This is a genomic window from Streptomyces sp. NPDC004126 (genome assembly GCF_050275515.1).
Taxonomy (GTDB): Bacteria; Actinomycetota; Actinomycetes; order Streptomycetales; family Streptomycetaceae; genus Streptomyces.
In genome coordinates this window covers 1-48,580 of sequence record NZ_JBNNPF010000054.1, presented here as the reverse complement: position 1 = coordinate 48,580, position 48,580 = coordinate 1, and the positions used below count along the sequence as shown (strand labels likewise).

Below are 48,580 nucleotides of genomic sequence, written 5' to 3'. Positions count from 1 at the left end.
GGCGTCCTCGAATCCCTCGACGCCGACCGCCTGGACCGCGTCCTGCGGCCCAAGGTCGACGCCGCCGTCAACCTGCACGAACTCACCCGCGACCTGGACCTCACCGCCTTCGTCCTCTACTCCTCCGTGGCCGGCGTCATGGGCGGCCCCGGCCAGGGCAACTACGCCGCCGCCAACTCCTTCCTCGACGCCCTCGCCCAGCACCGGCGCGCCCACGGCCTGCCGGGCGTCTCCCTCGCCTGGGGCCAGTGGGCCGAGTCCAGCGGCATGACCGCCGGACTCGACACCGCCGACCTCGCGCGGATGAGCCGCAGCGGCGTCCTGCCGCTCGCCACCGAACAGGGCCTGGCCCTGTTCGACCAGGCGGCACGCCACGACGAGGCCCTGCTGGCCGCCGTACGCCTGGACACCACGGCGCTGCGCGGCCAGGCCGACGCGGGCCGGCTGCCCGGCGTGCTCAAGGGGCTCGTACGGGCCTCCGTACGCCGGGCCGCGGGCGAGGCGGCCGCCGCACCGGGGGCCTCGGCCCTCGCCGAGCGGCTGTCCCGGCTCACCGGCGCCGAACGCGCCGAAGCCCTCCTCGACCTGGTCCGCACCCAGGTGGCCCACGTCCTCGCCCACCCCAACCCGGCGGCCATCGACACCGAACGCGGCTTCCTCGACCTCGGCTTCGACTCGCTGACGGCCGTGGAACTGCGCAACGGACTCGGCGCGGCCACCGGGCTCCGGCTCCCGACCACGCTCATCTTCGACTATCCGTCGCCCGCCGCCCTCGCCGGTTTCCTGCACACGGAACTGGACCCGGGCGAGGGCACCCGGGAGGCCGCGGTGCTCGACGCCATGGCCGGCTGGGAGGCGGCCGTCGCCGCCCTCCCGGAGGGCAGCGACGGCAGGGAACGGGCTGTGAACCGGCTGCGCTCGATCCTCTGGAAGCTCGAACAGTCCGGCACCGAGAACGACACCGACGAGGAAGCACGGACCTCCGACGGGACCGCGGAGATCACCTCGGCGAGCGACGACGAGATGTTCGCCCTCATCGAGAAGGAACTCGGTCTCAGCTGATCCGCGCCCCCTGCACGGGCCCCGTCCTGACCGTCCCACCGGAGGCACTGCCACGATGGCCAGCAGTAACGAAGACAAGCTCCGCGACTACCTGAAACTCGTCACCGCAGACCTCCAGCAGACCCGCAAGCGTCTGCAGGCCGCGGAGGCGAAGGAGCAGGAGCCGATCGCCATCGTCGCCATGGCCTGCCGCTACCCGGGGGACGTCGGCTCGCCGGAGGACCTGTGGCGGCTGGTGGCGGAAGGCGGCGACGGCATCGTCGCCTTCCCCACCGACCGCGGCTGGGACCTCGACGCCCTCTACGACCCGGACCCGGACGCCCACGGCGCCAGCTACGTCCGCGAGGGCGGGTTCGTCCACGACGCGGCCGGGTTCGACGCGGGCTTCTTCGGGATCCCGCCGCGCGAGGCCCTCGCCATGGACCCGCAGCAGCGGCTCTTCCTCGAATCCTCCTGGGAGGTCTTCGAACGCGCCGGGATCGACCCCGCCACCCTCAAGGGCAGCCGCACCGGCGTCTTCGTCGGCGCCGGGAACCCCGGCTACCTGGGCGGCGGCACCGGAACCCCGCACCGCGAGGTCGAGGGCTACACCCTCACCGGCAACGTCAACAGCGTCATCTCCGGCCGCGTCGCCTACACCTTCGGGCTGGAGGGCCCGGCCATCACCGTCGACACGGCCTGCTCCTCCTCCCTCGTCGCCGTCCACCAGGCCACCCAGGCCCTGCGCGCCGACGAGTGCTCCATGGCGATCGCCGGCGGCGTCACCGTCATGCCCAACCCGTGGCTGTTCCAGGAGTTCAGCCGCCAGCGCGGCCTGGCCGCCGACGGCCGCTGCAAGGCGTTCTCCGCCGACGCCGACGGCACCATCTGGGGCGAGGGCGTCGGCGTGCTCCTCCTGGAGAAGCTCTCCGACGCCCGCCGCAACGGACACCGCGTCCTCGCCGTCGTCCGAGGCTCCGCCGTCAACCAGGACGGCGCCAGCAGCGGCCTGACCGCCCCCAACGGGCCCTCCCAGCAGCGCGTCATCCGCCAGGCCCTGGCCAACGCCCGGCTCGCCCCGCAGGACGTGGACGCGGTCGAGGCCCACGGCACCGGCACGGCCCTCGGCGACCCCATCGAGGCCCAGGCCCTGCTGGCCACCTACGGGCAGGACCGGTCCGAGGACCGGCCGCTGCTGCTCGGCTCCGTCAAGTCCAACATCGGCCACACGGCCGCCGCGGCCGGTGTCGCGGGCATCATCAAGATGGTCATGGCGATGCGGGAGGGCGTGCTGCCGCGCACCCTCCACGTCGACGAGCCCACCCCCCAGGTCGACTGGTCGGCCGGCTCCGTGGAACTCCTGACGGAGTCCGTGGACTGGCCCGAGACCGACCGTCCGCGCCGGGCCGGCGTCTCCTCGTTCGGCATCAGCGGCACCAACGCCCACGTGATCGTCGAGCAGGCGCCCGCCGGCGCACCGGAGGAACAGCGGCCCGCCCCGGCCGCCGCCGGCCCGCTGCCGTGGGTGGTCTCGGCGCACAGCGCGCAGGCGCTGCGCGGCCAGGCCGAACGCCTCCTCGGCCTCGACCCCTCCGTCCCGGCGGCGGACGTCGCGGCGGCGCTCGTGACCACCCGCTCCGCGCTGGAGCACCGCGCGGTGGTCCTCGCCGGGGACACCGACGGCTTCCGCTCCGGCCTGCGCGCCCTCGCCGACGGCACCCCGGACGGCTCCCTGTCCGAGGGGACGGCCCGCCCGGCGAAGCTGGCCTTCCTCTTCTCCGGCCAGGGCGCGCAGCGTCCGGGCATGGGGCGTGGGCTGTACGAGGCGCAGCCGGTGTTCGCGGCGGCGTTCGACGAAGTGTGCGCGCACTTCGAACTGCCGCTGAAGGAAGTGGTGTTCGGGGGCGGGGAGGAGGTCCACCGGACCGAGTTCACCCAGCCCGCCCTGTTCGCCGTGGAGGTGGCCCTGTACCGGCTGGCCGAGTCCTTCGGCCTGCGCCCGGACTTCGTGGCCGGCCACTCGATCGGCGAGATCGCCGCGGCCCACGTCGCCGGGGTCCTCTCCCTCGCCGACGCGGCCCGCCTGGTCGCGGCCCGCGGCGCGTTGATGGGCGCCCTGCCGGAGGGCGGGGCGATGGTGTCCGTACGGGCCACCGAGGACGAGATACGCCCGCTGCTGACGGCCGACGTCGACATCGCGGCGGTCAACGGCCCGGACTCCGTGGTGATCTCGGGCGCGGAGGACGCCGTCCTGGCCGTCGCCGCCACCCTCTCCGACCGGGGCCGCAAGATTAAGCGGCTGACCGTCTCCCACGCCTTCCACTCGCCGCTCATGGAACCGATGCTCGACGCGTTCCGCGAGGTCGCCGAGACCCTGACCCACTCCGCCCCCGCCATCCCGGTCGTCTCCAACGTCACCGGCGGGCAGATCACCGAGTTCACCGCCGGCTACTGGGTGGAGCACGTCCGCGCCGCCGTCCGCTTCGGCGACGGCGTCCGCCACCTCACCGGACGCGGCGTCGGACACCTCCTGGAACTCGGCCCCGCCGGCGTGCTCACCGCGATGGCCCGGGAGAACCTCCCCGACGACTTCGACGGCCTGGTCACCACCGCCCTCGACAAGCACCGCCCCGAGCCCGAGGCCTTCCTCGGCGCCCTCGCCGAGGCCTGGACCCGCGGCCTCCCCGTCGACTGGACGCCCCTCCTCGCCCCCGGCACCCCGGCGCACTCCGCCGAACTGCCCACGTACGCCTTCCAGCACCGCCACTACTGGCTGACCCCCGAAACCGGCACCCCCCGCGACGCGGCCGAGGACCGGTTCTGGCAGGCCGTCGACGAGGAGGACGTCGACACCCTCATCGCCACCCTCGACATCGACGGCGACAAGCCGCTGCGCGAAGCCCTCCCCGACATGGCCTCCTGGCTGCGCCGCCGCCGCGCCCCCGAGACCCGCACCGCCCTCGCCGCCCTGCACTCCGCACCCGACGCGGAAGCCGACGAGGCCGCGGGCACGGCGCTGCGCGAGAAGCTCCGCGACCTCCCGGAGGCCGAGCAGCTCCGCACCGTCCTGGACCTCGTACGCGCCCACGCCGCCGCCGTCCTCGGCCACGACGGGCCGGCCGCCATCGACCCGCAGCGGGCCTTCAAGGAGCTGGGCTTCGACTCGCTGGCCGCCGTCAACCTGCGCAACCGGCTCAACAACGCCACCGGGCTGCGGCTGCCCACCGCCTTCGCCTACGACCACCCCACCCCCGCCGCCGTCGCCGCCCACGTCCGGGCCGAAGTGCTCGGCGAGCACACCGCCGCCGTCACCGGCCACCTCGCGGGCGCGGCCGCGCACGACGAGCCCGTCGCGATCGTCGCCATGGCCTGCCGCTACCCCGGCGGGGTCCGCTCGCCCGAGGACCTGTGGCAGCTCGTCGACACCGGCGCCGACGTCATCAGCCCCTTCCCCGTCGACCGCGGCTGGGACCTGGAAGCCCTCTACCACCCCGACCCCGACCACCCCGGCACCAGCTACGTCCGCGAGGGCGGCTTCCTCCACGACGCCGCCGACTTCGACCCGGCCTTCTTCGGGATCTCCCCGCGCGAGGCCGTCGCCATGGACCCGCAGCAGCGACTGCTGCTGGAGGCCTCCTGGGAGGCCTTCGAGCGGGCCGGCATCGACCCGACCAGCGTGAAGTCCACCCCCGTCGGCGTGTTCGCCGGAGCCACCCAGCCCGGCTACTTCGGCGGGCTCCAGCAGATGGGCGGCGAAGGCGTCGAGGGCTACTCCCTCACCGGCAACCTGACCAGCGTCATCTCCGGCCGCATCGCCTACACCTTCGGGCTGGAGGGCCCGGCCGTCACCGTCGACACCGCCTGCTCCTCCTCCCTCGTCGCCCTCCACCTGGCCGCCCAGTCCCTGCGGGCCGGCGAGTGCACCATGGCGCTGGCCGCCGGCGTCACCGTCATGCCGACGCCCGACCTGTTCGTGGAGTTCAGCCGCCAGCGCGGCCTGGCCGCCGACGGCCGCTGCAAGGCGTTCTCCGCCGACGCCGACGGCACCGCCTGGTCCGAGGGCGCCGGCGTGCTCCTCCTGGAGAAGCTCTCCGACGCCCGCCGCAACGGACACCGCGTCCTCGCCGTAGTCCGCGGCACGGCCACCAACCAGGACGGCGCCAGCAACGGCCTCATGGCACCCAACGGGCCCTCCCAGCAGCGCGTCATCCGCCAGGCCCTCGCCAACGCCCGGCTGACGGCGAGCGACGTCGACGCCGTCGAGGCGCACGGCACCGGCACCGCCCTCGGCGACCCCATCGAAGCGCAGGCCCTCCTCGCCACCTACGGCCAGGACCGGCCCGAGGACCGGCCGCTGCTGCTCGGCTCGATCAAGTCGAACATCGGCCACACCTCGGCCGCCGCCGGTGTCGCCGGCGTCATGAAGATGGTCATGGCCATGCGCCACGGCGTACTGCCCAGGACCCTGCACGCCGACGAGGCCACCCCGCACGTGGACTGGTCGGCGGGCTCCGTGGAACTCCTGACGGAGTCCGTGGACTGGCCCGAGACCGGCCGCCCGCGCCGGGCCGGCGTCTCCTCGTTCGGCGTCAGCGGCACCAACGCCCACGTGATCATCGAGGAGGGCCCGCAGGAGGAGCCGGCGGCGCAGGAGCCCCTGCCCGGTGCGGAGCCCGCCCCCGGCGAGCTGCTGCCCTGGCTGGTCTCCGCCCGCACCCCCGGCGCCCTGGCCGAACAGGCGCGCCGCCTGCACGACCTGACCGCCGCCCGCCCCGAACCGGACACCGCGAGCACCGCCTCCGCCCTGCTGGCCTGGCGCGCCCAGCTGGAGAGCCGCGCCGTCGTCCTCGCCGACAGCCGCCAGGGCTACCTGGAGGGCCTCGACGCCCTCGCCGCCGGCGCCTCGGCACCCGGCACCTTCCGCGGCGAGGCCGTCGCCGGCGCGCGCACCGCGTTCCTGTTCTCCGGGCAGGGCGCACAGCGCGCGGGCATGGGCCGGGAACTGTACGACGCCCAGCCGGTGTTCGCCGACGCCTTCGACGAGGTCTGCGCCCACTTCGACCTCCCGCTCAAGGAGATGGTCTTCGGCGGCGGGGACGAGGTCCACCACACCGAGTACACCCAGCCCGCGCTGTTCGCCGTCGAGGTCGCGCTCTTCCGCGTACTGGAGTCCTACGGCATCCGCCCGGACTTCGTCGCGGGCCACTCGATCGGCGAGATCGCCGCCGCGCACGTCGCCGGGGTCCTGTCCCTCGCGGACGCCGCCCGGCTGGTGACGGCCCGCGGCGCCCTCATGGGCGCCCTGCCCGAGGGCGGCGCGATGGTCTCCGTACGGGCCGCCGAGGACGAGGTCCGCCCGCTGCTGCCCGCCGACGCCGACATCGCCGCCGTCAACGGCCCCGAGTCCGTGGTGATCTCGGGCGCCGAGGCCGCCGTCCTCGACGTCGCCGCCAAGCTGGCCGAACAGGGCCGCAAGACCAAGCGCCTCACCGTCTCGCACGCCTTCCACTCGCCGCTCATGGAACCGATGCTCGACGCGTTCCGCGAGGTCGCCGAATCCCTGACCCACTCCGCCCCCGCCATCCCCGTCGTCTCCAACGTCACCGGCGGGCAGATCACCGAGTTCACCGCCGGCTACTGGGTCGAACACGTCCGCGCCGCCGTCCGCTTCGCCGACGGCGTCGCCCACCTCGCCGGACAGGGCGTCACCCACTTCCTCGAACTCGGCCCGCAGGGCGTCCTCGCCGCCATGGCGGGGGAGTCCCTCCCCGACACCTTCTCCGGACTCCTCACCCCCGTCCTGCGCAAGGACCGCCCCGAACCGGAGGCCTTCCTCGGCGCCCTCGCCGAAGCCTGGACCCGCGGCCTCCCCGTCGACTGGACACCGCCCCTCGCCGACCGGCCCGCCTGCCGCGTCGACCTCCCCACGTACGCCTTCCAGCGCGACCGCTACTGGCTCGACGCCGCCCCCGCCGGAGCCGGCGCGCCCACCGCGCAGGACGAGGCCGACACCGAGTTCTGGGCGGCAGTCGAACGCGAGGACCTCCAGGCCCTCACCGGCACCCTGCACCTCGCCGACGAGGAGCAGCTGCGCGGCGTCCTGCCCGCCCTGTCCACCTGGCGGCGCGGCCGCCGCGAGCAGCACACCATCGACTCCTGGCGCTACCGCATCACCTGGAAGCCCGCCCCCGACCCGGCCGCCTCCGCCCGCCCCGACGGCCACTGGCTGCTCGTCGTACCCGAGGGCGCGGACCCCGCCGGGCCGCTCGCCGACCGGGCCGCCGCCGCGCTCACCGCCGCCGGAGCCGCCACCACCGTCCTCCGCCTCGACGCCACCGCCGCCGACCGCACCGCCTGGGCCGACCTGCTGCGCGCCGCCGCCGGCACCGGACCGGAGCCCGCCGGCGTGCTCTCCCTCCTCCCGCTCGACACCCGCCCGCACACCGGCCGGCCCGGGGTCAGCGCCGCGCTCGCCGCGACCGCCGCCCTGGCGCAGGCCCTCGGGGACGCCGGCACCGGCGCCCCGCTGTGGAACCTGACCAGCGGCGCCGTCTCCACAGGCCCCTCCGACCCGACGGACGACCCCACCGGCGCCCAGGCCCAGGTGTGGGCCCTCGGCCGGGTCGCCGCCCTCGAATACCCCGACCGCTGGGGCGGCCTCGTCGACGTCCCCCACGACCTCGACGAGCGGGCCGCCGCCCGCCTCGCCGCCGTCCTCACCGCACCCGGCGGCGAGGACCAGCTCGCCGTCCGCGGCGCCGGCGTCCAGGTACGCCGACTGCGCCGCGCCCCCGCCCCCGCCGCCCGCCCGGCCGCCGCACCCTGGCGGCCCACCGGAACCGTCCTCGTCACCGGCGGCACCGGCGCCCTCGGCAGCCGGCTCGCCGGCTGGCTCGCCGAAGGCGGCGCCGACCACCTCCTGCTGACCAGCCGGCGCGGCGCGGACGCCCCCGGCGCCACCGAACTCGCCGCCGCCCTGCGCGCGTCGGGCACCGAGGTCACCCTCGCCGCCTGCGACGTCGCCGACCGCGACCAGCTCACCGCCCTGCTCGCCTCCGTACCGGCCGACCGGCCGCTGACCGCCGTCGTCCACGCCGCGGGTGTCTCCGACAACGGATTCATGGACGAGGTCACCGCCGAACACCTCGCCCACGTCCTGCGCCCCAAGGCCGTCGCCGCCGACCTCCTCGACGAACTCACCCGCGGCCTCGACCTGTCCGCGTTCGTCGTCTTCGCGTCCAGCGCCGGCATGTGGGGCAGCGGCGGCCAGGCCGCCTACGCGGCCGCCAACGCCCACCTCGACGCCCTCGCCGAACGCCGCCGCGCCCACGGCCTGCCCGCCACCGCCGTCGCCTGGGGCCCCTGGGCCGAAGCCGGCATGGCGGCCTCCGAGGACATCGACGAGCACCTGCGCCGCCGCGGCGTGATCGGCATCGCCCCGGGCACCGCCATCGCCGCCCTCCAGCAGGCACTCGACCTCGACGAGACCTGCGTCGGCGTCGCCGACGTCGACTGGGCGCTGTTCGCCCCCACCTACACGGCCATGCGCCACAGCGCACTGATCAGCGAACTGGCAGACGTACAGGCCGCGTTGTCCGACGACGAGCCGGGCGCCGGACAGGGGGCCGCCGCCGAGGCCGCCGCCCTCCGGCAGCGGCTCGCCGCCGCCGCGCCCGCCGAACAGCAGCACCTCCTCGTCGAACTGGTCCGCGGACACGCCGCCGCGGTCCTCGGCCACCGCACCGCCGACGGGGTCCAGGAGGCACGGCCCTTCAAGGACCTGGGCTTCGACTCGCTCAGCGCCGTCGAACTGCGCAACCGCCTCGCGGCCGGCACCGGCCTCAAACTGTCCGCCACCCTCCTCTTCGACCACCCCACCCCCGCCGCGCTCGCCCAGCACCTGCGCGAACACCTGCAGGACGGCGACGTCGAGACGGACCAGTCCGTCCTCGCCGACCTCGACCGCATCGACGCGGCCCTCACCCGGCTCACCCCGGACGACGGGGCGCGCCACCGCATCGCCGGCCGGCTCCAGGTGCTGCTCACCAAATGGGGCGGCACCCACCCGGAGAAGGCCGAAGAAGCCGACGCCCACGACGAACTGGCGTCCGCCTCGGCCGAAGAGATCTTCGCGTTCATCCACGAAGAGCTCGGCAAGTCGTAGCCCGTGCCGGAACGTCATCCAAGGAGCTCCCGCCAGATGGACAACGAACAGAAGCTGCTCGATCACCTCAGGTGGGTGACCGCCGAGCTGAAGCAGACCCGGCAGCGGCTGCGCGAGGTCGAGGCGGACGAGCCCGAGCCCATCGCCGTCGTCGGCATGGCCTGCCGCTACCCGGGCGGCGTCCGCTCGCCCGAGGACCTGTGGCGGCTCGTCCGCGACGGCCGCGACGCCATATCCGGCTTCCCCGCCAACCGCGGCTGGGACCTCGACTCCCTCTACGACCCCGACCCCGACCACCTCGGCACCACGTACGTCCGCGAGGGCGGCTTCGTCCACGACGCGGGCGACTTCGACGCCGACTTCTTCGGCATCTCCCCGCGCGAGGCCCTCGCCATGGACCCCCAGCAGCGGCTGCTGCTGGAGACCGCCTGGGAGGCCTTCGAGCGGGCGTCCGTCGACCCGACGGCGGTCGCCGGCAGCCGGACCGGCGTCTACGTCGGCACCACGTACACCGGCTACGGCAGCGACCGGGAAGGAGCCGCCGAGAACGTCGAGGGCCACCTGATGACCGGCATCGCCACCGCCGTGTCCTCCGGGCGCCTGTCGTACGCCTTCGGGCTGGAGGGCCCGGCCGTCTCCGTCGACACCATGTGCTCCTCCTCCCTCGTCGCCATCCACCTGGCCGTGCAGTCCCTGCGCCAGGGCGAGTGCGCGCTCGCCCTCGCGGGCGGCGCGCAGATCATGTCGACGCCCGAGGTGTACGTCGAGTTCAGCCGCCAGCGCGGGCTCTCCCCGGACGGCCGCTGCAAGCCGTTCGCGGCCGCCGCCGACGGCACCGGCTGGTCGGAGGGCGTCGGCGTCCTGCTGCTGGAGAAGCTCTCGGACGCCCGCCGCAACGGCCACCGCGTCCTCGCCGTCGTCCGCGGCTCCGCCGTCAACCAGGACGGCGCCTCCAACGGCCTGACCGCCCCCAACGGCCCCTCCCAGCAGCGGGTCATCGAGGAAGCCCTCGCCAACGCCCGGCTCTCGCCCCACGAGGTCGACCTCGTCGAGGCCCACGGCACCGGCACCACCCTCGGCGACCCCATCGAGGCCCAGGCCCTCCTCGCCACCTACGGCCGCAGCCGCCCCGAGGGCCGCCCCCTGCACCTGGGCTCCATCAAGTCCAACATCGGCCACTCGGCGGCCGCGGCCGGTGTCGCGGGCGTCATCAAGGCCGTGATGTCCGTACGCGACGGAGTGCTGCCCCGCAGCCTCCACATCGACGGGCCCACGCCCGAGGTCGACTGGTCCACCGGCGCCGTCGAACTCCTCACCGAGGAGCGGCCCTGGCCCGCCACGGACGGCCCCCGCACCGCCGCCGTCTCCTCCTTCGGCGCCAGCGGCACCAACGCCCACGTCATCGTCCAGGCCGCAGGCCAGGACACGGACCAGGACGCGGACGCCGAACCCGCCCCCCAGGCATCCGAACCGGCCCGGCCGGTCCTCCCCGCCGCCACCCTGCCCTGGGTGCTCTCCGGCCGCACCGCCGAGGGCCTGCGCGGCCAGGCGGCCCGGCTGCGCGCCTTCTCCGACGAAGCCGGCACCGGCGCCTCCGAGGCGGCCATCGGCCTCGCCCTGGCCACGACCCGGGCCGGGCTGGAGCGGCGCGGCGTCGTCCCGGCGGGCTCGCGGGCCGGCCTGGACGCGCTGGCCGCCGGGCTCCCGGCGGCGGACGTCGTGGACGGCGCCGTGGTGACGGGCGCCGACCGGCCGGTGTTCGTGTTCCCCGGGCAGGGTTCGCAGTGGGCCGGGATGGCGGTGGAGCTGTACGGCTCCTCGCCGGTGTTCGCGGCGCGCCTGGACGCCTGCGCGGCCGCTCTGGCCCCGCACACCGACTGGTCGCTGCTCGACGTGCTGCGGCAGGAGGCCGGTGCGCCCGGCTTCGACCGGGTGGACGTCGTGCAGCCCGCCCTGTGGGCCGTGATGGTGTCCCTGGCGGAGCTGTGGCGTGCGGCGGGTGTCGTCCCTGCGGCGGTGGTGGGTCACTCGCAGGGTGAGATCGCGGCTGCCGCCGTCTCGGGCGCCCTCTCGCTGGAGGACGCGGCGAAGGTGTCCGCGCTGCGCGCCCGGGCCATCGTGGCGCTGGCCGGCAAGGGCGGCATGGTGTCGGTCGCGGACGTGGCCGACGCGGTGGCGGAACGTATCTCCGCCTGGGGTGAGCGGCTCGCGCTGGCTTCGGTGAACGGCCCGCAGTCGACGGTCGTCTCCGGTGATCCGGAGGCCCTGGACGAGCTGATGGCGGCCTGCGAGGCCGACGGCGTCCGGGCGCGTCGCATCAATGTGGACTACGCCTCCCACGGCCCCCAGGTCGAGTCCATCCGCGACGAGGTCATCGGCCTGCTCGCCGGGATCGAACCGCGCACCGCCGAGATCCCGTTCTTCTCGACCGTGACGGGGGAGTGGGCCGACGGCTCCGAACTCGACGCGGAGTACTGGTACACCAACCTCCGCCAGACCGTCCGCTTCCAGGACGCCGTCTCCGCCCTGCTGGAGCGCGGCCACGGCCTGTTCGTCGAGTCCAGCGCCCACCCGGTGCTGACCATCGGCGTCCAGGAGACCATCGAGGCCGCCGGTTCGCAGGCCGTCACCCAGGGCACCCTGCGCCGCGACGAGGGCGGAGCCCAGCGCTTCCTCGCCTCCCTCGCCGAAGCCTGGACCCACGGCGCGCCCGTCGACTGGCAGGCCGTCTGCGACACCCCGGACGCACCCGCGGACCTGCCCACGTACGCCTTCCAGCGCCGCACCTACTGGCTCGAAGGCGCCCCGGCAGCCGACCGCACCCCCGTCGTGGACGAGGTCGAGGCCGGCTTCTGGAACTCCGTGGAGAGCGCCGACGTCACCGCCCTCGCCGACACCCTGGCGCTCCAGGACACCGGGCCGCTGCGGGAACTGCTGCCCGCCCTGTCCGCCTGGCGCCGCGACCGCCGCGAGGCGAGCGCGCTCGACGCCCGCCGCTACCGCGTCACCTGGAAGCACCTGCCCGACGCCGCACCGGCCGGGCTCCACGGCGACTGGCTGCTGCTGGCCCCCGAAGGCACCCCCGAAGGCGCCGCCGCCGGGCCCTTCGAGGAGCTGCTCACCGCCCACGGCGCCCGCGCCCACCTCCTCACCCTCGATCCCGCCCGGGCCGACCGCGACGCGTGGGCCGGGGCCCTGCGCACCGCGCAGGACGGCCACGAGCCGTTCACCGGAGTCCTCTCCCTGCTCTCCACCGACGAGGACGCCGGCCTCCTCGGCACCCTCGTCGCCACCCAGGCACTCGACGACGCCGGCATCGAGGCCCCCCTGTGGGCCCTCACCCGCGGGGCGGTCGCCGCCGGCCCCGAGAACGCTCCGCGCAGCGCCGTACAGGCACAGGTCTGGGGCCTCGGCCTCGTGGCCGCACTGGAACGGCCGCGCGGCTGGGGCGGCCTCGTCGACCTCCCCGCCGACCTCGACGAGGCCGCCGCGGCCCGCCTCGCCGGAGCCCTCGCGGGCCGCGACGGCGAGGACCAGATCGCGATCCGCACCGCCGGCACCTACGTACGCCGCCTCGTCCGGGCCGCCCTGCCCGACGGCGCACCCGCCCGCGACTGGCAGCCGTCCGGCACGACCCTGCTCACCGGCGCCGCGGGCCCCCTGGGAGCCGAGGCGGCCCGCCGCCTCGCCGCCGCGGGCGCCGGCCACCTCCTGCTCACGGCCACCCCCGCGGAACTCACCCCCGCCCTCGAAGCCCTCGCCGGCGAACTCGGCGCCGACGGCACCGAGGTCACCCTGGCGGAGTGGGACGGCGCCGACCCGGCGGCGCTCGCCGCGCTCACCGCCCGCGCCGAGCAGGCGGGACGGCCGGTCCGCACCGTCGTCCACGCCGCCGCGCACGTCGAACTCACCCCCCTCGCCACCACCACCGCCCGCCACCTCGACGAGGCACTGGCCGCGAAGGTCACCTCCGCCCGGGCCCTCGACGAGGTGTTCGCCGCCGACGGCCCCGCCCTGGACGCGTTCGTCCTGTTCTCCTCCGTCACCTCCTACTGGGGCGGCGGCGAGCACGCCGCGTTCGCCGCGGCCAACGCCCACCTGGACGCCCTCGCCCAGCAGCGCCGCGCCCGCAACCTCCCGGCCACCGCCGTCGGCTGGGGCGTATGGGACCTGTTCGACGCCGAAGCCCACCCGGACGAGGCGCGCGAACTCCACGAGCGCTCCGCACAGCGCGGCCTGCCGCTCCTGGACCCCGCGGCGGCCCTGGACGCCCTGCGCCGGATCCTCGGCCACGACGAGACGGCCGTCGCCGTCGCCGACGTCGACTGGGACCGCTTCCTGCCCCTGTTCACCTCCGCCCGTACGGGACGCCTCACCGAGGACGTCCCCGAGGCCCGCCGGATCCTCGCCCGGGCCGGCCACGCCGACGACGGGGAAGCCGGGGACACCGGAGCCGCCGACGCCCTGCGCCACAAGCTCGCCGAACTGTCCGGCGAGGAACAGGACCGCGTCCTCACCGACCTGGTGTGCGGCCACGCCGCCGCCGTCCTCGGCCACGCCTCGTCCGGCGCGGTCGACGCCGCCCGCGCCTTCAAGGACCTCGGCTTCGACTCACTGACGGCCGTCGGCCTGCGCAACGGGCTGAACGCCGCCACCGGCCTCACCCTGCCCGCCACGATGGTCTTCGACTACCCCACCCCCGGCGCGCTCGCCGGCTACCTGCGCGGCCTGCTCCTGGACGGCGGCGCCACCCGGCGCGAAGAGGCGACCACGGAATCCGTGCACGGCGACCTCGACCGCATCGAGTCCGACCTGCTGTCGCTGGCACCCGGCCAGGAGGAGGGCAGGAACCTCACCCGCCGCCTGGAGGCACTGCTCTCCCGCTGGAAGGACGCACAGGCCGCCGCGGACGCCGAATCCGTCAGCGGAAAGCTCGACGCCGCGTCCGACGAAGAAATATTCGCATTCATCCGCAAGGAATTCGGCCGCCCGGAGTAGGGCGTCCTCCGGCCAGCCGGTCACACGGATTCCCACACGAATTCCAGCTCTATCCGAGAGGTTCAAAGAGGTCCCCATGGCGACGAACGAAGAGACGCTCCGCGATTACCTCAAGTGGGTCACCGCCGATCTCCACGAGACGAAGCAGCGGCTGCGCGAGGTCGAGGACGCCGGGCACGAGCCGATCGCGATCGTCGGCATGGCGTGCCGCTTCCCCGGCGGCGTCGCGTCGCCGGAGGACCTGTGGCGCCTGGTGTCGGACGGCGGCGACGCCATCGGCCCCTTCCCCGAGGACCGCGGCTGGGACCTCGACGCGATCTACGACCCGGACCCCGAACGCTCCGGCCGCACCTACGTGAAGGAAGGCGGATTCCTCTACGAGGCCGGCGCGTTCGACCCGGGTGTGTTCGGCATATCGCCGCGCGAGGCCCTCGCGATGGACCCGCAGCAGCGCCTCGTCATGGAAGCCGCCTGGGAGGCGTTCGAACGGGCCGGGATCGACCCGCACTCCGTGAAGGGAAGCCGCACCGGCACCTTCGTCGGCTGCTACAACCTCGACTACTGCTGGTCCCTGCCCTCCATCCCCGAGGGCTACGAGGGCCACCTGACGACCGGCAGCGCGGCGAGCGTCGTCTCCGGCCGAGTCGCCTACACCTTCGGCCTGGAGGGCCCGGCCGTCTCCGTCGACACCGCCTGCTCCTCGGGACTCGTCGCCCTCCACATGGCCGCGCAGGCGCTGCGCGCCGACGAGTGCTCCATGGCCCTCGTCGGCGGCGTCACCGTCATGTCCACCCCGCTGGAGTTCATCGGCTACAGCGAGCAGCGCGGCATGGCCGCCGACGGCCGCTGCAAGGCCTTCTCCGCCGGTGCCGACGGCATGGCGCTCGCCGAGGGCGCCGGCATCCTGCTCGTCGAACGGCTCTCCGACGCCGTCCGCAACGGCCACGAGGTCCTGGCCGTCGTACGGGGCTCGGCGACCAACCAGGACGGCGCCTCCAACGGCATGACCGCCCCCAACGGCCCCTCCCAGCAGCGCGTCATCAAGCAGGCCCTCGCCAACGCCCGGCTGACCGCCAACGACGTCGACGCCGTCGAGGCGCACGGCACCGGAACCGCCCTCGGCGACCCGATCGAGGCCGGGGCGCTGCTGGCGACCTACGGCCAGAGGGCCGCGGACGCCGCACCGCTGCGGCTGGGCTCCGTGAAGTCCAACATCGGCCACACCCAGGCCGCTTCGGGCATCGCCGGCGTCATCAAGATGGTCATGGCGATGCGCAACGGCGTCCTCCCCAAGACCCTCCACGTCAGCGAGCCGTCCCCGCACATCGACTGGTCCTCCGGCGCGGTGGAACTGCTCACCGAGCCCGCGGACTGGACCGTCGACGGCCGGCCGCGCCGCGCCGCCGTCTCCTCGTTCGGCATCAGCGGCACCAACGCCCACGTCATCCTGGAACAGCACCTCGCCCAGGACGGGGCCGAGGACGCCGCCGCGGAAACCGCCCCCGAGGCGCCCGCCGCGACCGTCGTCACCGGCGGCCCGGTCCCGTGGACGCTGTCCGGCAAGACCACCGGGGCCCTGCACGGGCAGGCTGCCCGGCTGCGCGCCCACGCGGAGTCCGGCACCACCGTCGAACCCGCCGCGGTGGCCGCGGCCCTGAACACGACGCGGGCCGCGCTGGAGCGGCGCGGCGTCGTCCTGGCCGGCGACCGCGACGGCTTCCTGACCGGCCTGGACGCCCTGGCCGCCGGCCTTCCGGCGACGGGCGTCGTGGACGGCGCCGTCGTCAAGGGCGCCGACCGGCCGGTGTTCGTCTTCCCCGGGCAGGGCTCCCAGTGGGCCGGGATGGCGGTGGAGCTGTACGACTCCTCGCCCGTGTTCGCGGCGCGCCTGGACGCGTGCGCCGGGGCGCTGGCCCCGCACACGGACTGGTCGCTGCTCGATGTGCTGCGGCAGGAGGCCGGTGCGCCCGGCTTCGACCGGGTCGACGTGGTCCAGCCCGCGCTGTGGGCCGTGATGGTGTCGCTGGCCGAGCTGTGGAAGGCCGCCGGTGTCGTTCCGGCGGCGGTCGTCGGGCACTCGCAGGGCGAGATCGCCGCCGCGGCGGTGTCCGGTGCCCTGTCGCTGGAGGACGCGGCGAAGGTGTCGGCGCTGCGTGCCAAGGCGCTGCTCGCGCTGGCGGGCAAGGGCGGCATGGTGTCCGTCGCGGCCTCGGCCGACGCGGTGGCGGAACGGATCGCCGCCTGGGGTGAGCGGCTCGCGCTCGCTTCGGTGAACGGCCCGCAGTCGACGGTCGTCTCCGGTGATCCGCAGGCCCTGGACGAGCTGATGGCGGCCTGCGAGGCCGACGGCGTCCGGGCGCGTCGCATCAACGTGGACTACGCCTCCCACGGCCCCCAGGTCGAGTCCATCCGCGACGAGGTCATCGGCCTGCTCGCCGGGATCGAACCGCGCACCGCCGAGGTCCCGTTCTTCTCCACCGTCACCGCCGGATTCGTAGACGGCACGGAGCTGGACGCCGAGTACTGGTACACCAACCTCCGCCAGACCGTCCGCTTCCAGGACGCCGTCTCCGCCCTGCTGGAGCGCGGCCACGGCCTGTTCGTCGAGTCCAGCGCCCACCCGGTGCTGACCATCGGCGTCCAGGAGACCATCGAGGCCGCCGGCACCCCGGCCGTCACCCACGGGACCCTGCGCCGCGAGGAGGGCGGGCCGCAGCGCTTCCTGGCCTCCCTCGCCCAGGCCTGGACCCACGGCGCGCCCGTCGACTGGCAGTCCGTCCACGGCGGCCGGGACGCCGGACGAGTGGACCTGCCCACGTACGCCTTCCAGCGCGAGCACTACTGGCTGGAGGTCGCCGACACCGGCTCCGGGGACGTGTCCGCCGCCGGTCTCGGCGCCGCCGACCACCCGCTGCTCGGCGCGACCGTCCGCCTCGCCGACGGCGACCAGGCCGTCCTGACCGGGCGCCTCTCGCTGCGCACCCACCCCTGGCTCGCCGACCACGCCGTGAACGGCACCGTCATCCTCCCCGGCACCGCCTTCGTCGAACTCGTCGTCCGCGCCGGGGACGAGGTCGGCTGCGACACCCTCGACGAACTGACCCTGGAAGCCCCGCTCGTCCTGCCCCCCGAGGGCGCGGCCCGCCTCCAGCTCGTCGTCGGCGGCCCCGAAGCCGACGGCCGCAGGCCCGTGTCCCTGCACTCCCTCCCCGAGGACGCCCCCGAGGGCACCCCGTGGACCCGCCACGCCACCGGCCTGCTGCTCGCCGCCCGCCGCGAACCGGGCTTCGACCTCGCCGCCTGGCCGCCGCCCGGCGCCGAGCCCGTCGACCTCGACGGCTTCTACGAGGCCCTCTCCGGCTCCGGCTACCAGTACGGGCCCGCCTTCCGGGGCCTGACCGCCGTGTGGAAGCAGAGCGGCGGCGAGGAGGTCTACGCCGAGGTCGCCCTCGCCCACGAGCAGCACGACGACGCCGCCCGGTTCGGCCTCCACCCCGCCCTCCTCGACGCCGCCCTGCACGCCGGCCTGGTGCCGGCCGCCCGCGGCGAGGCCGAAGGCGTACGCCTGCCGTTCTCCTGGAACGGGGTCACCCTGCACGCGGTCGGTGCGACCGCGCTGCGCGTGCGGATCTCCCCGGCCGGGGAGGACGGCGTCGGCCTGGAGATCGCCGACGCCACGGGCCGTCCCGTCGCCACCGTCGGCGCCCTGGTGTCCCGGGCCGTCACCGCCGCGTCCCTGGACGCCGGTCCGGCGACCGACGACACCCTCTTCCGGCTGGACTGGACGGCCGTGGACACGGACGGCCTCCCGCAGGACGCCGCACCGCACGACTGGTGCCTGCTCGGCGAGGACCGCCTCGGTGTCGAGGCCGCCTTCCAGCGGCTCGGCGCGTTCCCGCAGCTCTTCGACGACGCGGCCACCCTCGGCGACGCCGTCGCCGCCGGACTGCCCGCCCCCGAGGTCGTCGTCCTGCCCGTCGGCGGCGCCCCGGCGGACGCGCTCGCCGACGCGGTCCGCGAGGAGACCGCCCGGATCCTCACGGTCCTCCAGGACTGGCTCTCCGACGAGCGGCTGGAGGGCGTCCGCCTCGCCGTCGTCACCCGCGGCGCCGTCTCCGTACGGCCCGGCGAGGACGTCACCGACCTGGTGCACGCACCGCTGTGGGGCCTGGTCCGCTCGGCGCAGGCCGAGAACCCCGGCCGGCTGCTGCTCGTCGACCTCGACGCGGCCGAGGACGCCGCCGCCGCGCTCCCGGCGGCCGTGGCCGCCGCGCACCGGGCCGGCGAACCGCAGGCCGCCGTACGCGGCACGGCGGTCCTCGCACCGCGCCTGGTCCGCGGCACCGCCCCCGGCGGCAGCCTGACGCCCCCGCGGAACGCCGACGGCTGGCAGCTCGCCTCCTCCGGCGGCACCCTCGACCACCTGGCCCTCGTCCCCGCCGGGACCCGGCCGCTCGCCGAGGGCGAGATCCGCGTCGCGGTCCGCGCCGCCGGCCTGAACTTCCGCGACGTGATGATCGCGCTCGGCATGTACCCGGGCGACGCGACCATGGGCAACGAGGGCGCCGGCACCGTCACCGAAGTGGGCCCCGGCGTCACCGGACTCGCCGCCGGCGACCGGGTGATGGGCCCCTTCCCCGGCGCCTTCGGCCCGCACACGGTCGCCGACCGGCGCGTCGTCACCCGGATCCCCGACGGCTGGACCTTCGAGGAGGCCGCGTCCGCGCCGACCGCCTACCTCACCGCCTACTACGCGCTCGTCGACCTGGCCGGGCTGAAGGCAGGCGAACGGATCCTGGTCCACGCCGCCGCGGGCGGGGTCGGCTCGGCCGCCGTCCGCATCGCCCGCCACCTGGGCGCCGAGGTGTTCGCCACCGCGAGCGAGGGCAAGTGGGACGCCCTGCGCGCGGCCGGACTCGACGACGCCCACATCGCCTCCTCCCGCGACGCCTCCTTCGAGGAGCGCTTCGCCGCCGCCACCGGCGGCGAGGGCGTCGACGTGGTCCTGAACTCCCTCGCCGGCGAACTCACCGACGCCTCGCTGCGCCTGCTGCCGCGCGGCGGCCGCTTCGTCGAGATGGGCAAGACCGACGTCCGCGACCCCCAGGACATCGGGCGGGACCACCCCGGGACCGCCTACCGGGCCTTCGACCTCGCCGAGGCCGGACCCGACCGGATCGCGGAGATGCTCACCGAGCTCGGCCGCCTCTTCGACACGGGCGTGCTGCGGCCGCTGCCGGTCCGCGCCTGGGACGTCCGGCGGGCGCCCGAGGCGTTCCGCTTCATGAGCCAGGCCAAGCACGTGGGCAAGATCGTGCTCACCGTCCCGCAGGCCTGGGACCCGGCCGGCACCGTCCTCATCACCGGCGGCACCGGCACCCTCGGCGGGCTCGTCGCCAAGCACCTGGTCACCGCGCACGGCGTACGGCACCTGCTGCTGGCGGGCCGGCGCGGCCCGGACGCCCCCGGCGCGGCCGAACTCGTCGCCGAGATCGCAGAGTTGGGCGGTGCGGCCGAGGTCGTGGCCTGCGACGCCGCCGACCGGGACGCGCTCACCGCGCTCCTCGCGGCGATCCCGGCCGACCGGCCGCTGCGCGGCGTCGTCCACACCGCCGGCGTCCTCGACGACGGCGTCATCGCCTCCCTCGACGCCGACCGGCTCGGCGCCGTCCTGCGCCCCAAGGCCGACGCCGCCGCCCTCCTCCACGAACTCACCCGCGACCTCGACCTCACCGCCTTCGTCCTGTTCTCCTCCGCCGCCGGCGTCATCGGCGGCCCCGCCCAGGGCAACTACGCCGCCGCCAACGCCTTCCTCGACGCCCTCGCCCAGCACCGCTGCGCCCAGGGCCTGCCCGCCACCTCCCTCGCCTGGGGCCTGTGGGACGAGGCCAGCGGCATGACCGGCCACCTCTCCGACGAGGACGTGGCCCGCATGGCCCGCTCCGGCATGGTCGCCTTCTCCCCGGCCGAGGGCCTCGCCCTCCTCGACGCCGGCACCGCCGACGGCACACCCCTGCTGGTCCCCGTACGCCTGGACCAGGCCGCGCTGCGCACCATGGCCGCCGGCCACACCCTGCCCGCGCTCGCCCGCGGCCTGGTCCGCGTGTCCGCCCGCCGCACCGTGGAGGGCGCCGACGCCGCCGGCGGCTCGGCCCTCGCCCGCCGCCTGACCGCCCTCAGCCCCGACGACCGGCTGCGCACCCTCCTCGACCTGGTCCGCACCCACGCGGCCGCCGTCCTCGGGCACTCCACCGCCGAAGCCGTCGGCGCCGAAAAGGCCTTCAAGGAGCTCGGCTTCGACTCGCTGACCGCCGTCGAACTGCGCAACCGGCTCGGCGCGGCCACCGGCCTGCGGCTGCCCGCGACCATCGTCTTCGACCACCCCACCCCCTCCTCCCTCGCCCGCCAGCTGCGCACCGCGCTCGTCGGCGACGCCGGGACGCAGACACGGGAAGCCGAAGACGCCCCCCTCACCGCCCCGGCCGCCGACGGCGACCCGGTCGTGATCGTGGGCATGGCCTGCCGCTTCCCCGACGGCGTGGACTCGCCCGAGGCACTGTGGCGGCTCGTCGACGCCGAGGACGACGCCATCGGCGCCTTCCCCGCCGACCGCGGCTGGGACCTCGACGCCCTCTACGACCCGGAGCCCGGCACCCCCGGCCGCACGTACGTCAAGGAAGGCGGCTTCCTGCACGACGCGGGCCGCTTCGACGCCGAGCTCTTCGGGATCTCCCCGCGCGAGGCCCTCGCCATGGACCCGCAGCAGCGGCTCGTCCTGGAGGGCGCCTGGCAGGTCTTCGAACGGGCCGGCGTCGACCCCGCCACCCTCAAGGGCACCCGCACCGGCGTCTTCGTCGGCGCCGTCCCCTCCGGGTACGCCACCGAACTGCGCGAGATCCCCGAAGGCGTCGAGGGCTACTTCGGCACCGGCCTCTCCAACAGCGTCATCTCCGGCCGCGTCGCCTACACCTTCGGCCTCGAAGGCCCCGCCGTCACCGTCGACACCGCCTGCTCCTCCTCGCTGGTCGCCCTGCACCTGGCCGCCCAGTCCCTGCGCCAGGGCGAGTGCTCGATGGCGCTGGCCGGCGGCGTCGCCGTCATGTCCACCCCCGCCGAGTTCGTCGAGTTCGGACGCCAGCGGGCGCTCGCCGCCGACGGCCGCGCCAAGGCCTTCGCGGCCGCGGCCGACGGCACCGCCTTCTCCGAAGGCCTCGGCGTCCTCCTCCTGGAGAAGCTCTCCGACGCCCGCCGCAACGGACACCGCGTCCTCGCCGTCGTCCGGGGCTCCGCCACCAACCAGGACGGCGCCTCCAACGGCCTGACCGCCCCCAGCGGCCCCGCCCAGCAGCGCGTCATCCGCCAGGCCCTGGCCTCCGCCAAGCTCTCCGCCCAGGACGTGGACGCCGTCGAGGCCCACGGCACCGGCACCAAGCTCGGCGACCCCATCGAGGCGCACGCCCTGCTCGCCACCTACGGCCAGGGCCGCGACACGGACCGGCCGCTGTGGCTCGGCTCCCTCAAGTCCAACATCGGCCACACCCAGGCCGTCTCCGGCATCGCGGGCGTCATCAAGTCCGTGCTGGCCCTGCGCCACGGAGTCCTCGCCAGGACCCTGCACGTCGACGAGCCCTCCCCGCACGTCGAATGGTCCACCGGGGCCGTCGAACTGCTCACCGAACGGCGCCCCTGGCCCGAGACCGGGCACCCGCGCCGGGTCGGCGTCTCCTCCTTCGGCCTCAGCGGCACCAACGCGCACGTCATCCTGGAGCAGGCCCCGCAGGCCGCCTCCCCGGACCACGACCGGGCCCCCGAGGACACCGTCCGCCCGGCGGTGGCCGGGGTCCTCGCCGCCACCGTCCCCTGGACCCTGACCGGCAAGAACCCCGGGGCCCTGCAGGCACAGGCGCGGCGTCTGCACGACCACCTCGCCGCCGACGTCGACCTGTCCCTCTCCGACGTCGCCCTGTCCCTGGCCACCACCCGGGCACGCCTGGAGCACCGGGCCGCCGTCGTCCTCGGCAGCCGCGAGGAGGCCCTCGCCGGACTCGCCGCCCTCGCGGACGGCGCGCCCGCCGGACGTACCGTCACCGGCACCGCCGACACCGAGGGCAAGACGGTGTTCGTCTTCCCCGGGCAGGGTTCGCAGTGGGCCGGGATGGGTGTCGAACTCCTCGATTCCTCGCCGGTGTTCGCGGCCCGTTTCGCCGAGGTCGCGGCGGCGGTGGAGGCGCATGTCGACTGGTCGGTGGAGGAGGTGCTGCGCGGTGACGGGCAGGCTCTGGCCCGGATCGAGGTCCTGCAGCCGGTCCTGTTCGCCGTGATGGTGTCCCTCGCGGAGCTGTGGCGTGCGGCGGGCGTGGTGCCCGACGCGGTCGTGGGTCACTCGCAGGGTGAGATCGCGGCGGCGGCCGTGTCGGGTGCGCTGTCGCTGGAGGACGCGGCCAGGGTCGTGGTGCTGCGCTCCCAGCTGTTCGCGGACGAGCTGGTGGGCCGGGGCGCGGTCGCCTCGGTGTCGCTGGGCGCGGACGCGGTCCGCGGGCGGCTCGCCCCGTACGGGGACGCGCTGTCCATCGCCGGGATCAACGGTCCGGGCACGGTGACCGTTGCCGGTGAGGTCGCCCCGCTGGAGGAGCTCGTCGCCGCCCTGGAGGCAGAAGGCGTCCGCGCGAAGATCATCCCCTCGACGGTGGCCTCGCACTGCGCCCAGGTCGACCGCCTCAAGGACCGGGTGATCGAACTCCTCTCGTTCGTCCGGCCGCGCACCGGCTCCGTCCCGCTCTACTCCACCGTCACCGGCGAGGTCCTCGACGGCTCCGAACTCACCGCCGCCTACTGGTACGAGAACTGCCGCCGGCCCGTCTCCTTCGAACCCGTCGTCCGCTCCCTGCTCGCCGCCGGACACCGCGTGTTCGTCGAGTCCAGCGCCCACCCCGTCCTCGTGTACGGGGTCATGGAGACCGCGGACGACGCCGGGTCCGAGGCCCTCGCCCTGGGCACCCTGCGCCGCGAGGAGGGCGGCCTGGCCCGCTTCTACACCTCCCTCGGCACCGCCTGGACCCGAGGCGTCGACGTCGACTGGACCACCGTCCTCGCCGGACGCGGCGCCCGCACCGTCGAACTCCCCACGTACGCCTTCCAGCAGCAGCGCTACTGGCTCGCCTCCGGCCCCGCCGAGGCCGCCCTCCCGCAGGGCCCCGCCGAGGAGACCGAGGGCGCGTTCTGGTCGGCCGTCGAAGCCGGCGACCTCGACTCCCTCGCCCAGACCGTCGGCCTCGACGGCGACCGCCCGCTGCGCGAGCTGCTGCCCGAACTCGCCACCTGGCGGCGCGGCCGCCGCGAGCGCTCCACCGTCGACTCCTGGCGCTACGACGTCGACTGGACCCTGCTGCCCGAGGACGGCGCCGACCGGCTCACCGGACGCTGGCTCGTCGTGGAGCCCCTGCGGCCGGCCGACCCGGAGCGCACCGCGGCCACGGTCGCCGCGCTCGCCGCGCACGGCGCCGACGTCGACCGGATCGCCCTCGACCCGGCCGCCGCCGACCGCACGGACTGGGCCGCACAGCTGCCCGCGACCCCGCTCACCGGCGTGGTCTCCCTGCTCGGCGACGCCGCCGACCGGGACGCCGTCGCCACCGGCACCCTCGTCCTCGTCCAGGCCCTGAACGACGCCGGAGTGACCGCACCCCTGTGGGCGCTCACCCGCGGCGCCGTCGCCACCGGCCCGGCGGACGCGCCCGCCGACCCCGTCCAGGCCCAGCTCTGGGGCCTCGGCCGGGTCGTCGCCCTCGAACAGCCCCGCACCTGGGGCGGCCTCGTCGACCTCCCGGCCGAACCGGACGAGCGGGCCGCGGCCCGGCTCGCCCGGGTCCTCACCGGCCTCGGCGACGAGGACCAGGTCGCGGTGCGCGCCGGCGGAGCCTTCGGCCGCCGCCTGGTGCGCGCCCCGCTCGGCGACCGCGAGCCCGTCCGCCGCTGGGAGCCGTCCGGGACCGTGCTGGTCACCGGCGGCACCGGAGGCGTCGGCGCCCGCGTCGCCCGCCGCCTCGCCGCCACCGGCGCCGCCCACCTCGTCCTGACCAGCCGGCGCGGCGCCGACGCCCCCGGAGCGGCCGAACTCGCCGCCGAGATCCGCGCCCTCGGCGCCGACGTCACCATCCCCGCCTGCGACGTCTCCGACCGCGACCAGCTCAAGGCGGTCCTCGACGCCATCCCCGCCGACCGGCCGCTGACCGCCGTCGTCCACGCCGTCGGCATCGTCCAGTCGACCCTCGTCGACGAGATGACCACCGACGAGTACCGGAAGATCAACGAGGGCAAGATCGACGGCGCCCGCCACCTCGACGAGCTCCTCGGCGACACCGCACTCGACGCGTTCGTCCTGTTCTCCTCGAACTCCGGAGTCTGGGGCAGCGGCCGGCACGGCGGCTACGCCCCCGGCAACGCCTGGCTCGACGCCTTCGCCCAGCAGCGCCGCGCCCGCGGCCTGACCGCCACCTCCCTCGCCTGGGGCGCCTGGGGCGGCGGCGGCATGATGGAGGGCGAAGGCGTCGAGGAGTACATGCGCCGCCGCGGCGTCATCGAGATGGACCCCGAACTCGCCCTGAACGCGATGGTCCAGGCCGTGGAGCACGACGAGGTGTTCCGCGCCGTCGCCGACGTCGAATGGGAGCGCTTCGCCCGCGGCTTCACCTCCGGCCGCCCCAGCCCGCTCATCCAGGGCGTCCCCGAGGCCCGCGCCGCCCTGAAGGCCTCCGACGAACCCGCCCCGGCGGACGCGGCCGCCGGCGGGGCCGCGGCCCGGCTCGTCGAGGCGCTCACCGCGGCCAACCCCGCCGAGCGCGAGACGATCCTCCTCGACCTGGTGCGCGAGAAGGTCGCCGGCGTCCTCGGCCACGACTCGGCCGACGCCATCGAACCCGGCCGCGCCTTCAAGGGCCTCGGCTTCGACTCGCTGACCGCCGTCGAACTGCGCGACCGCCTCGGCGCCGCCACCGGCCTCAAGCTCCCCGCCACCATCGTCTTCGACTACCCCAACCCGGCGGCCCTCGCCGGCCACCTGCGCGGCGCCCTCCTGCCGGAGTCGACGGCACCCGTCGGCTCCGTCCTCGACGAGCTCGACCGCCTCGAAGGCGCGCTCGCCGCCGCCGCGCCCGACAGCGACACCCGCACCAAGCTCAAGCAGCGCCTCGAAGCCCTGCTGTGGACCGTGGGCGGCACCGACGCCACCCCGGACGAGAACACCGGCGAAGGCCTGCAGAGCGCCACCGCCGACGACATGTTCGCCCTGCTCGACAAAGAGCTGGGCACCTCCTGACACATCCGGGAGGGGTGTCTCCGCCGGCCGGGCCACGACCCGGTCCGTACGGCGGGGGCACCCCTTCCCCCATCCCACCCGCCGGCCAGCGATCCGCCCCCCGGGGCCCACGGAGATACCGACCATGGCGAACAACGAAGAGAAGCTCCTCGAATACCTCAAGCGGGCGACGGCCGACCTGCAGCAGACCCGCAAGCGGCTGCAGGCGGCCGAGTCGGCCGGCCACGAACCGATCGCGATCACCGGCATGGCCTGCCGCTACCCGGGCGGGGTGAGCTCCCCCGAAGACCTGTGGGAGCTGATCGCGGCCGGCGGCGACGCCGTCGGCGCCTTCCCCGTCAACCGCGGGTGGGACATCGAATCCCTCTACGACCCCGACCCCGACAAGCCGGGCACCAACTACGTGAAGGAAGGCGGCTTCCTCCACGACCTCGACCGGTTCGACGCCGGCTTCTTCGGGATCTCCCCGCGCGAGGCCCTCGCCATGGACCCCCAGCAGCGCCTGCTCCTGGAGACCGGCTGGGAGGCCGTCGAACGCGCCGGGATCGACCCCACCACCCTCACCGGCAGCCTCACCGGCACCTTCGTCGGCTTCAGCGCCATCGACTACACCACCGGCATCCTCCAGGCCCCGGAGGAGCTGGAGGGCTACCTCGGCACCGGCAACCTGGCCAGCGTCATGTCCGGCCGCCTCTCCTACTCCCTCGGCCTGGAGGGCCCGGCCGTCACCATCGACACCGCCTGCTCCTCCTCGCTCGTCGCCCTCCACATGGCCGTCCAGGCCCTGCGCAACGGCGAATGCTCCATGGCCCTCGCCGGCGGCGTCACCGTCATGTCGAACCCCGCCGGGTTCGTCGAGTTCAGCCGCCAGCGGGCGCTCGCCGCCGACGGCCGCTGCAAGGCCTTCGCCGCCGCCGCCGACGGCTTCGGGCCCGCCGAGGGCGTCGGCATGCTCCTCGTCGAGCGGCTCTCCGACGCCCGCCGCGCCGGCCGCCGCGTACTCGCCGTCGTCCGGGGCACCGCCGTCAACCAGGACGGCGCCAGCAACGGCCTCACCGCCCCCAACGGGCCCGCCCAGATGCGGGTCATCAAGCAGGCCCTCGCCAGCGCCCGCATCACCGCTGCCGACGTCGACGCCGTCGAGGCCCACGGCACCGGCACCACCCTCGGCGACCCCATCGAGGCCCAGGCCCTCCTCGCCACCTACGGGCAGAACCGGCCCGCCGACCAGCCGCTGTGGCTCGGCTCCGTGAAGTCCAACATCGGCCACACCTCCGCCGCTTCGGGCGTGGCCGGCGTGATGAAGATGGTCATGGCGATGCGGGGCGGCCTGCTCCCGCAGACCCTGCACGTCGACGCGCCCTCCCCGAAGATCGACTGGGCGTCCGGCGCCGTGGAGCTGCTGACCGAGGCCCGCGCCTGGCCGGAGACCGGCCGCCCGCGCCGGGCCGGCGTCTCCGCGTTCGGCATCAGCGGCACCAACGCCCACGTCATCCTGGAGCAGACCCCCGAGGACACCGCGACCGACACCGCGGCCGACACCCCGGCCGAGCCGGCCGAGACCGGCCCCGGCCGCCCAGCCGTCCTGTCCGGCCCCGTGGACGGCACCCCGTGGCTCCTGTCCGGCCGCACCGCCGCAGCCCTGCGCGGCCAGGCCGAACGGCTCGCCGCGCACGCCGCCGCACACCCCGGCGCGCACACCGCCACCGGCGTCGCCCTGGCCACCACCCGGGCCGCCTTCGACCACCGCGCGGCGATCACCTCCCTCACCTCCGCCGAGGACACCGGACGCGCCCTCGCCGCCCTCGCCGGGGGCGACACCGCGACGGGCGTCCACCAGGGCCAGGCGGGCACCGGCAAGACGGTGTTCGTCTTCCCCGGCCAGGGCTCCCAGTGGGCCGGCATGGCCCTGGAGCTGTACGGCTCCTCCCCGGTGTTCGCGGCCCGCCTCGACGCGTGCGCGGGGGCACTAGCCCCGCACACCGACTGGTCGCTGCTCGACGTGCTGCGGCAGGAGGCCGGTGCGCCCGGCTTCGACCGGGTGGACGTCGTGCAGCCCGCGCTGTGGGCCGTGATGGTGTCGCTGGCGGAGCTGTGGCGTGCGGCGGGTGTCGTCCCTGCGGCGGTGGTGGGTCACTCGCAGGGTGAGATCGCGGCTGCCGCCGTCTCGGGCGCCCTCTCGCTGGAGGACGCGGCGAAGGTGTCCGCGCTGCGCGCCCGGGCCATCGTGGCGCTGGCCGGCAAGGGCGGCATGGTGTCCGTCGCCGACACCGCCGACGCGGTGGCCGAGCGGATCTCCGCCTGGGGCGAGCGGCTCGCGCTCGCTTCGGTGAACGGCCCGCAGTCGACGGTCGTCTCCGGTGATCCGCAGGCCCTGGACGAGCTGATGGCGGCCTGCGAGGCCGACGGCGTCCGGGCGCGCCGGATCAACGTGGACTACGCCTCGCACGGTCCGCAGGTGGAGTCGATCCGCGACGAGGTCATCGGCCTCCTGGCGGGCATCGAGCCGCGTACGGCCGAGATCCCGTTCTTCTCCACGGTGACGGGGGAGTGGGCCGACGGCTCCGAACTCGACGCCGAGTACTGGTACACCAACCTCCGCCGCACCGTCCGCTTCCAGGACGCCGTCTCCGGCCTCCTGGAGCGCGGTCACAAGGTCTTCGTCGAGTCCAGCGCCCACCCGGTGCTGACCATCGGCGTCCAGGAGACCATCGACGCCACGGAGTCGGCCGCCGTCACCCTCGGCACCCTGCGCCGCGACGAAGGCGGCCCCCGGCGCTTCCTCGCCTCCCTCGCCGAAGCCTGGACCCACGGCGCCCCCGTCGACTGGGACGCCGTCCACGCCGGCCAGGACGCCTCCGGCGTCGACCTGCCCACGTACGCCTTCCAGCGCGACCGCTACTGGCTGACGGCCCCCGCCGGCACCGGCGCCGCCGACGTGGCCGCCGCCGGCCTCGGCGCCGCCGACCACCCCCTGCTCGGGGCGGCCGTCCGCCTCGCCGAAGGCGGCCAGACCGTCCTCACCGGACGCCTGTCGCTGCGCACCCACCCCTGGCTCGCCGACCACGCCGTGGCCGGAGCCAGGGTGCTGCCCGGCGCCGCCTTCGTCGAGCTGGCCGTACGCGCCGGCGACGAGGCCGGCTGCGACACCCTCGACGAACTGACCCTGGAAGCCCCGCTCGTCCTGCCCGACGAGGGCCCCGTACTGCTCCAGATCGTCGTCGGCGCCCCCGACCCGGCATCCAGGCGCACCGTCGCCGTGTACGGCCGCCAGGACGCCGCCGACGGCCCCTGGACCCGCCACGCCCAGGGCGTGCTCAGCCGCGCCGAGACCCCCGAGCCCGGCCGCGAACTCACCGCCTGGCCCCCGGCCGGCGCCGAGCGCGTGGACCTCGACGGCTTCTATGAGGGGCTGTCGGGGTCGGGGTACGGGTACGGCCCGGCCTTTCAGGGGTTGGCCGAGGTCTGGCTCCCGGGCGACGGTGTCGGGGTGTACGCCGAGGTGGTGCTGCCCGAGGATCAGCGTGAGGAAGCCGGCCGGTTCGGCCTCCACCCGGCCCTGCTCGACGCCGCGCTCCACGCGCTGGCGGTGAGCGGGCCGGAGACGGAGGACGGAACGGCCTGGCTGCCGTTCGCGTGGAGCGGAGTGCGCCTGCACGCCGCGGGAGCCTCGCGCGTGCGCGTGCACCTGACCCCGGCCGGCCCGGACGAGGTGGCCCTCACGGTCGCCGACGCCACCGGCCGCCCCGTGGCCTCCGTCGCGTCGTTCGCGTCGCGGCTGGTGTCCGCCGGGGAACTGACCGCCGCCGCGGCCGCCGCCGGAGCCACCGGCGGGGCGGGCACCGCGACGCGTACGCCCGTACGCCGGACGGCCGCCTCGCAGGACGCGGCGGAGGCCGAATCGTTCGCACAGCGGCTGGCGGCGCTCTCCCCGCAGGAACAGGAGCGCACGGTCACCGACCTCGTCCGCACCCGGGTGGCCGCGGTCCTCGGCCACCCGGAGACGAAATCGGTCGAGGCGGAACGGGCCTTCCGGGAGCTCGGGTTCGACTCGCTGACCGCCGTCGAACTGCGCAACCGGCTCACCGCCGCGACCGGCCTGTCCCTGCCCGCCACCCTCGTCTTCAGCCACCCGACCCCGCTTGCCCTCGCCCGGCACCTCCTCGACCAGCTGGGCACCGCCCGCGGCGCGCAAGCGCCCGGGATGCGTGAACTCGCCGCCCTGGAAGCCGTACTGGCGGACGCCGACCCGGACGGCGACGCCCGCGACACCGTCGCCAAGCGCCTGGAGGCGCTGCTGTGGAAGTGGCGCGGCACCGAGACGGAAGGCGACGTCCTCGACGACGAAGCCCTCGCCTCGGTGACGGACGACGAGATCTTCGCACTGATCGACAAGGAACTGGGAGCTTCCTGACCTGCTCCTGCGTCCCATATCCACTTAGGAGTACCGAGCATGTCGACGAGCAACGAAGAGAAGCTCCGCGAATACCTCAAGCGCGTCACAGCCGATCTGAGCCGTACCAAGCAGCAGCTGCGCGACGCCGAGGACGCCGGGTCCGAGCCGATCGCCATCGTCTCGATGGCCTGCCGCTTCCCGGGCGGGGTCACCGACCCCGAGGGCTTCTGGAACCTCGTGGCGTCCGGTACCGACGCGATCGGCCCCTTCCCGGCCGACCGCGGCTGGGACACCGACCTGTACGACCCCGACCCCGACGCCCCCGGCAAGACGTACGTCCGCGAGGGCGGCTTCCTCCAGGGAGCCACCCTCTTCGACCCGGAACTCTTCGGCATCTCGCCGCGCGAGGCGGCCGCCATGGACCCGCAGCAGCGGCTGTTCCTGGAGACCGCCTGGGAGACGCTGGAGCGCGCCGGCTACGACCCGCTGTCGCTGAAGGGCACCGGGACGGGCGTCTTCGTCGGCGCCGTCGCCTCCGACTACGCCTCCCGGCTGGACGCCCTGCCGGACGGCGTCGAGGGCTACATCGGCACCGGCACCATGTCGAGCGTCCTGTCCGGCCGGGTCGCCTACACCTTCGGGCTGGCCGGCCCCGCCGTCACCGTCGACACCGCCTGCTCCTCCGGCCTGGTCGCCCTGCACCTGGCCGTGCAGGCCCTGCGCCAGGGCGAGTGCTCGCTCGCCCTGGCCGCGGGCGTGGCCGTCATGGCCAGCCCCGCCGCGTTCGTCGAGTTCAGCCGGCAGCGCGCGCTGGCCGCCGACGGCCGCTGCAAGGCCTTCGGCGCCGACGCCGACGGCACCACCTGGGCCGAGGGCGCCGGCGTCCTGCTCGTGGAGCGCCTCTCCGACGCGCGCCGCAACGGCCACCAGGTCCTCGCCGTCATCCGCGGCTCCGCCCTCAACCAGGACGGCGCCAGCAACGGCCTCACCGCCCCCAGCGAGCCCGCGCAGCAGGAGGTCATCCGCCGCGCCCTCGCCAACGCCCGGCTCACCCCGCAGGACGTGGACGCCGTCGAGGCCCACGGCACCGGCACCTCCCTCGGCGACCCGATCGAGGCGCAGGCCCTGCTCGCCACCTACGGGCAGGAGCACTCCGCCGACCAGCCGCTGTGGCTCGGCTCGTCGAAGTCCAACATCGGACACGGCGGTCCCGTCGCCGGCATCGCCGGCGTCATCAAGATGGTGCAGGCCCTGCGCCACGCCGTGCTCCCCAAGACCCTGCACGCCGACGAGCCGTCCCCGCACATCGACTGGTCCTCCGGCGGCGTCCGGCTGCTCAACGAGTCCCGCGACTGGACGCGCCGCGGCGAGGAACCCCGCCGCGCCGGCGTGTCCTCCTTCGGCGTCAGCGGTACGAACGCCCACGTCATCCTCGAAGAGGCCGCCCCGGCCGACCTGCCGGCCGCGCCGTCCCCCGAGGACGGCGGCGCGCCCGTGCCGTGGATCCTCTCCGGCCGCACCCGGGCCGCCCTCCGCGAGCAGGCCGCCCGCCTCCTGGACCACGTCCGGGACGGCGCCGCGCCCGCCTCCACCGGCTTCTCGCTGGCCACCACCCGCACCGCCCACCCGGTGCGCGGCGCGGTCGTCGCCGCCAAGCACGAGGAGTTCCTCGCCGGACTCGCCGAGCTCGCCGAGGGCGACACCACCGGCGTCACCGCCGCCGCCGGCGCGGACCGCCCCGTCTTCGTCTTCCCCGGCCAGGGCTCCCAGTGGGCCGGCATGGCCGTCGAACTGTACGACTCCTCCCCGGTGTTCGCCGCCCGCCTGGAGGAGTGCGCCCAGGCCCTGGCCCCGCACACCGACTGGTCGCTGCTGGACGTGCTCCGCCAGAAGGACGGCGCCCCCGGCTTCGACCGCGTCGACGTCGTCCAGCCCGCCCTGTGGGCCGTCATGGTCTCCCTCGCCGAGCTGTGGCGCTTCCACGGGGTGCGCCCGGCCGCCGTACTGGGCCACTCGCAGGGCGAGATCGCCGCCGCGGCGGTGTCCGGCGCCCTGTCGCTCCAGGACGCCGCGAAGGTGTCCGCGCTGCGGGCGAAGGCCATCGTGGCCCTGGCCGGCAAGGGCGGCATGGTGTCCGTCGCGGACGTCGCCGACGCCGTGGCGGAACGTATCTCCGCCTGGGGCGACCGGCTCGCCCTCGCCTCCGTCAACGGCCCCCGCTCCACCGTCGTCTCCGGCGACCCGGAGGCCCTGGACGAGCTGATGGCGGCCTGCGAGGCCGACGGCGTCCGCGCCCGCCGCATCAACGTCGACTACGCCTCCCACTCCGCGCAGGTCGAGTCCATCCGCGACGAGGTCCTCGCCCTGCTCGCCGGCATCCAGCCGCGTACGGCCGAGGTCCCCTTCTTCTCCACCGTGACGGGGGAGTGGGCCGACGGCTCCGAGCTGGACGCCGAGTACTGGTACACCAACCTGCGCACCACCGTCCGCTTCGAGGACGGCGTCCGCAGCCTCCTGGCCTCCGGCCACGGCCTGTTCGTCGAGGCCAGCGCCCACCCCGTCCTCACCATCGGCGTCCAGGAGACCATCGACGACGCCGACGCGCCGGCCGCCGCCTCCGCCGTCACCCTCGCCACCCTGCGCCGCGACGAGGGCGGCCCGCAGCGCTTCCTCACCTCCCTCGCCGAAGCCTGGACCCGCGGCGCCGCCGTCACCTGGCCCACCGCCTTCCCCGAGGGCGCGCAGCGCGTCGACCTGCCCACGTACGCCTTCCAGCACCGCCCCTACTGGCTCGACGCCGCACCCGCGGACCCGGCGGCCCCCGCCCCGGCCGCGCACGGCGGCGACGAGGTCGACGCCGCCTTCTGGGCGGCCGTGGACAGCGGCGACCTGGCCCCCCTCGGCGTCGGCGCCGACCAGCCCCTCGGCGAGGCCCTGCCCACCCTGGCAGCCTGGCGCCGCACCCGACGCGAGAAGTCCGCGATCGACTCCTGGCGCTACCGCACCGTGTGGACCGTCGCCGAGACCGCCGCACCGCAGCTCACCGGCACCTGGCTCATCGTGGAGTCCGAAGGCGGCGACGACGCGCTCGCCGCGGCCGCCGCCGACCGCCTCGCCGCCCAGGGCGCCCGCACCGTCCGCATCCCCGTCGACGTGTGGGCCGCCGACCGCTACACCCTCGCCCAGCAGCTCCACCAGGAACTCACCGTCGAGGGCGAGGACCGCGTCACCGGCATCCTGTCCCTGCTGTCCCTCGACGAGCGGCCCCACCCCGACCACCCGGAGCTCCCGCTCGGCCTGGCCGGCACCGTCACCCTCGTGCAGGCGGTCCTCCAGGTCCGCGAACTCGCCGAGTTCGACGCCCCCGTCTGGTCCCTCACCCAGGGCGCCGTCTCCGTCGGCGACTCCGACCCGCTCACCAGCCCCGTCCAGGCCACCGTCTGGGGCCTGGCCCGCGTCCTCGTCCAGGAGCACCCGCGGCTGTGGGGCGGCATCGTCGACCTGCCGCAGCAGCCCGACGAGGAAGCCTGGAAGCGGCTCGCCGGCATCCTCACGGAGCCCGGCGACGAGGACCAGCTCGCCGTACGCTCCTGGAACGTCCTGGTCCGCAGGCTGGTCCGGGCCCCCCTCGGCGACACCGAACCGGCCCGCACCTGGCAGCCGGCCGGCACCGCCCTCGTCACCGGCGGCACCGGCGGCCTCGGCGCGCAGACCGCCCGCTGGCTCGCCCGCGCGGGCGCCGAACACCTGCTGCTGATCAGCCGCAGCGGACCCGGCGCCCCCGGCGCCGACGCCCTGGAAGCCGAACTCACCGCCCTCGGCGCCCGGGTCACCATCGCCGCCGCCGACGTCAGCGACGCGGCCGCGCTCGCCGCCGTCATCGACGCACTCCCGGCCGACGCCCCGCTCACCTCGGTGTTCCACACCGCCGCCGTCCTCGACGACGGCATGGTCGACTCGCTCACCCCCGACCGCATGGAACGCGTCCTCGCCGTCAAGGCGCGCGGCGCCCTCAACCTCCAGGAACTGACCCGCGACAAGGAGCTCACGGCCTTCGTCCTGTTCTCCTCCTTCGGCGCCGCCTACGGCTCCGCGGGCCTGGGCAACTACACCCCCGGCAACACCTTCCTCGACGCCCTCGCCGAGCAGCGCCGCGCCCTCGGCCTGCCCGCCACCGCCGTCGTGTGGGGCACCTGGGAGGGCAGCGGCATGGCCGACAACGGCGTCGGCGAACGCGCCCGCCTCCAGGGCGTCTGGGAACTCCCCCCGGAGCTCGCCACCGCCGCGCTCCAGCAGTCCCTCGACCACGAGGAGACCAGCCCCGTCATCATCGACATCCGCTGGGACAGCTTCTCGCTGGGCACCAACACCGAACGCGACAGCCCCCTGTTCGAGATGGTTCCCGAGGCGGCGAAGCTCCTCGCCCAGGCCGAGGCCACCGCCGCCGCCGAGGCAGAGGCCGCCGACGGCGCCGCCGACGCCCTGCTGCACCGGCTCACCGGCCTCCCGCCGGCCGAACAGGACCGCGTCCTGCTCGACCTGGTCCGCAAGCAGGCCGCCTCCGTCCTCGGCCACGGCACCGCCGGCCCGGAGGCCCTCGCCGCCGTCGGCCCCCAGCGGGCCTTCCGCGAGCTGGGCTTCGACTCCCTCAGCGCGGTCGAACTACGCAACCGGCTCGGCGCCGCCACCGGCCTGAGCCTGCCCTCCACCCTGGTCTTCGACCACCCGACGCCCGTCGAGCTCGCCGCCCTGCTGCGCACCGAACTCCTCGGCGACACCGACGGCGTGGACCCGCTCCTCGACGAGATCGACCGGCTCGGCGGCGCCCTCGCCGCGGCCGCGCAGGCCGGCCCCGAGGACCGCGGCCGGATCAGCGGCAGGCTCCACGCCCTGCTCGCCGCCTGGAACGCCACCGGAGCGGACGCGGCGCCCGCCTCCGACGCAGACCTCGACGCGGCCTCGGACAGCGAGCTCTTCGACCTGCTCGACGACGAGTTGGAGACGCAGTGACCCCGCGCCCGCAACGACCGCGCCGTGTTGGCTTCCCGTTCCCGGTAGGTGAGTGACGTTGAGCACGAACAATGAAGACAAGCTCCGCGAATATCTGAAGCGGGCCACCGCCGACCTGCGCAACGCGCGCCGGCGCGTCAAGGAGCTCGAAGAGCCCGAGCCCGTGGCCGTCGTCCGCATGGCCTGCCGCTTCCCCGGACAGGTCACCACCCCCGAACAGCTGTGGGACCTCGTCGCCGACGGCCGCGACGGCATCGGCGGCTTCCCCGAGGACCGCGGCTGGGACCTCGACGCCCTCTACGACCCCGACCCCGACCGGATCGGCACCTCCTACACCAAGCAGGGCGGCTTCCTCCAGGACGTCCCCGGCTTCGACGCGCAGCTGTTCGGCATCTCGCCGCGCGAGGCCCTCGCCATGGACCCGCAGCAGCGGCTGCTGCTGGAGGCCTCCTGGGAGGTCCTGGAGCGCGCCGGATACGACCCGACCTCGCTCAAGGGCAGCCGCACCGGTGTGTTCGTCGGCGCCTCCTCCTCCAGCTACGCCACCGACCTCGACTCCGTCCCCGACGACGTCGAGGGCTACCTCGGCACGGGCAGCGCGGCCGCCGTCGTCTCGGGCCGCCTCGCCTACACCTTCGGGCTGGAGGGCCCGGCCGTCACCGTCGACACCGCCTGCTCCTCCTCGCTGGTCGCCCTGCACCTGGCCGTGCAGGCCCTGCGCCAGGACGAGTGCTCCCTCGCGCTGGCCGCCGGCGTCACCGTCATGTCCACCCCCGGCCTGTTCGTCGAGTTCAGCCGCCAGCGCGGCCTCGCCGCCGACGGCCGCTGCAAGGCCTTCGCCGACTCCGCCGACGGCACCGGCTTCGCCGAGGGCATCGGCGTCCTGCTGCTGGAGCGGCTCTCCGACGCCCGCCGCAACGGCCACGAGGTCCTCGCCGTGATCCGCGGCTCCGCCGTCAACCAGGACGGCGCCAGCAACGGCCTCACCGCCCCCAACGGCCCCTCCCAGGTCCGCGTCATCAAGCAGGCCCTCGCCAACGCCCGCGTCACCGCCGCCGACGTCGACGCCGTCGAGGCCCACGGCACCGGCACCACCCTCGGCGACCCCATCGAGGCCCAGGCCCTGCTGACCGCCTACGGCAAGAACCGCCCCGAGGACCGGCCGCTGTGGCTCGGCTCCGTCAAGTCCAACATCGGCCACACCCAGGCCGCCGCCGGCATGGCCGGCGTGATGAAGATGGTCATGGCCATGCGCCACGGCCTGCTGCCCCGCACCCTCCACGTCGACACGCCCACCAGCCAGGTCGACTGGTCGTCCGGCTCCGTACGGCTGCTGCGCGAACCCGTCGAGTGGACCCCCCGCGACGGCGGCCCGCGCCGCGCCGGCGTCTCCGCCTTCGGCGTCGGCGGCACCAACGCCCACGTCATCCTCGAACAGGACGCCGCCCCCGACGGCACCGAAGCCACCCCGGCCGCTCCCGCCGCCACCCCGGCGGTCCTCGCCACCCCGCTGATCCCGTGGGCCCTCTCCGGCCACACCCCGGGCGCCCTGCGCGCCCAGGCCGACCGGCTGCGCGCCTTCGCGGCCCGCGAGGACGCGCCGGGCCCCGCCGACGTCGCCCACTCCCTGGCCACCACCCGCGCCGCCCTGGAGCAGCGCGCCGTGGTCGTCGCCGTAGGCGACAACGGCTTCCAGGAGGGCCTCGCAGCCCTCGCCGACGCCGCGCCCGGCACCGCCACCGTCGTCCAGGGCGCCACCCTGCCCGGCTCCGGGACCGTCCTCGTCTTCCCCGGCCAGGGCTCCCAGTGGGCCGGCATGGCCGTCGAGCTCTACGAGGCCTCCCCGGTGTTCGCGGCCCGCCTCGACGCGTGCGCCGAGGCCCTCGCCCCGCACACCGACTGGTCGCTGCTGGACGTGCTGCGGCAGGAGGACGGTGCGCCCGGCTTCGACCGCGTCGACGTGGTCCAGCCGGCGCTGTGGGCGGTGATGGTGTCGCTGGCCGAGCTGTGGAAGGCCGCCGGTGTCGTTCCGGCGGCGGTCGTCGGGCACTCGCAGGGCGAGATCGCCGCCGCGGCCGTCTCCGGTGCCCTGACACTGGAGGACGCCGCGAAGGTGTCCGCGCTGCGCGCCCGCGCCATCGTGGCCCTGGCCGGCAAGGGCGGCATGGTGTCCGTCGCCGACACCGCCGACGCCGTGGCGGAACGTATCGCCGCCTGGGGCGACCGGCTCGCCCTCGCCTCCGTCAACGGCCCCCGCTCCACCGTCGTCTCCGGCGACCCGGAGGCCCTGGACGAGCTGATGGCGGCCTGCGAGGCCGACGGCGTCCGCGCCCGCCGCATCAACGTCGACTACGCCTCCCACTCCGCGCAGGTCGAGTCCATCCGCGACGAGGTCCTCGCCCTGCTCGCCGGCATCGAACCGCGCACCGCCGAGATCCCGTTCTTCTCCACCGTCACCGCCGGCTTCGTCGACGGCACGGAACTCGACGCCGAGTACTGGTACACCAACCTGCGCACCACCGTCCGCTTCGAGGAGGCCGTCCGCGCCCTCCTCGCCGAGGGCCACGGCGTCTTCGTCGAGTCCAGCGCCCACCCGGTGCTGACCATCGGCGTCCAGGAGACCATCGACACCACGGCCGCCGCCGCCGTCACCCTCGGCTCCCTGCGCCGCGACGAGGGCGGCCCGCGCCGCTTCCTCACCTCCCTCGCCGAAGCCTGGGTCCACGGCGCCCCCGTCGACTGGGCGGCACTCGTCGCCCCGCACGGCCCCCGCCCCGTGGAGCTGCCCACCTACGCCTTCCAGCAGCAGCGCTACTGGCTGGAGGCGGCCGCGCCCGCCGAGCCGGCGGGCGGGACCCCGCCCGCCGACGAGACCGAGGCACGCTTCTGGGACGCCGTCGAACGCGAGGACCTCGAAGCCCTCGCCGGCACCCTCGACCTGGAGGAGCGCCGCGCCCTCGGCGAGCTGCTGCCCGCCCTGTCCTCCTGGCGCCGCCGCCGCCGCGAACGCTCCACCGTCGACTCCTGGCGCTACCGCGTCTCCTGGGACCGCCTCCCCGAGCCCGCCCCGGCGCCGCTGACCGGCACCTGGCTGGTCGTGCTGCCCGCCGACCCCGCCCACGAGTCCCTCGCCGCCGACTGCGCCGCCGCGCTCGCCCGGCACGGCGCCTCGACCGTCACCGTACGCGCCACCGGCACCGACCGGACCGCGCTCGCCGAACTGATCCGCACCGCCGTCTCCGCCTCCGAGATCACGGGGGTCCTCTCCCTCGCCGGCCTCGGCACCGACGGCGCCCTGCACGGCCTCGTCCTCGCCCAGGCCCTCACCGACGCCGACGTGACCGGCGCCCGGCTCTGGACCGTGACCCGCGGCGCCGTCTCCACCGGCCGCTCCGACGACGCCCCCGACCCCGCCCAGGCACAGGTCTGGGGCCTGGGCCGGGTCGTCGCACTGGAACAGCCCCGCAGCTGGGGCGGCCTCGTCGACCTGCCGCAGGGCGCCGACGAACGCGCCCTGACCAGGCTCGTCCAGATCCTCGCCGGAGGCGCCGGCGACGAGGACCAGATCGCCGTCCGAGGCTCCGGCACCTTCGGCCGCCGCCTCGTCCGCGCCGCCCTCGACGACCGCGAACCGGCCCGCGACTGGCGCCCGTACGGCACCGTCCTCGTCACCGGCGGCACCGGCGGAGTCGGCGCGCACGTCGCCCGCTGGCTCGCCGCCGCCGGCGCCGAACGCCTCGTGCTGGCCGGCCGCCGCGGCCCCGACGCCCCCGGCGCCGCCGAACTCCTCACGGAACTCCGCGCCCTGGGCGCCGAGGCCGAAGCCGTGGCCTGCGACGTCGCCGACCGCGACGCGGTTGCCGCACTGCTGGCCGCCGTACCCGACGCCACCCCCCTCACCGCCGTCGTGCACGCCGCCGGCGTCCCCCAGTCCACCGTCCTGGAGGACGTCACCCCCGAGGAGTTCGAGCGGATCCTCGCCGGCAAGGCCGCCGGCGCCACCCACCTCGACGAACTCCTCGGCGACACCGCCCTGGACGCCTTCGTCCTCTTCTCCTCCAACTCCGGCGTGTGGGGCGCCGCCGGACACACCGCCTACGCCGCGGCCAACGCCCACCTCGACGCGCTCGCCGAACGCCGCCGGGCCCGCGGCCTCACCGCCACCTCCGTCGCCTGGGGCGCCTGGGGCGGCGGCGGCATCATGGAGACCGCCGGCGCCCAGGAGTACATGAGCCGCCGCGGCGTCCTGGAGATGGACCCGGTCACCGCCCTGTCCGCGCTGCTCCAGGCCGTCGAACACGACGAGGCGTTCGTCGCCGTCGCCGACGTCGACTGGTCCCGCTTCGCGCCCGGCTTCACCGCCACCCGCCCCAGCCCGCTGCTCACCGGCATCCCCGAGGCCCGCGAGGCCACCCGGGCCGCCCGCGCCGACGAGGCCGCCGACGGACCCGAAGGCCCCTCCGGCGAATTCGCCCGCCGCCTGCGGCAGGCCCCCGAGGGCGAGCGGGACACCCTCCTCCTCGACCTGGTCCGCCGCGAGGCGGCCGCCGTCCTCGGCCACCCCTCCCTCGACGCGATCGAACCCGGACGCGCCTTCAAGGCCACCGGCTTCGACTCGCTGACCTCCGTCGACCTGCGCAACCGGCTCACCGCCGCCACCGGCCTCACCCTGCCCGCCACGATGGTCTTCGACCACCCCACCCCGCAGGCCGTCGCCGCCCTGCTGCGCACCGGACTCCTCGGCGCCGAGGACACCGCCGGCACGGCCGGCGCCGCCGCCACCCGGGCCGTCGCCTCCGACGAGCCCATCGCCATCGTCTCCATGAGCTGCCGCTACCCCGGCGGGATCACCTCGCCCGAGGACATGTGGCAGCTCGTCTCCGAAGGCCGCGACGCCATCGGCGGCTTCCCCGCCGACCGCGGCTGGAACCTCGACGGCTTCTACGACCCCGACCGCGCCAAGGCCGGTACGAGCTACGTCCGCGAGGGCGGCTTCGTCGACACCGCCACCCACTTCGACCCCGGCTTCTTCGGCATCTCGCCCCGCGAGGCCCTCACCATGGACCCGCAGCAGCGCCTCCTCCTGGAGACCGCCTGGGAGGTCTTCGAACGGGCCGGCCTCGACCCGGACACCCTCAAGGGCAGCAGCACCGGCGTGTTCATCGGAGCCGGATACCCCGGCTACGGCCACGGCGTGCAGATGCCCGAAGGCTCCGACGGCCAGATGCTGTTCGGCGCCTCCGCCGCCGTCGCCTCCGGCCGCCTCGCCTACACCTTCGGCCTGGAGGGCCCGGCCGTCACCGTCGACACCATGTGCTCCTCCTCCCTGACCGCCCTGCACCTCGCCGTGCAGGCCCTGCGCACCGGGGACTGCCGCATGGCTCTCGCCGGCGGCGCGATGGTCATGTGCTCGCCCGGCGTCTTCATCGGCTTCAGCCAGCAGGGCGGACTCTCCCCCTCGGGCCGCTGCAAGTCCTTCTCCGAGGACGCCGACGGCACCGGCTGGTCCGAGGGCGTCGGCGTGATCATGCTGGAGCGCCTCTCCGACGCACAGGCCAACGGCCACCAGGTCCTCGCCGTCATCCGCGGTACGGCCGCCAACCAGGACGGCGCCAGCAACGGGCTCTCCGCCCCCAGCGGCCCCGCCCAGCAGCGCGTCATCCGCGCGGCCCTCGCCGACGCCGGACTCGACCCCGCCGACGTCGACGCAGTCGAGGCCCACGGCACCGGCACCACCCTCGGCGACCCCATCGAGGCCGGAGCCCTGCTCGCCACCTACGGCCAGGCCCACACCGCCGACCAGCCCCTGTGGCTGGGCTCCCTCAAGTCCAACCTGGGCCACTCCCAGGCCGCCTCCGGCGTCGCCGGCGTCATCAAGACCGTCATGGCGCTGCGCCACGGCCTGCTGCCCAAGACCCTCCACGTCGCCGAGCCGTCCCGCGAGATCGACTGGTCCTCGGGCGCCGTGGAACTGCTGACCGAGGCCCGGCCGTGGCCCGAGACCGGCCGCCCGCGCCGCGCCGGCGTGTCCTCCTTCGGCGGCAGCGGCACCAACGTCCACGTCGTGCTGGAGCAGGCACCGCCCGCCGAGGAGCCCGCCCGCGTCCCCGCCGTCCCGGCCTTCCCGGCCGCCGCACTGCCCTGGATCCTCTCCGGACGCGGTACGGCCGCCCTGCACGCCCAGGCCGGCCGGCTGCGGGAGTTCGCCGCTGCCGAGGACGCCGGGGCGCCCCGCCCCGTGGACGTCGCCTGGTCGCTGGCCACCACCCGGGCCGCCCTCGAACGCCGTGCCGCCGTCCAGGCCGACGACCGCACCGGACTCCTCACCGCGCTCACCGCCCTGGCCGAGGGCACGCCCGCCGCCGGCGTCACCGAGGGCGCCGTCGTCAAGGGCACCGGCCGCCCGGTGTTCGTCTTCCCCGGCCAGGGCTCCCAGTGGGCCGGGATGGCGGTGGAGCTGTACGACTCCTCGCCGGTCTTCGCCGCCCGCCTCGACGACTGCGAGCGCGCCCTGGCCCCGCACACGGACTGGTCGCTGCTGGACGTGCTCCGCCAGAAGGACGGCGCCCCCGGCTTCGACCGCGTCGACGTCGTCCAGCCCGCCCTGTGGGCCGTGATGGTGTCCCTCGCCGAGCTGTGGAAGGCCGTCGGCGTCGTCCCGGCGGCGGTCGTCGGGCACTCGCAGGGCGAGATCGCCGCCGCGGCCGTCTCCGGCGCCCTGTCGCTGGAGGACGCGGCGAAGGTGTCGGCGCTGCGTGCCAAGGCGCTGCTCGCGCTGGCGGGCAAGGGCGGCATGGTGTCCGTCGCCGCCACCGCCGACGCGGTGGCGGAACGGATCGCCGCCTGGGCCGACCGGCTCGCGCTCGCCTCCGTCAACGGCCCGCAGTCGACGGTCGTCTCCGGTGATCCGCAGGCCCTGGACGAGCTGATGGCGGCCTGCGAGGCCGACGGCGTCCGCGCCCGCCGCATCAACGTGGACTACGCGTCCCACGGCCCCCAGGTCGAGTCCATCCGCGACGAGGTCATCGGCCTCCTGGCGGGCATCGAACCGCGCACCGCCGAGATCCCGTTCTTCTCCACCGTCACGGGGGAGTGGGCCGACGGCTCCGAGCTCGACGCCGAGTACTGGTACACCAACCTCCGCCGCACCGTCCGCTTCCAGGACGCCGTCAGCGCCCTGCTGGAGCGCGGACACAAGGTCTTCGTCGAGTCCAGCGCCCACCCGGTGCTGACCATCGGCGTCCAGGAGACCATCGAGGCCGCCGGCACCTCCGCCGTCACCCAGGGCACCCTGCGCCGCGACGAAGGCGGAGCCCAGCGCTTCCTCGCCTCCCTCGCCGAAGCCTGGACGCACGGCGCCCCCGTCGACTGGGACGCCGTCCACGCCGGCCAGGACGCCGCGCGCGTCGACCTGCCCACGTACGCCTTCCAGAACGAGCCCTTCTGGCCCGAACCGCTGCCGCCCTACTCCGGCGACGCCACCGGCTTCGGGCTCTCCGACGCCGGGCACCCGCTGCTCGGCGCGGCCGTCGGCCTCGCGGGCGGCGAAGGCCTGCTGTTCACCGGCCGGATCGCCCCCGACACCCAGTCCTGGCTCGCCGACCACGCGGTGTCCGGCACGCCGATCCTCCCCGGCACGGCCTTCGTCGAACTGGCCGTCCGCGCCGGCGACGAAGCCGGGTTCACCCTGCTGGACGAGCTCACCCTCGAAGCACCGCTGGTCCTCCCGGCCCGCGGCGGCGTCCACCTCCAGGTGCTGGTCGGCCCCGACGGCGCCGCCGGCACCCGCCCGGTCACCATCCACTCCCGCGCCGAGGACGCACCCGCCGACCTGCCCTGGACCCGCCACGCCAGCGGCGTCCTCGCCCGGGACGTCCGCGCCCCCGGCCACGACCTGACCGCCTGGCCGCCCGCCGGCGCCGAACCCGTCGACCTCGACGGCTTCTACGCCGCCGCGGCCGAGACCGGCTACCAGTTCGGCCCCGCCTTCCAGGGCCTGCGCGCCGCCTGGCGCCAGGAATCCACCGGGGACGTCTTCGCCGAGGTCGCGCTGCCCGACAGCCACCAGGGCGAAGCGGCCCGCTACCTCCTGCACCCCGCCCTGCTCGACGCCGCACTGCACGCCATGCGGCTCGGCGAGTTCATCGAACTGACCGGCCAGGCCCGGCTGCCCTTCGCCTGGAGCGGCGTCTCCCTCCACGCGGCCGGCGCCGGCACCCTGCGGGTCCGCGTCAGCGCGGCGGGCACCGACACCATCGCGGTGGACGTCGCCGACGCCGCCGGAGCACCGGTCGCCACCGTCGACGCGCTCGTCCTGCGCCCCGTCGACACGGCCACCCTGCGCCAGGGCGGCGACGGCGCCACCGACGGGCTGTTCCGCCTCGACTGGACGGAACTTCCCGCCGGGGCCGACGCCTCCGCCGCCGGGAACTGGGCCGTCCTCGGCTCCGACACAGCCGGCATCGCGGCCGCCCTGGAGGGCGCGGGCGCCGCCGTCGACCGGTACGAGGACCTCGCGGCCCTCGCCGCCGCCGACGGCACGGCCCTGCCGCAGACCGTGGTCCTGCCGTACGGGGACCCGGCCGCCGGCCCGGCCCCGGACGGCGCGCTCGACCGGGTCCACGCCGACGCGGCCGCCCTGCTCGCCACCGTGCAGGAGTGGGTGGCCGGGGAACGCTTCGCCGGATCCCGGCTGGTCGTCCTCACCCACGGCGCCGTCGCCACCCGCACCGGCGAGGACGCCACCGGCCTCGCGCACTCGCCCGCCTGGGGGCTGATCCGCTCCGCCCAGGCCGAGAACCCCGGCCGGCTCCTGATCGCCGACCTCGACACCACCGCGGAGTCCGCCGCCGCCCTGCGCGGCACCGTCGCCGCGGCCCTCGTCCACGACGAGCCGCAGACCGCGCTCCGCGCCGGCACCGCCCTGGCACCGCGCCTGGTCCGGGCCGGCTCGGGCACCGCCCTGCCGGTCCCGGACGCCGCCGCCTGGGCCCTGGACACCACCGCCGCCGGAACCCTCGACCACCTGGCCCTGCTGCCCCGGCCCGAGGCGGCCGGACCGCTGCCCGAGGGGGCGGTGCGCATCGCCGTGCACGCCGCCGGGCTCAACTTCCGTGACGTCCTGGTCTCCCTCGGGATGTACCCGGGCGGCGGCTTCATGGGCTGCGAGGCCGCCGGCGTGGTCGTCGAGACCGGCCCGGGCGTCACCCGCCTCGCCCCGGGCGACCGGGTGATGGGCATGGTGCCGTACGCCTTCGGCCCCCTCGCCGTCGCCGACGCGCAGATGGTGGCCCGCGTCCCCGCGGGCTGGTCCTTCGAGAAGGCCGCCTCCGTGCCCGCCGCGTTCCTCACCGCGTACTACGCGCTCGTGGACCTGGCCGGCCTGAAGGCGGGGGAGCGGGTGCTCGTGCACGCCGCCGCCGGCGGTGTCGGCTCGGCGGCCGTGCAGATCGCCCGCCACCTGGGCGCCGAGGTCTACGGCACGGCCAGCGAGGGCAAGTGGGACGCGCTGCGCGCGGCCGGACTCGACGACGCCCACATCGCCTCCTCCCGCGACGCCTCCTTCGAGGAGCGCTTCGCCGCCGCCACCGGCGGCGACGGCATGGACGTCGTCCTCGACTGCCTGGCCGGGGACCTCGTCGACGCCTCGCTGCGGCTCCTGCCGCGCGGCGGCCGCTTCGTCGAGCTCGGCGCCACCGACGTCCGCGACGCCGGACAGGTCGCCCAGGACCACCCGGGCGTCCACTACCGCCGCTTCGACCTGGCCGAGGCCGGTCCGCGGCGCACCGCCGCCATGCTCACCGAACTGGCGGGCCTGTTCGAGACGGACGGGCTGCGGCCGCTGCCCACCCGCACCTGGGACGTCCGGCGGGCGCCCGAGGCGTTCCGCTTCATGAGCCAGGCCAAGCACGTGGGCAAGATCGTGCTCACCGTCCCGCAGGCCTGGGACCCGGCCGGCACCGTCCTCGTCACCGGCGGCACCGGCACCCTCGGCGCGCTGCTCGCCAAGCACCTCGTCACCAACCACGGCGTACGGCACCTGCTGCTCGCCGGCCGGCGCGGCCCGGACGCCCCCGGCGCGGCCGAACTCGTCGCCGAGATCGCCGAGTCGGGCGCCACCGCCGAGGTCGTGGCCTGCGACGCCGCCGACCGCGACGCCCTGGCCGCGCTCCTCGCCGCCATCCCCGCCGACCGGCCGCTGACCGGCGTGGTCCACGCGGCCGGAGTCGTCGACGACGGCGTCTTCGCCTCGCTCACCCCGGCCCGCATGGAGCGCGCCATGCGGCCCAAGACGGACGCCGCGTGGAACCTCCACGAGCTCACCCGCGACCTGGACCTGAGCCGGTTCGTGCTCTACTCCTCGGCCGCGGGCGTGACCGGGAACTCCGGCCAGGCCAACTACGCCGCCGCCAACACCTACCTGGACGCCCTCGCCCACCACCGCCGGGCCCAGGGCCTGCCCGCCACCTCCCTCGCCTGGGGCATGTGGCACCAGACCAGCGAGCTCACGGCCGGCCTCGACGACACCGACCTGGCCCGGTTCAGCCGCGGCGGCGTCACCCCGCTCACCGCGGAGCAGGGCCTCGCCCTGTTCGACGCCGCCGTGGACCAGGACGAGGCGCTGAGCGTCCCCGTCCGGCTCGACCCGGCCGCGCTGCGCGACTCCGCCGGCGGGGCCGAACTGCCCGCGCTGTACCGCGCCCTCGTCCGCACCCCGGTGCGCCGGGCCGCGGGAACCGCCGCCGCAGCGGAACCGGACGGCTCCGCGCTCCTGCGCAAGCTCGCCGGGCTCTCTGCCGAGCGCCGCCGCGGCGTGCTGCTGGACCTCGTACGGACCAACGTGGCGGCCGTCCTCGGCCACTCCGGCACCGGATCCGTCGAGGCCGACCGTGCCTTCAAGGAGCTCGGCTTCGACTCGCTGACCGCCGTCGAACTCCGCAACCGGCTCGGCGCGGCCACCGGACTGCGGCTGCCCGCGACCATCGTCTTCGACCACCCCACCCCGGTCGAACTCGCGGACCACCTCCGGGACGAACTCGCCCCGGAGACCGCGGCGACGGACACCGCGGCCGGCCCGACGGGCGCGGACACGGCCGTCGACGAGGCGCACCTGCGGCGGGCCCTCGCCACCCTCCCGCTGGCCCGGCTGAGCGAAGCGGGCGTCCTCGACACGCTGCTGCGGCTGGCGGGCAGCCCGGCGGCCGAACCGCCCACGTCCGACCACACCGGGGCACGGGAGGACTCGATCGCCACGATGGACCTCGACGATCTCGTGTCCCTGGCCCTGGACGGCGACCACCACTGATACGCGAAGACGAGATCCGGAGATCACACCCATGAGCACCCCCTCGGAAAAGGTCGTCGAAGCGCTGCGGGCGTCGCTGACGGAGACGGAACGGCTGCGCCGGCAGAACCAGCACCTGGTGGACGCCGCGCACGAGCCCATCGCCGTCGTCGCCATGAGCTGCCGCTTCCCCGGCGGCATCGAATCCCCCGAAGACCTCTGGGAGTTCGTCGCCAAGGAGGGGGACGCCGTCTCCGGCTTCCCCGACAACCGCGGCTGGGACCTCGGCGACACGGGAACCGTCCGCGAAGCCGCGTTCGTCCCCGACGTCGACGAGTTCGACGCCGCGTTCTTCGGGATCTCGCCGCGCGAGGCCCTCGCCATGGACCCGCAGCAGCGGCTCCTGCTGGAGGCCTCCTGGGAGGCCCTGGAGCGGGCCGGCATCGACCCGGTCCGGCTCAAGGGCACCCAGACCGGCGTCTACATCGGCGCCTCCCAGCCCTCGTACGCCCAGAGCCTCGGCGACGAGGCCGAGGGCGCCGAGGGACACCTCGTCACCGGCTCCGTGGCCAGTGTGATCTCCGGCCGGCTGTCCTACACGTACGGCTTCGAGGGCCCCGCGGTCACCATCGACACCGCGTGCTCCTCCTCCCTGGTCGCCGTGCACCTCGCGGCCCAGGCGCTGCGCCAGGGCGAGTGCTCGCTCGCCCTGGCCGGCGGGGTCACCGTGATGGCGTCCCCCGGCCTGTTCGTGGGCTTCAGCGCCCAGGGCGTCATGGCCTTCAGCGGCCGCTGCAAGGCGTTCGCGGCCGGCGCCGACGGGACCTCCTTCTCCGAGGGCGTCGGCCTGGTCCTGCTGGAGAAGCTCTCCGACGCGCGCCGCAACGGCCACGAGGTGCTCGCCGTCATCCGGGGCTCCGCCATCAACCAGGACGGCGCCAGCAACGGCCTCACCGCCCCCAGCGGCAAGGCCCAGCAGCGCGTCATCCGGGCCGCCCTCGCCAACGCCCGCCTCACCGCCGACCAGGTCGACGCGGTCGAGGCCCACGGCACCGGCACCACCCTCGGCGACCCCATCGAGGCCAACGCCCTGCTCGCCACCTACGGGCGCGGCCGCCCCGACGGGCAGCCGCTGTGGCTCGGCTCCATCAAGTCCAACATCGGGCACACCCAGGCCGCGGCCGGCGTCGGCGGCGTCATCAAGACCGTCATGTCGCTGCGCCACGGCGTGCTCCCCAAGACCCTGCACGTGGACGCGCCCTCCCCGCACATCGACTGGGCCGCCGGCGACGTCGAACTCCTGCTGGAGTCCCGCCCCTGGCCCGAGACCGGCCACCCGCGGCGGGCCGCCGTGTCCTCCTTCGGCCTCAGCGGCACCAACGCGCACACCATCCTCGAAGCCGCCCCGGAAGCCCCCGAGGCCCCCGGAACCCCCGTGACCCCCGCCGCCCCGGCGATAGGCACCGGCGGGCCCCTCCCGTGGCCGCTGTCCGGCAAGGGGGCGGCGGCGCTGACCGCGCAGACCGCCCGCCTGCGGCAGTTCGTCCGCTCCGACGCGACGCTGCGGCCCGAGGACGTGGCGCTCTCCCTGGCCGCGACCCGGTCGGCGTTCGACCACCGGGCCGTGGCGTTCGGCTCCACCCGCGAGGAACTGCTCGCCGCCCTCGAAGCGCCCGCCGCGGCGGGTGTCGCGGACGCGGGCGGCAAGACGGTGTTCGTCTTCCCCGGGCAGGGTTCGCAGTGGGCCGGGATGGGTGTCGAACTCCTCGATTCCTCGCCGGTGTTCGCGGCCCGTTTCGCCGAGGTCGCGGCGGCGGTGGAGGCGCATGTCGACTGGTCGGTGGAGGAGGTGCTGCGCGGTGACGGGGAGGCCCTGACCCGGATCGAGGTCCTCCAGCCCGTCCTGTTCGCCGTGATGGTGTCCCTCGCCGAGCTGTGGCGTGCGGCGGGCGTGGAGCCCGACGCCGTCGTCGGCCACTCCCAGGGCGAGATCGCGGCGGCCGTCGTCTCCGGCGCGATCCCGCTGGAGGACGGCGCGAAGGTGGCCGTGCTCCGCTCGCAGCTCTTCGCCGACGAACTGGTCGGCAACGGCGCCGTCGCCTCCGTCTCCCTCTCCCGCGCCGAGGCCGAAACGCGCATAGCCCCGTACGGGGACGCGCTCTCGATCGCCGGGATCAACGGTCCGGGCTCGGTGACGGTGGCCGGTGAGGTGGCTCCGCTGGAGGAGCTCGTCGCCGCGCTGGAGGCCGACGGGGTCCGGGCGAAGATCGTGCCGTCCACGGTGGCCTCGCACTGCGCCCAGGTGGAGCCGCTGAAGGAGCGGATCCTGGACCTGCTGGGCTTCGTCGAGCCCCGGACCGGTGCGGTCCCGCT

The 48,580-nt window shown here is 75.6% G+C and carries 6 protein-coding genes and 2 pseudogenes; all 8 read left to right on the top strand.

Translation table 11 applies throughout. The features are described 5' to 3' along the window. Window positions 1–1,062, top strand: a 1,062-nt coding sequence (locus tag ACQKM2_RS33960) for a KR domain-containing protein (protein WP_427716719.1), incomplete at its 5' end; no start/stop codon positions are given. An 88-nt stretch (window positions 1,063–1,150) separates the two neighbouring features. Further along, window positions 1,151–9,205: pseudogene (locus ACQKM2_RS33955) on the top strand (type I polyketide synthase); the annotation flags it as partial. 36 nt (window positions 9,206–9,241) lie between these two features. Further along, window positions 9,242–14,203, top strand: a complete 4,962-nt coding sequence (locus ACQKM2_RS33950) for a type I polyketide synthase (protein ID WP_427716716.1) — start codon at window positions 9,242–9,244, stop codon at window positions 14,201–14,203. A gap of 76 nt (window positions 14,204–14,279) precedes the next feature. Then, a complete protein-coding gene (locus tag ACQKM2_RS33945) occupies window positions 14,280–25,517 on the top strand; it encodes a type I polyketide synthase (protein WP_427716714.1) in 11,238 nt (3,745 codons plus the stop codon). 127 nt (window positions 25,518–25,644) lie between these two features. Next, a pseudogene (locus ACQKM2_RS33940) lies at window positions 25,645–29,679 on the top strand (type I polyketide synthase); the annotation flags it as partial. 270 nt (window positions 29,680–29,949) lie between these two features. Then, entirely contained in the window at window positions 29,950–34,923 is a 4,974-nt protein-coding gene (locus ACQKM2_RS33935; RefSeq protein ID WP_427716723.1) for a type I polyketide synthase, read from the top strand. A 58-nt stretch (window positions 34,924–34,981) separates the two neighbouring features. Further along, window positions 34,982–46,228 (top strand): type I polyketide synthase, encoded by an 11,247-nt coding sequence (locus ACQKM2_RS33930; RefSeq protein ID WP_427716711.1) that lies wholly within the window; start codon window positions 34,982–34,984, stop codon window positions 46,226–46,228. Then, window positions 46,191–48,580: type I polyketide synthase (locus tag ACQKM2_RS33925; RefSeq protein ID WP_427716720.1), on the top strand; the 2,390-nt coding region annotated here is incomplete at its 3' end. The genes ACQKM2_RS33930 and ACQKM2_RS33925, both read left to right, overlap by 38 nt.

Coding starts and splice junctions, on each gene's coding strand:
- ACQKM2_RS33950 (WP_427716716.1), top strand. CDS start 9,242: ATGGACAACGAACAGAAGCTGCTCGATCACCTCAGGTGGGTGACCGCC.
- ACQKM2_RS33945 (WP_427716714.1), top strand. CDS start 14,280: ATGGCGACGAACGAAGAGACGCTCCGCGATTACCTCAAGTGGGTCACC.